This is a genomic window from Mesobacillus sp. LC4, assembly GCF_053543455.1.
Genome location: NZ_JBGCUB010000001.1, coordinates 1,150,302 through 1,207,972, shown reverse-complemented (window position 1 = coordinate 1,207,972; position 57,671 = coordinate 1,150,302). Strand labels below are relative to the sequence as shown.

Sequence of the window (57,671 nt, the reverse complement as noted above, 5' to 3'; positions counted from 1 at the left end):
GGTTCGTTCCTATATAAACTCCAGATAAAACGAGAGCTGCTCCGATTGCATGAGCGGCAGTGAATTTTTCACCTAAAAACAATGTAGCCATGATGACCGCAGATACAGGCATTACGTTGATGAAAATCGACGCCTTTGCTGCTCCAACTTCCTTGATTCCATTGTAGTACATAACGAATGAGACGACGGTAACCAAAACGCTCATATGTATAATGGCGACCCAGGTAGTACCCGATGCTTGCTGTACATCCTGCCATGATGTTTCCGCCAGAGCGAAAGGCAGTAAGAACAATGTACCGAACGCTACTGCATAGGTAGTGGATTCAACAGAACTGAACTTCTTGAGCACGATTTTACCAACCACACTGTAAAGCGCCCAGCTGACAACCGCTCCCATCAAAACGAAGTCAATTGGCTCGAATCCAAGTTGAATTAAATTCATCAAATGTCCTTCGGTGATGATGAAAAAGGCTCCTGAAAGTGCAATAGCCAATCCAATCACATTGTTGCGGGTGATGGTTTCTTTTAAAAATAAAGCTGACAAAAGCACGATCAGCACCGGATTAGAGGCGATGAATAAAGAACTTTTGATAACAGGTGCATGTTTGCTGGCCAAGAAAAAGAAGATATTGTACAAGGCGATTCCTGTTAGGCCTAAAACGGCAAATAAGCTGTAATCCTTCAAATTAGGTTTCTGGCGGTTTTTCTCCATGATGAACATTAGAGGAAATAAGAGGATGGCTGCCCCGAAAAACCTAAAAAAAGCAACAGTGGCCGGTTCAAAGCTTTGCACCGCGTATTTACCAGCAATGAACGCACTGCCCCATGTTGATGTGGCAAAGGTCAACATGCCATATGTAATCCATAATTTTTTGTTCATTGTAGTCCCTTCTTTACGAATGTTTTAACTAGTATTGTAGCATCTTTTTCGAAAAGCGAAATAAAGAATTTTAAAAATCTGTATATTTTTCTGTTTATACTGGCTTCAGCAGCTTTGGTGCGAAAGAGGAAAAGCTGTCAGAAGAAATCACAACTTAAGACAGCTTTGGTGCGAAAAGAAGCAAAGCTGTCAAAAGAAACCACAACTTAAGACAGGTTCGATGAGAAAAGAGGAAAAGCTGTCAGAAGAAAGCGCAACTTAAGACAGGTTTATTAAGAAAAGTAGAAAAGCTGTCTTAAGTAACCACAACTTAAGACAGGTTTGGTGCGAAAAGTAGAAAAGCTGTCAGAAGTAACCACAACTTAAGACAGGTTTGGTGCGAAAACTAGAAAAGCTGTCAAAAGAAATCACAACTTAAGACAGGTTTGGCAGGAAAAGTAGAAAAGCTGTCTTAAGATAGCGCAGGTATCCAAAACAATCTAAACGAATCCCTGAACTCGAACTGTGTATAGGGACTCTACTGGGAAATCTCTATAAACATGAATAACCTTTTCATTTAATAAAGCCATACCGAACATAGCTAAAAAACCTCTAGATTCTTTGCTCAATTGTTAAAATGGATGCTAACTATGTCCGCAAAAATACCCGCAGGAGTTTTTAAGCAGGCCTTTTTATATAAGCAATAGGCCTATATCAATATGATTCTTAAACATTTTACCTAAAGATAGGGGGTTGTTTAGGTAAAAATAACCTTTTTTGTGCTGTGCTTACAGCCAAAAGGCGGATGAAACTTTGGAAATAATTAGAAGGTAATAGCCTTAGACCGTAACCAATTTGGATTACACTTAAAAGGGCTTATTTTGGATTTTTCCCAATACCAACCAATTAATCATTTTCCGAATACTCAGTTTTCTTGTCTTATTTTTCGACAAATCTCCAAGTGCCAAAAAGCTATGGTTGTTTTAGCACCTATTTCACATAGAGTGTGCGACGAAAGGAGGGCAGGAAAGAGTTCATAAGGAAAATACTTAGGAGGTAGTGGGATGAAACGTAAAAAACGCCGATTATTATCCGTACTTCTATCAACTGCATTGGTCGTGCCATTGCTGCTTCAGCCACAGATCCAGACAAATGCTGCTGCGAAGGGAGTCAGTGTTTCTGCGAAGGAAGCAGTCCAAACTGCAAAGCAAAAAGTGAACAAGAAGCTTTATACTCAATTTGAAAAGGAGGATAAAGTAACCTTCCTTGTTAAAATGAAAGAGCAGGTTGACACTAATGCTGTCGCAAAAGAGGCAGAGAAAAAGGCCAGTCTGTCAAAAGCGACTCCTGCAAAAACAAAATTGATAAAGCGTTCAACGATTGTATCTGAGCTGAAGGCCAAAGCTCAGGAGACACAATTCGATGTTCTCGAATACCTGAAGAAACAGGAAAAGAAAGGCGCGGCAAAGGATGTTCATTCTTACCATGTAGTGAATGCCATTGCGGTTACCGCTACAGAAGAAGTAATGAATGAGCTTGCCGGTTTCGCTGAGGTTGATAAAATCCTTCCTAATGAAACAAGGCAGTTATTCGTCCCTGAAAAATCAGCTGTCGCTGTTCAGGACCCTGCTGCTAAAACCAATTCGATTGAGTGGAATATAGACCGTGTCGGCGCACCTGCCGTATGGGATATGGGGATTGATGGCAGCGGTATTACTGTCGCTTCCATTGACACAGGGGTCCAATGGAATCACCCTGCATTACAAGAAAAATACCGGGGCTATGACTTAGCCAGCGGAGAGGTGTCGCATGCAGGTAACTGGTTTGATGCTGTTGCCGGTCAATCTGCACCGTATGATGACCATGGGCATGGAACGCATGTTACCGGCACGATGGTAGGGTCCGAGCCTGATGGTGGAAATGTCATCGGGGTTGCTCCAGGGGCAAAATGGATTGCTGTTAAAGCATTCACCGCCTCTGGGGGGACGGATGCTGATTTGCTGGAAGCTGGCGAATGGATTCTTGCACCGAATGGAAACCCTGAGTTAGCACCAGATGTTGTCAACAACTCATGGGGCGGCGGACCGGGATTGGATGAATGGTATCGTCCTATGGTTCAAGCATGGAGAGCGGCGGAAATATTCCCTGAGTTCTCTGCCGGAAATACTACTCTCAGCAATCCAGGAGGTCCCGGTTCTGTTGCGAACCCTGCCAATTATCCAGAATCAGTCGCAACAGGAGCGACGGATATCAATAATAACCTGGGAAGTTTTTCTCTATTAGGTCCGTCACCGTATGACGAAATCAAACCTGAATTATCAGCACCTGGAGTCAATATCCGCTCATCAGTTCCTGGCAGCGGATATGAAGGCGGCTGGAATGGAACTTCGATGGCCGGGCCTCATGTCTCGGCAGCAATCGCGTTATTGCTGCAGGCAAATTCCAGTCTGACAGTAGATGATCTGGAAGAGATTTTATTAACGACGGCAATACCATTAACAGACAATGCTTACCCTGAATCGCCAAATAATGGGTATGGATCTGGATTGTTGAATGTTTTTGATGCGGTTTCCTCTGTAGTTTCTGGCCTGGGGAAATTAAAGGGACAGGTAACAAAGGATGGAGACGACAGTGAAGCACCGGTGTTGGAGCATTCCCAACCTGCCACGGTTTTCGCAGGAATGCCACTGACTTTAGAGGCTTCAGCTGCCGACAACATCAGTGTAACAAATGTAGAAGTTGAATATCAATTGGAGGATGGTTCCTGGTCCGCTGTTTCCGCAGCACGTACTGGCGGAAACTATAAGGATGGAACATACCAGGCTAATATTCCTGGTGAGGCAGTATCCGGCAACGAATTCGTATACAAATGGAAAGCAGTGGACTTTGGAGGAAATGAAACGGTAAGCGAATTTACTGTGACAGTTTTGCCAGGAATCACTGTAGGCTATGAACAGCATTTTGAAAATGATGCTTCTGGCTGGACCTCTTATGGGGATGCAAATAGCTGGGAATGGGGAACCCCGACAAGTGGGCCTGGTTCTGCTTTTTCAGGAGAGAAGGTCTATGGAACTTCTCTGGCTGGAACGTATCAAAGCCGGGCAAATATGTCATTGCAAATGCCGCCGATCGATTTACCGGAAGGCAGCACCTATCTGCAGTTCAAACAATGGTATAACCTGGAGAGAAATTATGACTACGGCCATGTATTTGTCTCCACCGATGCAGTTAACTGGGTGCAAAAACTGCGCGTGAACAATCTTTCGAATGGCTGGATCGATGGTGAAGTGGATCTTAGTGAATATGCAGGCCAAAGGATTTATGTCGCCTTTAATGTAACGACTGATGGCAGCGTAGTCAGGGATGGCTGGTATCTGGATGATGTAACTTTGACTGATACTCCGCTTTCCGCACCAGCTAAAGCAGACACAACAGTAAACAAGGACGACTCTAAGGCTAGCCTGAAAGAAAAGGTTGATCCGAATAAAATCCAAATGTCACTGCCTAAGCAGCAAAAGGCTGAAAGTTCAGCAACACCGATGGCATTGCCTATGCAGGCTGTAGTGTCGGTTGTTGAATCAGGCCGTTCCGTAAAAACGAACCCAGCAAATGGCAGCTTCGAACTGACACATGCTGCTGGAAGCTTTACGGTTGTAGCTGAAGCCTATGGTTTCCGTCCACAGACTCAAACAGTAGAAATTGAGCAGGATGGAGAGACAACAGCTAACTTTAATCTTGAGGAATTGCCAAAAGGAACAATAACTGGTTCCATCACGAACAAAGCGACAGGTGAGCCTGTTGAGGGAGCGACGGTTTACTTGTTGGAAGACGCGAACATTGCTCCTGTGGCTACTGATGAAAATGGACATTACTCGCTGACTGCTTATGAAGGGGAATACACTTTAAAAGTGATTGCTCCGCATTTTTACAGTCAAGAAGCCTCTGTGACGCTTGATGGCGATGTTGAGCAAAACTTTGAAATCAAGCCGTTCATCGGTTATCCAGGGGAAATCGGATATGATGATGGCAGCGCAGAAAATGCACGTGCCTTCTATGACGCTGGCAATGGCTGGGCTGTGAAAATGTCATTGGCAGAGGGCAATGACAAAGCATTGGTTACTGGCGGACTGTTCCGTTTCTGGGATACAGAGTGGCCGGTTCCGGGCGGTACGGATTTCAAAGTGGAAGTATACGATGCAAGTGGTACTGATGGTGCGCCAGGCAAGAAGCTCGCGGGCCCAATCGACGCCACTGCACTAAGAAATGGTGAGTGGACACATATAGATTTAAGCAGCCATGGAATTGTGGTTGAAGGAGATTTCTACCTGGTTTATATCCAGGCAGGCATCAACACAGCATCGCCAGGCCTGGCTACTGATGAAAATGGAGAGAATGCCTTAAGAAGCTGGCAGTTGGTGGGCGGCAGCTGGTCACCATCTCCAGAGGATGAAGGAAATTACATGATTCGGGCAGTGGTCGATTATGAGGTGACCGCGCCAAGCATCTCTTCACCTGCAGATGGTTCATTTACAAATGAAAGTACTGTCACAGTAGAAGGATTGGCAGCACCAACAACGACTGTTCATATCTATAATGATGGCGAAGAGATTGCAACAACAGCTGCTAACGATCATGGTGCATTTGCAGTGGAAATCAATCTCAAAGAAGGTCCGAATGTACTGACAGCCAAGGCATCAACAGAGCAGGGAATAACTGATGCATCAGAACCAGTAACTGTGGTTTTTGATCCGAATGCTCCTGAATTAACTATTACCTCTCCTGCTGATGGGAGCAAGATTAATAAAGAAACGGTTACTGTTACTGGCGCAATTGCAGATGCCAATCTGCATAGCGTGACAGTTAACGGTTCGTCAGCCAAGGTGGAAAACGGAAACTATTCAGCTAGAATCATGCTGGATGAGGGAATGAACGAGATCAAGGTTATTGCAAAAGATAAAGCAGGAAATGAAACGGAAGAATCGGTAAACATTGATGTAAAATACACTGCTCCAGTGATTTCAGATTTGAAACCTGACCAGGACCAAACTCTGAAAAAAGGGGAAAGTGTGACAATCGAATTCACAAGTGAAGCGGATCTGGATGCAACATTCGTGATTCATATGCCATTAACGAGCAACGCTCAGGTCACGAATGCAACAGAGCTGCCATTGCGTGAAGTTTCACCAGGTTACTATGTGGGCTACTATACAGCAACTAAGGATGTTGTAGCAGAAGGAGCCATCATTGAGGTCAAAGCTGTTGATTCCTATGGCAATGAAACAAGGAAAACGGCAGATGGCAAGCTGAATATTAATGTGAAGAAAAAAGGCAAATAATAAAGTTAAAGGACCTTCCGCTTTTTATGGGAAGGTCTTATTTATGGGAGTCTAGTATAATTGATTCCAAGTAGATTTATATAACACTTATTAAAGATATGTGACTATACCTCCATCGTCACAATTTAGCATAAAATAATCCACTGCTATTTTATTCATTGGAATAAGATGGTAACATGATAGATAAGGAGGGAGTTCATGGAATTTTTAATCCTAATTGGTTTGATCGTTGCAATCATCTGCTTGATGAAATACTTTTTAAGAAAAGTGCTCCATATTCCTAGAGTTAAAAGGAAAGCATTTTCCTATTATCATATAAATCAAACACATCGAAACTTAGAGTGGGTCCTCCGTGTTTCTACGGTGATCGCTTATGTTTATTTATCTTTTCAATTAATGTATGAAGATTTTTCGGTAAATCTTTTTCTTCTCATCATGACACTACTGTTCACTGCACAAGATTTTCTGCGGGCTTATTTCGAATGGAAAGCCACTGATCAGCCTAAAGAATCCATCCTTTCCATTGCTGAAGGAGTCATGCTGCTTGGAATCGTATTGCTATTGATCCAGTTTGATGTAATTTATAAGTTTGCTCAATCCCAATAAGTTTACCCTGGTGGAAAGGAATGAACCGAAATGATTAAGAATAAGAAATATTTAATTCTGGCCATCATCTTTTTCTTTATTTCGATGGCACTGAACTTTCCGTTCCCTCATGAATATCCCGCTGGCCAGGAATTATCAGTAGCTTTGGGGTTTCCACTCACAACCATGGATGGACTCAGTTATATCGGAATCACTGGCCTCGTATTGTTTATCATCAGTCAGTTTTTTCTGGTGAAATCGCTCGAAATATACCATAAACGCATGGTTTTGATTGCTTTCGTATTACTTTTCCTCCTCCCTCAGGGAATGGTAAATGCCTATCAAAAAACCTTCGCAACAGGTATCTACGCCATCGAGTACGAAAGAGGAGAGAGCAATTACACATTCGAGATGAAAGACGATACCACATTATACGCCGTCTGCCATCTCCCATTCGAAAATCACAGCAATGAGACAGTCCAATTCAATATAGAATTCTATGAAAAGTATTTGTTCGAGGATGACTATCCGATGCTATCTCTTTTAAATGAAGGAGGCCCATATAAGGTTACTCTTCAAGGAAAAGAGAGGAAAGTGGTCACAATCGAGACAGAAATCGATTTATCAAAATTAGACAGAGGCGGCTTAAGTGGGCAAGGCTGGGGGATTAATTTGATGATCGTGGATGGAGAGAAAGTAAGGAAGTTGTAAAGTGGTAAAAGGAAGCACACATTCATTTGAGTGTGTTTTTTTTATGCAATAAAACATGGATAATGTCGAGTTATGACAAATGATTAAAAATAGTAAATGGTTCTCGATGAACAAGTGATTCAGTAGATAACCATCTTTTGAAGTATCTTCCTAGAAAAAGCTAAAAAAATAATGGAAAAAAATTGTTTTCGTACAAAGTTTTTATTACTTATACAAATACTTGTATAAAAACAACTTATTAGTTCATATATATTTGGTTTTACTGGATCAAAGTCATTTAATTAATATCCTGCAATAATTAGACTGGGAATCTAACTTTATATGACGATAGTTTTGTATTTTAAATATTATAAATATTAAAAAAAATAATCTTTACTTTGTTTTAGGCCTGTTATATAGTGTTACCAATATCAAGGGCCAAGCGAAGGGGTGGTATTTTGATTCAAAGTGTTAACAGTTTACAATCGACAATATTTACCGAGAAAGTTGTTCTCGTTACTGGAGCAGCACATGGAATTGGCAAAGGGATCTGCAAAGCCTTTCTCATGCACGGAGCAACAGTGATTGGCACTGACATCCTTGATCAAGAACTTACGGAAGTGAAAAGCGAACTAAATGGTTGGCTGAACTTGAATAATAAATATAACACTTTCGATACATATGCTTGTGACATCACAGAAGCAAAAAGTGTAAAAGGGTTGGTGGAGTATACAATCCAAAAATACAAAAAGATTGATGTTTTGGTAAACAACGCGGGGGGTGTATGTGGGCAAATTCATCAGCCAGTTGAGGAAGTGACCCCTGAACAATGGCGAAAGATTTTTGCCGTCAATCTGGATGCTGCTTTCTATACGACAAAGGAAGTTGCTCCCTATATGAAAAAGCAGAATTATGGCCGGATCGTTAATATTTCAAGTGGAGCTGGCCGCAGTACGAGTCTCACGGGAATTCAGGCATATGCCAGTGCAAAAGCCGGACAGATAGGTTTCACGAGACAAATGGCTCAAGAACTTGGTCCATATGGAATCACGGTCAATAATGTAGCACCCGGATTTGTGATTTCAAATCCATCAACCAAGAAGCAGTGGGAAAGGATGACGATGGAGGAACAGGCAAACCTGGTCAAATCAATATCCGTGAAGCGACTAGGAGAACCCGAAGATATTGCTCATCCGGTTCTGTTTTTTGCCTCGGACTTCGCAAGTTATGTGAGCGGCCAAACCATTTCAGCAGACGGCGGACAACAACTTTTTTAGGAGGAGTTCAATGGAAATCACAGTGATTGGGGCAGGCGCAATTGGCGGTGTGCTGGGAGCACATCTTGTCAAAGCAGGCAACAAAATAACTTTTTGCGATAAAGATCAGGAGCATGTCCATGCAATGAATAGTCACGGTCTAAGAATCGAAGGACCGGATGAACCCTTTACGGTTGTGTGTGATGCATATACTCCTGAACAGCTAGTTAAAATAAACAAAGTTCTTGATACAGTGTTCCTTTGTGTCAAGGCTCAGCATACAAGAGAAGCGCTCAAACCATTTTTACATCTTATTGGCGAAAAAACCAATGTGGTTTCTTTCCAAAATGGGCTATGCGAGAACGAGATTGCCAGCTTGATAGGGAGAGAAAAGACGATTGGCTGCTTCGTTAATTTTTCGGCAGACTACCTGGAGCCTGGCAGAATCCTTTATGGCGGAGTCGCAGCGCTTTATCTAGGGGAATTGGATGGACAAATTAGCCAGCGAGTAACTGATTTGCAGAAAATTCTCCAATGCTGGGGCCCAGCACAGGTTACGGACAATATTTGGGGTTATCTCTGGGGGAAAATGTCCTACGCTGGACTTTTATACGCAACTGCTTTGGTGGATGAAACCATGGCATCAGTGGTAAGAAAAGTGGATCTTAGGGACACTCTGATGGAGCTTTGTTCCGAAATACTCGAGGTTGCTGATAAGGAAGGCGTCAAGCCAATTGGTTTTGATGATTGGGTTCCTGACCTAGTCTACCCAAGAGAGAGTCGTGATCAGCAAGTTCTTGATTACCAGCTTGAAAAGCTTGCACAAAGAATGGCGTCAAACAAGAAAACAAAAAGTGGCATCTGGAGAGACCTGGCTGTCCGAAAAAGAAAAACAGAAATCGATTCTCAGCTGGTACCCATCCTAGAAATAGGAGCAAGCCATCAGGTGCCCATGCCTCTAACAGAATTGCTAGTGAAACTAATCAAAGACATTGAAATCGGTTCTATCCAAATGGATTGGAATCATTTATACAAACTAAAAGGCCTATACGAAAGTGGAGAAAAATATGCAGTTAAATCATGAAAATCTTTCTGACCATGTAGCGAAGATCATTCGGAAAATGATCCTGAACGGTTCATTAAAGCCTGGGGAAAAGGTAAATCAGGCACAGCTGGCTGAAAGTCTTAACATATCTCGCGGCCCGATAAGAGAAGCTTTGAGATCATTGCAAAATGAAGGTTTAATCAAACACGAAACAAATAAAGGAACCCATGTTACAACTCTTTCTTCCCAGGACGCTTACGAGATTTATACTTTAAGAGCTTTACTGGAAGCAAAAGCTGCTAGTCTTGCAATCCCCCATTTAAAAGATAAGGATTTTAGCAAACTTGAATTGCTTTTGGCAGATTTCAAACTTGCCATGGATGAGAAGGATCTGGAAAGAGAGGCCAAATGTGACATCGACTTTCATCAATTGATCGTCAGTGCTTCCAGACATACAAGATTAATCCATATGCATCAACAGTTGGACACACAAGTAGGGGCCATGTTCTTAACTGTTGCCAATAAGCTTCCTGCGAGAGCCGCGCTTGTTGTGGAAAACCACAGGAAATTGCTAGATGCTTTGAAATCCAAGGACGCAGATCGAGTCAGCAGGGAGTTTTCCGATCATTATGTTCACGCACTGAACGAACTCAAAGAGGTGAAAGGCCTTCTGACAATATAAAGGTGGTGGATTTATGTTACTGGAACTGAATAACGTGTCTCTTTCTCTTAAAAGAGATGGAAAATACGTAAAAATCCTAGACGAGATTTCTCTTCAAGTAAATAAAGGAGAGACAGTAGGTATCGTGGGTGAGTCAGGCTGTGGAAAGAGCATGACAGCATTATCGGTTATGCGCCTTTTGCCTGAAAAAGCAAAGCTAGAAGGAGCCATCCGTCTTGAAAAAGATGAGATAACTTCCTACTCAAAAAAGGAAAATGGAAAAAATCAGAGGCGATAAAATGGCCATGATTTTCCAGGATCCGTTGACGTCATTGAACCCTCTTCACACTGTAGGCAGACAGATTGAAGAGACGCTGATTCTTCATACAGAGCTGAATAAGGAGCAAAGGAAACAACGAGTCATTGAGCTTCTAAAAGAAGTAGGATTACCGAGAGCGGAGGAAATTGCTTCGGAATATCCTCACCAATTATCTGGCGGGATGAGACAGAGGATCATGATTGCTGTTGCTATGGCGTGCAACCCGAGTCTATTGATTTGTGATGAACCAACGACTGCACTGGATGTAACCGTTCAAGCACAAATCCTCGATCTGATGAACCACCTTAAAGAAGTTAATGAGATGGGCATCATCATGATTACCCATGACCTCGGAGTAGTTGCAGAAGTTTGTGACCGCGTTATTGTCATGTATGCTGGCAAAATTGTCGAACAGGCTGAGGTTAAAGAGCTATTCATGAATCCTAAACATCCCTATACGAAGGGACTTCTTGAATCCATACCCAAACTTGGGGTTAAAAAATCTAAACTCGGGTCCATTCCTGGTATGGTTCCGTCGCCGGATAAAATGCCGAGTGGATGTCGTTTCTTTGAACGCTGCAGTTCAGCAATGGAGATTTGTAAAGGTAAGACTCCTCCAATGAGCAGTGTAGGAGAAGATCATTCAGCAGCTTGTTGGTTATACGAAGAAAAGGGGGGAGAATTGAATGGCTCTTCTGGAAGTGAAGGACTTGAAGCAACACTTCACCATTAAAAAAGGATTTCTAGGCGAGAAGAAAAAAGTGAAAGCTGTGGATGGAGTAAGCTTCCACATTGAGCAAGGTGAAACGTTAGGAATTGTTGGCGAATCTGGATGTGGAAAATCAAGTCTGGGCCGAACAATCCTCCAGTTACTGAAACCTACCTCCGGCGAAATCATTTTTGACGGAAAAAATATCACCCACCTTCCAAGGAAAGAAATGAAGGAATTGCGGAAGGATATGCAAATTGTCTTTCAGGATCCTTATGCATCATTGAATCCAAGAAGTACGGTTCGTACGATCCTGGAAACTCCGCTTCTCGTTCACGGGGTAGGAAACAGGCAGGAAAGAAGGAAAGTAGTTGATGGCCTGATCGATAAAATTGGTATTCGCAAAGATCAGCTAGACCGATATCCTCATGAATTCTCTGGAGGACAAAGGCAAAGGATCGGCATAGCCCGTGCGCTTACATTGAACCCTAAATTGATCATCGCGGATGAGCCAGTTTCAGCGCTTGATGTATCGGTTCAATCACAGGTGCTGAATCTTATGGTCGACCTCCAAAAAGATCTTAATTTGAGCTACATGTTCATTTCTCATGATCTCTCCGTTGTCCAGCATATATCCGACAGAGTAGCTGTTATGTATTTAGGTAAAATCGTTGAAATCGCTGATGTCGAAGAACTGTATAAAAACCCTCTGCACCCTTATACAAAGGCACTGCTGACAGCCGTACCGCTTCCTGATCCGACAAAAAAGCGTGACAGAATCATTTTACAGGGGGACTTGCCAAGCCCAATCAATCCTCCGACAGGCTGCGCCTTCCATACACGGTGCCCAGTAGCAACTCCTGAATGTAAAGTGGAAACTCCCGAGCTTAGGGAAAAAGCGATGGGACACTGGGCTTCGTGCATTCACGTACATCCTGAGCAGAATACCAAAACAAAAGTCAATATTTCTTAATCTAAAAGGAGGCGGGGTAGATGGATGCATTACGGTATGCGCTAAAAAGGGTTCTGCTCATGATTCCCATTCTAATTGGGATCAGCATATTAACTTTCTTCATCTCGAATACCATTCCCGGAGATCCGGCCCGTTTGGCTGCAGGTCCTTATGCAGATGCAAAGGTAATAGAGGAGCTGCAGGAAAAAATGGGCCTCAATGATCCGGTGTATGTACAGTATTTCAATTATATGAAAAATTTGCTCCAGGGCGATCTAGGGAATTCCAACTATTCACACCAACCTGTCATGGAAGATATCAAACAATATTTTCCGGCAACTTTGGAATTAACTTTCTTCTCAATGTTCATTACGATATTGATCGGTATCCCATTAGGTGTCATAAGTGCGAGCAAGAAGGATAAAATAGCTGACCAATTCGCCAGGGTCATGGCACTTATTGGAGTGGCAATGCCTGCATTCTGGCTGGGAATCATCTTTCTGTTATTCTTCTATTTGAAATTAGGCGTGTTACCTGGATCAGGCCGCCTGGATACGGGTTTAGCGCCTCCGGAGACAATCACCGGCATGTATACAATTGACGCCCTTCTTACAGGCAATTGGACAGTATTTAAATCAGCGTTGATCCATTTAGTGCTTCCTGGCATAACCCAGGCTGCTGTCACAATCGGGATGATTACAAGAATGACAAGATCGTCCATGCTCGAAGTATTGAGAAGTGATTATATCAGAACAGCCTTTGCAAAGGGCGGATCAGAGAAAAGAGTACTTTATGGCCATGCATTAAGAAACGGGATGATGCCGATCATGACTCTGCTTGGGATGACCTTTGGCCATTCGCTCGGAGGAAGTGTCCTCGTAGAGTCGGTATTTTCATGGCCTGGGCTCGGCAAGTATGCAGTCAATGCCATTACCTATCTGGACTTTCCAGCTGTTATGGCCGTGACGATTCTTATCGCCGTTCTGTTCATTATCGTAAACCTTATCATTGATATACTCTATCAAGTTGTCGATCCTCGATTGAATTATGATTAAAAGGAGGCAGTAAATGTGGGAAGACGAATTCTACAAAGTCCTTTAACAGTATTAGGGATATTCCTGGTAGCAATGATCATCGTACTGGCTATATTCGCACCATGGATTGCCCCTAAGGATCCACTGGAGGTAAATCTGGGACAAAAATTGCTGCCGCCTAGCTCGGATCATTGGTTCGGGACTGACGAAGTAGGAAGGGATATATTAAGCCGTATCATTTTTGGCACAAGGATTTCTTTAAAGATTGGACTTATGGTGGTATTAATTTCATTTCCAATCGGGACTATCCTAGGAGCCATCGCTGGCTATGTAGGTGGCATGGTAGACCAGATCATCATGAGGCTGACTGATATTTTCCTCAGCTTTCCAGGTATCATCCTTTCAATGTCGATTGCTGCAGCTCTTGGGCCATCGATTGAGAACGTCCTGCTGGCATTAGCGATCACCTGGTGGCCATGGTATACGAGGATAGTTCGCTCGTCAGTGCTTTCCATTAAAAGCTCAGAGTTCATTGAATCAGCCAGAGCGATCGGGGCAAATCCATTCCGAATTCTATTTAAGGAAATCATTCCTAACGCAATTGCGCCTGCTAGTATTCAGGCAAGCCTGGACCTTGGGTTCGTGATCCTTGCCGCAGCTGGTCTGAGCTTTATCGGTTTGGGAGCACAGCCTCCTTCTCCTGAGTGGGGAGCGATGCTTTCCTCGAGCAGGGAAATTCTCAGGGATGCCTGGTGGGCAGCGACCTTCCCAGGGTTGGCGATCCTGCTGACTGTTTTAGGGTTTAACTTATTGGGAGATGGTATGAGAGATTTGCTGGATCCTAAAAATAGGTAAATATATATTTCTTTGAAAGGGGTGATTCCTGCCTTTTAAAGCCTTTTGCAAGGAGAAAATCCACTAAAAATCTGGGGGGAAACAAATGAAGAGGAAGAGTATCTTATTTAAAGTGATGACCATGGCGCTGATTCTGTTGCTTGCTTTGACTGGATGTAATAAGTACAACCAGGAGACGACAACAACACCTGCAGAGGGAAAGAATGAAGAAAAGACCGAAACGCCTGCAGAACCACAAGGTTCGGGAAATCCAGATGTCTTCAATTTCGCCACCAACCAGGATATACCGCACCTCGACCCACATGGCACTGCTGCTAACACTTCATTCCGTGTAACCTATATGCTTTATGATCGCCTCGTTACTTACGATGGAACAGATACTGAAGTAAAACCTCAACTTGCTGAAAAATGGGACGTTTCTGATGATGGTTTGACTTACACATTCTACCTGAACAAGGAAGCTAAATTCCATGATGGCAGTCCAGTAACAGCTGAAGCCGTTAAGTATTCATTCACACGTGCCATTGATATCGGAAAATCGGCTGCTGGACAATTTAAAAAAGTTATTTCGAAGGATAGTTTTGAAATAGTGGATGACCACACAATCAAAATTATTCTTGAGAAACCATTTGCTCCATTCATCAAAACGCTTGGAACTGTTTTTGCCAATATCGTCAATCCGAAGCTTGCTGAAAACCACGGCGATGATTTAGGTGAAAGTTATCTTGCAGATAAGGGATACGGTTCTGGTCCATATATTCTTGAAAGCTGGGATCGCGGCCAGAAGATGGTTTAAAAAGCGAATGAGAATTACTGGGGAGAAGTACCGAAATTAAAAACAGTCAACATTATGATTGTTAACGAGCCTTCAACCGCTAGACTTATGCTTGAAAAAGGAGAAGTAGATTTGCTGGATTACTCTATGCTTTCTCCTGATGTCATGAAGCAGATGGAAGGTACAGAAGGAATCGATATCATTACACAGCCTGGATACCAGATTGATGATATTGCCATCAACATGGAAAAGAAACCTCTTGATAATGTAAAGGTTCGCCAGGCATTGGCACACGCAGTAAACTATGACTCTATCAACAATGATATTTTGCTTGGTGCAGGTAAGCGCATCGGCGGAATCATTCCAGAAGGAATGTTTGGCTATAACCCGGATGTAAAGCAATATGACTTTGACCTTGATAAAGCAAAAGCGCTTCTTGAGGAAGCAGGGCTTGGTGATGGTTTTGAAACGGAGATCCTGATTTCCGAGAATAATGAAGTACGTAAGAATATTGCAGTCATGATGCAGTCAGACTTCAAAAAGATTGGTGTAGACCTGAAAATCAAGACATTGGCGTGGCCAACGTTCCTGGAAACTGTTACTTCAGGAGGCCATCAGCTAGCATTGGCTGCATGGACACCGGATTACGCAGACCCAGATTACAATCTTTGGTATTTCGCTCATTCTACTAGTAAGGGACCAGGATTCAACCTTGCTTTCTATGAAAATAGCAAAGTCGATCAGTTATTGGAAGAGGGCCGGAAGACTGTAGACGAAGGAAGACGAGAGGAAATCTACCAGGAAATCCAGGCACTCATGAGTGAAGAGGTTCCGTATATCTTCCCTGCACAGCGTCTTGTTCAGGCTACTCAAAGGTCATGGGTGAAAGGTTACGAAATTAATCCTATGAACACATGGTACGTACCGTTCCAGAAGATGACGAAAGAATAATTTCAGTAAAACGACCGCAGGACTATATTGTATGCGGTCGTTTTATTCAATCAAGCTTAGGGCTTAGGACAATTTGAAAGTTCAGGACCTTGGCGGTTGGCTGAATTTCGCTTTTCAAATTCTCAGAAATCGCGGCTAGGTCCAATACTATACTGGCAATAGGTGATGAATGATGAAACAGCTGTCTGATTTGTCCATTTTGCAAGTGGCTGATTTATACAGGCGAAAAGAACTTTCACCGGTTGAATTAATCGGAAGCACTTTTGAAAGGCTTAAAGAAGTTGATCCAGAACTTAACAGCTTTATTACGACCTTGCAACCAGAAGCAATGGAAGCAGCGAAAGAAGCTGAGGCTGCTTTTTTAAGAAATGAAAAGCAGCATATTTTATATGGCATTCCCTATAGTGTGAAAGATCTCTATTATACAAAAGGAATCAGGACGACGTGCGGGTCCAGGATTCTTAGGGATTTTATTCCTGAAAACACTGCATCATTGGTATCAAGGTTAGACAATTTCGGGGCGATTCTCATTGGGAAAACGAATATGCTTGAGTTCGCTTATGGGATTGTTCATCCTGATTATGGCCAGACAAACAATCCTTGGGATATGACAAAGACTGCTGGAGGATCAAGCGGTGGATGTGCTGCATCGGTGGCAGCCGGGATAGGATTATTTTCACTGGGATCAGATACAGGAGGATCAATAAGGATTCCCGCTTCTTATTGTGGAATCTCAGGGCTTAAACCGACATACGGTTTACTTTCGCTCGAAGGAATATTTCCTTTATCGCCCTCACTCGATCATGCAGGTCCCATGGCAAGAAGTTCTGAAGATATATTGGTGGTAATGGATGCACTTGTGCCAGGCTTCCTCTCTGCAAAACTAACAAACAATCATAAAGCGCTCATTGGAATTCTTCCAGCTGACCTAATCTCAGATGTTAACGAAGCGGTAGCAAGTATTTATAAAGAGGCATTGGAACAGGTAAAGAAACTGGGATGGAATGTACAGGAAATCGAGTTAAAGTATCTTGATTTTACAGAAGAAGTCGTTATGAATGTGCTTTTACCTGAAGCGGCTCTCATTCATGAAAAATGGCTTTCCAGAAAAGATGAGTATGCTCCTTTAACATATAAACAGATTGAAGCTGGTTTGACTCATCGCTCTCTTGATTACTTGAAGGCCAAAAAAGAATTAATGAAAGCGAGGGAGGATGTGGACCGAGTATTGGAAGAAGTGGATTTTCTGCTTATGCCAACGGTTCCTTATCCTGCGCCAGATGAAGATCCCGCCCTTGAGGAAGATAACGAAATGAAATTTACCGGGTTATTCAATGTATCAGGACATCCAGCTATGACGATTCATGCAGGGTTTACAAAAAGCAAGCTTCCGGTTGGACTGCAGCTTGTCGGAAGACATTTTGGGGACAAAGAAATGATTGAAGCAGCCATTAATTTAGAGCAAATGCTATCTCAATCAATGAAAGGAAAACAGATGAATGTCTGAAATTTTAAATTATCTTAAAGAGCACAGTAACCAAATCACTGACACTTTGCTTAAGTTGACGAAGGCTGAATCTCCTTCCCATACAAAAGCAATGGTGGATAAATGCGGTAAGGTCCTCAGAGGGGAATACGAAAGGTTAGTAGGCGATTCCGTTGAAATGATTGAAAAAACAGAAGTTGGCAATCAATATAAATTTACATATGGAACGGGGGACGAGGAAGGGCAGATTTTAGTGATCGGCCACATGGATACAGTATGGGATGAAGGTGCACTGCCCATAAGGCATGAAGGAAACCTTCTATATGGCCCGGGGGTTTTTGATATGAAAGGCGGCCTCACGATCACACTTTGGGCATTAAGGGCATTGAAAGAAACGGGTGCTCAGCTTAACAGGAAAATCACCTTCCTGGTAACAACAGATGAGGAAGTAGGAAGTACCCATTCGAAGGAAATCATCCTGGCAGAAGCAGAAAAAAGCTCCGTCGTATTTGTTCCGGAATCTAGTATCGGACCTGATGGGGCAGTAAAAACCGAAAGAAAAGGAGCTGCACAGTTCTTAATGAAAATTGAAGGAATAGCCGGGCATGCTGGAATCAATGCGTGGGAGGGTGCAAGTGCAATAGAAGAGCTGGCTCATCAAATACTGGATTTGAAGAAACTAGCAAACCGCGAAGAAGGAATTTCGGTAAATGTCGGTGTCATGAATGGCGGAACCCGAGGGAATGTCATTGCCAAGGAAGCAGTCGCAGAAATTGATGTTCGTATCACCAAAAAGGCGCAGGCAGAAAAGATTTCAGAAGCAATCTTGAACAGACCTGTTTTCATAAAAGGAACAAAGGTCGAGGTGATTGGAGAGATCGATCGATATCCTCTTGAACGGACGGAGGAAGTCATTCATTTATATGAAGATCTTAAAGAGATCGCTTCTGCACACGGATACGTATTGAATGAAGGATCTTCAGGGGGCGCAAGCGACGGCAACTTCACCTCAGGGATTGGCATTCCGACTATCGATGGGCTGGGTCCGCTTGGTGATGGAGCTCATACTGAGCGAGAACATGTCGACTTATCAAATCTTCCATACAGGGCCGCACTGATGGCTGAGATTATCCACAAATATGCAAATAAGTAAGAGGGGAGGACTGGAATTATGTACATGATGGATTTAACAGCCTCTAAATTCAAAGAGATAAGAAATTCTGTAGACACTGTATTATTGCCCATTGGGATGATTGAAATGCATGGACCGCATTGTTCGCTTGGAACGGATGTATGGATACCACGGGAATTTGTCCGACGGCTGGACCAGAGGATTGGAAATCGGATATTGATGGCACCTGAAGTTGCTTACGGTCATTCTTGGGGTCTTGCTCCATTTGAAGGAACGATTGATATATCTGCAGAAGCTTTTTCTCAATATGTCTTTGAAATCGGGAAAGAGTTCCACCGGAATGGATTTGAACAAATAGTTTTGTTCAACGGACATGGAGGAAATATCCCGAGTTTGACAACTGTTGCCGAAAAGCTTGCAGACATTGGAATGAAGGTATTAACCATTAATTGGTGGGTGGATTACCGTGAACAAATTTTAGAGATCACAAAAGGACCTGGTCATGGCGGTGAAGACGAGACATCATTGATTCTCGCCATTGACGAGAATCTTGCTGATCCTGGTCTTGCTGGTGACCATCAGTTAAAGATAAATCCGAAGATCAAGTTTGAAAAATCAGGACTAAAATTTTTTGAAGATGGTTATCTAGGCAATGCTGGCGCTGCGACAGCTGAAAAAGGCGAAAGGTTATATGAAATGATGCTGGAACTAGTTTTATCCGATATTGAAGATCTATGGAGGGTGGCATATGAATCGGTCAATTAAGGAGGAAAAGAAAATGTTGAGATGGACGGAAGAACAAGTGGGAGAAAAGATCGTTGATATCGTTGTCAGTTTGAATGAACAGGCGCAAAAATTACACAGCCAGGAGGTAGCTACGGCAAGTTATAGTGAAATAAAGCCTACGCTTTCTAGCTTTGATAAGATTGGTGATGCCCTTGATGAAGTTGAAAGTGCACTCAAAGTGAAAGAAGGCCATGAAGGAGAATATATGAGAGCGATGGCGAACGGATTCCGTTATTTTGCTCGCAGCCTTCAGGGTGACAATGTCCCATATGAAGAACTGATTGCGAACATTCAAGAGTTGCCGTCCACCCTGATCACTGATCAGCAGTTAGAACATGCAAGGGATTTGGTTGAAAAAGGATTATCAGACCTTGGCTATAAAGGAAGCTTATTCGAGAAAGCAACTGCATGGCGCTCAGATACATTGATTGATCCTGAACAAGTGACTACAGTAGCCGAAAACTTCCGTGAAAACAGCAAGCAAGGGACACTGAAAAGAGTGATCGGACTTCCAGAAGAAGATGGAATCGATTGGATCAAGCCGATCAGGGGAGTATTTTGGAGCGGGTATTCCAAATATACCGGCAGCTATCGAGGAAACTTAACCTTCAATATTGACCGACCATGGACAGAGCCGATTTTGGCTCAAATCATGACACATGAAGGATATCCTGGGCACCAAGCGTTCTACTGTCGCTGGGATTACTTATTCCAGCAAGGAAAGCTTCCGCTTGAAGCTTCGTATTACCTGATCAACAGTCCAACCAATGCATTGTTTGAAGGTGGACCGGAAACAGCCTTGAGCTTCCTCGGTTGGGATGATCTTAACGAAGAAACACCTGGTGTGACAGACGAACAAAAGCAGCAGTATTTGCTTGCAAGGAATTACCTTGACTATCAAAGGATGTTTACCACAAACGCCTGTTATCTGTATAACCTCGGTCAGGTATCCAAGGAAGAAGCAATAGATTATTTAATCAACAAAGGAGGCATTACCGAAATTGAAGCAAACAATGCCTTCCGATTCTTCTCAGACCCAATACAAAAAACCTATTTCCCTTGCTACTATTACGGCCGCTGGATGGTAGGAAACGCCTATAAAGAAACTCCTAAAGAAAAACGACAAGAGTATTTCTCCATTCTCTATGACACACCGCACACAACCAAATCTTTTATCAAAGCAATCAGCCAGCTGCATGGTAAAGAATTCGATGCTTTTAATACATTGAATCAATAAATATTGAAGGTGAGGCTTTTTGGGGCTTCACTTTCTCTGTAATAAAGGGTGACAGTCACCATGATCGAATTAAAACATTTTACAGAAGAGGACATTCCTCAACTTATAAGCTGGATAGATACTCCTGAGTTTTTGGTTCAGTGGAGCGGGACAGGATTTTCCTTTCCGCTGACTGACCAACAGCTTATAAAGTATTTGAAGGAAGCAAATAAAGAAGATTCAAAAGTTCATGCTTTTAAGGTTATTCACCTTGAATCATCGAAGGTAATAGGGCATATTTCCCTTGGTTCAATCAATTTTCATAACCGGAATGCGAGAATGTGCCGAGTCTTAATTGGTGATGAGGATATGAAAGGCAAGGGTTTAGCTCCTATTATGGTCAATAAGCTTTTAAATATAGCGTTTGAACAATTTAGTCTGCATAAGGTGAGTCTTGCTGTATACGACTTCAATACACGAGCTCTTAAACTCTATCAGAAAATGGGTTTTCATACGGAGGGTTTGATTAGAGAAGCATCCAGGATCGGTGACGATTACTGGAGTTATTATGAGATGAGTATTTTAGGTCGAGAGTGGCGTTCATTCATAAATAAAAATGGGGGGGAGAACCTTGGATAATTTGACGGTGATGGAAAAAGAAATCATATCCCATATTGATGCGAATCAATTAATGGACTATAACAAGGAAATCGCCAAGGAGGTTAGGCTCTCAGGATCTGAAGAAGAGCTTCGTGCGTTCAAGTTTGTTCAAAAGACTTTGGAAAGCTTTGGAATGGAAACTGAACTTACTTTTCACCAAGCATATATTTCTCTGCCGGGTAAAGCGAGCTTAAAGGCAGGTGGTATCGAGTTGCCTTGTATCACTCACTCTATGGCACCTTCTACTGCAGAGCGGGGAATAAGTGGAGAATCTGTTTATATTGGTGACTATTCAGATGACAAGCTTTCTCTTTCTAATGGGAAAGTTTCTGTTGTAGAAGGAATTGCAAGTCCAGAAGTTATAGCAAAGCTTAGTGATGCCGGAACCCTCGCTGCTATTTTTATCAATGGACCTAATACTCACGAAATGATTGTTTCTACTGTTTGGGGCAGTCCAACTCCTGAAAATATTTCTCAAATGCCGAAGATTCCTGTCGTATCAATAAATGATGATACAGGGGAAATCCTTAAACAGTTCTTTCAGGAAGGAAAGGGCCTGGTGGAACTACATACCGAGGTTGAAACGAGATGGACGGCAATTCCCACGTTAACGGCTGACATTAAAGGGAAAGACGAGCCAGAGAATTTTGTTTTATTCAGTGGCCATATTGACTCGTGGCATTATGGAGCCATGGATAACGGCTCGGCGAATGCGACCATGTTAGAAGTGGCAAGAGTGCTTTCAAAATATAAAGAGCAATTGAAACGATCAATACGTTTTGCTTTTTGGTCTGGACATTCGCATGGAAGGTATGCAGGGTCACAGGCCTACTGTGATCGTCATTGGGAAGAAATTTACGAAAATTGCGTCATGCATTTCTATATTGATTCTGTAGGAGGCAAGGGAGCTACCATCCTGAGCGAAAGTAATTGCATGAGTGAAACGAAGGATATTGCCTCTCACTATGTCAAGAAGATTACCGGACAGGAATACATCGGAAGCAGGTATGGGAAATACGCCGACCAATCTTTCTGGGGAGCGGGAGTACCTTCGTTGTTTATGGGAATGTCGGAACAACCGTTATCCAATGACCCGATGTCCCAGAAAGTGTTTCAAGTTTTCGCAGGCAAAGAGGCAGGGGGATTTGGCTGGTGGTGGCATACCGTAGAAGATACAATCGATAAAATTGATCCAGGTAATCTAAAACGTGATTGTGAAATCTATGCCCTTTCTATCTATAAAGTATTAACCAATCCAATATTGCCAATTAACCAGCTGGCTGCGGTAAAAGAAATCAAAGACACAATTAAAGAGTATCAAACAGCAGCTGGTGATAAAGTCGATTTGAAAATGACGATGGAACGATTAAATAAACTTGAAGAAGTACTTACGAATGTACAATCTGATCTATCTTCATCGGATTTGTCGGTTGAAAAACAGAAAGAAATAAATAAGCTAATGATGGCGATCTCGCGCAATCTTGTTCCCATTAATTATGTAAGAACTGATGTATTCGACCATGATGCGGCGATTGGTTTACCTCCAATTCCTGCGCTTTCCTCGATAAATTTAATTGCTGCAGTGGAGAAGGGAACACATGACTATTATTTGCTGAGGACTTCTATAAACAGACAGCTTAATAAAGTGAATTATTTACTCAAAAATGCATTAGAACAAGCTACAAAATTATCAACAACATTAAATGAAAAAAGGAGTGGGGATTATGTCAGCAATTAAAAATAAGGTCGTGATCATTACAGGGGCAAGCAGCGGGATTGGCCGTGCAACAGCTGTTAAATTGGCAAATGAAGGGGCGCAAATTGTTCTTGCTGCTAGAAGAGAAGACCGGTTGCAGCAGCTTGCAGAGGAGCTGCAATCACTTGGCGTTTCAGCTGTATATAAAGCAACCGATGTCACTTCATTGGAGCAGGTGCAAAATCTTGCTGATTTCACATTGGAACAGTTCGGTCAAATCGATGTGCTTTTCAATAATGCCGGAATCATGCCACTTTCCTATATGAAGAATAATAGAGTGGAAGAATGGAATCAAATGATAGACGTTAACATTAAAGGAGTATTACATGGGGTAAGTGCAGTCATTCCACACATGCTTGAAAGAAACAGTGGACACATCATCACGACTTCTTCTGTAGCAGGACATGGAATCTTCCCTTCAGGGACAGTTTATTGTGCCACGAAATTTGCTGCCAGGGTGATCATGGAAGGACTGAATAAAGAATTGACCAAATCGAATATCAGGACTACCACGATTTCCCCAGGAGTCGTAGATACAGAGTTGCCAAATTTAATTGTTGATCCAGAAGTGAAGCCTATATTTGAGAATCCGGACCTTCCTTCTATAAGAAGTGAAGATATTGCGAACGCCGTTCATTATGCACTTTCACAGCCTGCATCAGTTGCTGTGAACGAAATTATCATTAGGCCAACGAATCAGGGGTAATGGTTTCAAGGAACAATTTACATGTTAATGGCACTACTCTGTTAATAAATTGAACGATTAAAGCAATCGAATAATCTCTGTTGGAAGCAGGTCTTTTAGATCTGCTTTTCCTTTATTTAGGCTCAGTGATCATTCATTGTTGATCTTCATGTTGGTATGAGAATTAATAAGCGGAGAATTTCCGGTTATTGTCTATCGAGGAAGCTTTTTGAGCTGAAATAGGCGTAGATATTCCGGTTAACTGCAAAAAATAAGTCCAAATCCAATGATTTGGATTGAATAAGCGGAAAAACGACCCTTATTTTATTAAAAATAAGAGTCGTTTTCAATTTAAACGGAATTTTTCCGGTTATTTTAAAACAGTGTGGAATCATGAGCCATTTTTAAATTCAACTTAGGGTCGGTACAAAGGAATATCTGCTATTTTTCCCGAATAGTTAAGGAGTGATTGAAGTTTGAATTTTAAGGAGGAAATCATATCAAAGCAACATTAAAATCATTAGTCGGTGGGTTGGTTTCTGGTATAGCCCTCGGATTATTTCTGAAATTGATTCAATTCTTTACGAACCTCAAGGTATATACCTTATTGCTGAATGTGGATTACGTGCCAATCCTTAAAAATATTAAATTACCGGAAATAATTGAATTCGGTTTGCATTTGTTCATTTCAATTGTGCTTGCTTTCGTATTGAATGTATACATAAACAGGAAGAGCCTAAAGAAAGAAGCTATTTATCGATTTGTATGGAAAGTGAGTTTAATTGTTGGATTGCTGCTATATCCAACGACACTTCTTTCAGAACGGACACCGGCAATCACAAATGCCTATGCGTTTTTAATATGGATGGCAGGGCACTGGATTTATGGCATGATTTTAGGGAGGTTTTTATCACATAAGGAAGGAGAGAGGGTTTGAAAAAGAAAAACTTATCTATTTTAACAGTCGCAATATTGATTTTCCTAATATATGGAGTTACCAAATGGAATGATGACCGTGAAAAGAACTTGATGGATGTGCTAGATTCAGCCCACATCGAAAAGGTTTATTTCAAGCATCTGCCGATAAAGGATGAAATGGCCTATAATCGTCAAATTACAGATGACGATTCACTTAAAGAATTATTGAATTTCTTTAGTCAGTATAAAGTGAAAAAAGTCGGCGAACGTGATTTTTTTTCAGAATATCCTGATGAGCAATTTCAGTTTCAATTGGAATACAAAGACAACAGAATCACCATGCCTTCTTTGATCGAAAGGGATATTCTATTACATGATCAGTACCAATATCAAATCATCAATGGGTCGGTAGATTATGAATGGCTGGAGGATTTTTTAAAAGACAAGGGTGAAGAGGTATAAAATAAATTTCAACAAAGTATTTCAGCTATATACTAATTTGACAGAAGTACAATATGAACAGAAAGCTAATTGTACCGACAATTCTTTTTTTACTGGCTGCAGTGCGAGCATCGGGGTTCTTGAAATCCAAATTAAACTAAGTCTGATTAAATATAATGCCAGGAGTCTATGCTCCTGGCATTTGTTTTTTAGATGTATTTTGATGAAAGGTGAATATATTTTTTCCGAATCTTTTGGATACATAGAGTGCCTCATCGGCATAACTGATTACCGTAAACGGGTCGATATCATCATCCGGCCATACTGAGCCTCCGACACTGCATCCAACTTTTAGCATGACATAATCGAAAGTATAAGGCTTGTTAATATTTGCGATCAGCTTATTTGCGACCGTCTCAAGGATCGTTTCGATTGATTCATTTGGTGTATCCATTACAATCAGGAACTCATCTCCACCGAGTCTGAAAATGGAATCTTCCTTTCTCGTACTCTCTTTTAGTCTGTTTGCCACTTCCTTGAGTACCATGTCGCCGGTTTGATGTCCATGAGAATCATTGATTTGTTTAAATCCATCAAGGTCCAAATATAAAAATGACAGCGAGTGTCCCATATTGTTTGCCTTTTTTAAAAATTGATCCAGAGCAACCCGGTTGCCGAGGCCGGTTAAAAGGTCATGGTGGGCGAGGTTCTCCATGACTCCCAGATTAGACTCTGTCCTTACCAGTGAATCAACAAGTTCCCTAAGTGATCCAGATAGAAGTTCAAGGTCTTTAATCCCTTTTATATACGGAATTGCCGCATCATTTCCCAGTCTCAAACTATGGGCAGCTTTCGTTATTTTCCGTAAGGGACTTGTTACGAACCCGGCAAAAAGCCAGCCGATGACTGCAAAAATGACAGCAGTGATTGTACCAAGTTTAATGATGAAGATTTTTAAATTTTCAACTGGAGCAAACGCGTTCTCAGCAGGTATTCGAACGATGACGATCCAACCCAGACCGGAATAATCTTGATGGCCATCTCCTATTGAAAAGCCTGTAAGATACTTTTTTCCATCAGGCCATTCTTCAACAAGCCAATTATTCTCACCCTTCACGGCATTATGTACACTATTGATATCTAATATTTTCCCAGTCATATCAGGTGGTCCAAGAAGCACAGTATTGTCCTTACCACTTACTACAAACACTTCAGCTCCGCTTAGTTCGTCTTTTAATGGTTGTACAATTTCATCTTTCACTTGACGTGACCATTCCCAGCTTAGATGCGTCGCGAGAACACCAGTGAAATTTCCGTTTGCATCTGTTAGGGGCTTGCTGATGTCGACAAATTGCATCGGCTCTCCCGTAGGATTTGGAAGCAAATTTGCAAGAAGCACGGCGTTATGTACATCGCCAATGAATGTCCCATTTTTGCCTTCTTGATAAACAGGACGCTGAGAAATATCTTTCCCAACCAAGATTTGATGTGAGGCAGCTACCACATTCCCTGCAGCATCGGTTAAACCAATCCAGGAAAAGACCGGAATACTGGAATTTAATTGGTCTAGCAGCTCCTGAGCAGTCTGAAGATCCTCAGGGGATTTAATATCGTCTATTTGGCTCAGGACTTCAACTTCCCCAATCCTTGACCACATGAAAGAATCCAATTTATCAGCCATATGATAAGCAGTCGTCGACAGGCTGTTTCCAATCTCTCTTTTAATCGTTTCACCAGAATGTTTGCTGATTGTTATGCTCAACAGCATCGTCAGTACGATGATGATGACACCAAAAAATAGAGCCATATAGGCTCGAAGGTTGAATTTCATGCAAAAAAAGTTCCTTTCGTGCATTAAAGCTAATTATCTACTTAGTTTTATCGGCTTAATTTGGAATCTATTTAGACATCTTGTTTGGTTCTTTTCAATTTTTATTAAAGTGATTCAATCTTAAGAAAAGCATAACTTTTTAGGGACTAAACCAATTAAGTCTGGAAAAATATTTACCTAAGCTACTGTTGATTGCTTTCCTGTATTACTTCCATATAAAAACGAATGGCATTAAGGTAGTTTTCAACACTGATATGCTCATTCGTTCCATGCATCCGGTTCAGGTCTTCCGAGGTCAACTGGACTGGAAGGAAACGGTAGGTGTTCTCGGAAATACTGTCGTAATGCTTTGCGTCTGATCCGGCAAACATCAGATAGGGAGCAATGATGGCTTCGCCGTATACATTCCTTGCGCTTTGCTGGATGGTTTTGAAATGCCAGCTGTCTACGGTAGAAACCCCGGAGGCTTCAGTGCCCTCGATTGTTACTTTGATCTCTTCGTCATCAATTGTTTTTTCTATATAGTCTTTCACTTCTTCCAACGAGTCCCCTGGCATTAAACGAAGATTGATGATAGCGGAAGCTTTTTCAGGGAGGGCATTGTACTGTTCGCCAGCTTGAAAAATAGTTGGAGCAATCGTCGTCCTGATTAGCGCAGCAGAAGCGGGCTGGCCTAGCAGGATTTTTTCAATTACAGGTTCAAAAATAAACTTGTTTGCAAACACATATTTCATTCCGAAACTCATTTCAGGAGCGACGAATTCAAATAAATCCTCACCTGGTCCCTGAAGATCTGCAGGAAATTGGGTTTCTTCTAGCTTGGCAATCGCACCGGAAATCCTGCCAATATTTGTCGTGCTTTTTGGCTGAGATGAGTGACCGCCACTGCCTTCGATTGATAGCTCTGCAGTCGCTGAGCCTTTTTCGGAGATCCCGACAACTCCCACAGGCTGATCGACTCCGGGAACCATGTTCTCTACAATCGCTCCTCCTTCATCCAAAACGAAATCAAACTTGACTCCTCTGTCATTAAGAGTATTCACGATTGATGCGGCTCCTTCTTTTCCGCCGATTTCTTCATCATGACCAAACATTAAGTAAATGTCACGATCAGGCTGATATCCTTCTTTGAGCAAGTGTTCTGCAGCTTCAAGGATTCCAATCACACCGATTTTATCATCCAATGTACCGCGTCCCCAGATTTCTTCGTCTTGGACGGTCCCGCTGAAAGGGGGATGATTCCAGTTTTCCTCCGTACCTTCAAGAACAGGAACGACATCATAATGGCTAGTTAATCCAATTGGGAGCTTATTACTGCCTGCTCCATTCCATTTATACACAAGCGCATGACCATTTACTTTTTCAAGTTCAAGTTCTTGATGTACGAGGGGAAAGCTCTGTTCTAAAAAGGAAATGAAGCGGTCGAATTCTTTCATATCCATCTTGCTGCGATCCTGATAAGAAATAGTTTTAAATTGGATCGCTTTTGAAAGGGTGTTGATTGCATGATCTTCTTTTATCGTGCCATTAAAGTGTTTCGGTGGGGGCTGAAGGGATTTCAAGGTGAGAGTATTGAACATGGTGACTATGATGAAAACAAGGAGCAGGCTGCCAATGATCACGAGAAAAAGCCTCAATTTTTTCATAGTTTAGTATTAAACCTCCATAAATTTTTTTAAAAAAGCCTCCGGTTTCCCAGAGGCTTGCTATTTATACGATTTCTGGAGCGTGTGGCTGTTGTTCAGGTTCTGGAACAAAGGCAAGGATGATCATCCCGATCACAAAGAGGATAACAAGACTGAACACACCCATGCTAGAATTTCCAGTAAGCTGTGCTGTCAGGCCGACCATTAGCGGCCCCATGATCGAAGCGAATTTCCCGAAAATGTTATAGAATCCGAAAAACTCATTGGCGTTTGCTTTCGGTACCAATTTCGCAAAATATGAACGGCTTAATGCCTGGATACCGCCTTGTGAGGTAGCAACAAGCATCGCCAGGATCCAGAAATCCGTCGTTGTTTCCAGGAAGTAAGCGTAAATACAAACAAAGATGTAAACGGTAATTCCGACATAAAGCATCTTTTTACCGGTAAAACGCTCGGATAGTTTTCCAAATAAAATGGCAAACGGCCAGGCGACAACCTGCGTAGCAAAAAGGATGATTAATAGGTTAGTAGAACTGATGCCCAGATCGGTCCCATAGGCTGTTGACATCGTGATAATCGTTCCCACTCCGTCAATGTAAAAGAAATAAGCTAATAAAAATAAAAATAATGCCCTATATTTGCGGATTTCCTTGAAGGTTTTGCCTAACCGTCTAAAGCTTTGCAGCACCAATTGCGGTTCTCGCTCAATGTAATGCTTTTGGTGGACATTTTTAAACAATGGGATCGAAAATAGTCCCCACCAAAGAGCTGTAATGATAAATGCCGTCTGGCTGGCCAAGGTCATTGAAATAGGAAGGACCTTTGTCTGAGCTAATATAATGATAGCGATACTGATGATGAATGGAATGGTACTCCCGATGTACCCCATCCCATATCCACGTGCAGAGACTCTGTCCATCCGTTCATCTGTCGTGACATCAACGATAAAAGCGTCATAGAAAACATTAGAACCTGTCGAGCCAAGCACAGCAAGGGTGTAAACAACTAGCAGCATCAGCCAGTTTCCGCTTGGGACGAAGGCAAGGCCTGCTGTGAAGGTGATACCTAGTGTAAAGAAAATAGTAAAGAAGCGTTTCTTCATACCTTGATAGTCGGCAATGGTTCCTAGAATCGGGCCGATCAACGCTAAAATGAAGGTGGCAATGGCTATCGTGTAACCCAAGTAAGCTGTCGAATTTGATAGGCTCACACCAGCCTCAGTTGCGGAAGCTTTATAAAAGAGCGGGAAAACAGCTGTCGAAATGATAATCGAATAAGCCGAGCTTGCCCAGTCATAACGAATCCAGCTGCTCTCTTCCTTCGTAAAACCTTTCATCCTTTTGCCCCCAATATGATTATATTTTTTTATGATATTAATACCGACTTAAAAGATGAAAAGACTATTTAAACGGCAATAAAAATGTGCTGTCTGAAAAAAGTTCATCCTAACTAGTAATATACTTCGCTTCAAGCAAGCAAAAGACCTTCTTTCCTGGTTCTAAATATCCAATATCCCTTCTAGGATGGAACCGTCTGTATCTCCGAGATCGAGGCCGAGCAGGCGGGCAAAGGTGGGGCCTTCGTCAACAAGGTGCATCGATTTGACAGAAATTCCTGGACGAATGCCTTTTCCAGCTGCGAAGAATACGGTGTGATATCCCTCTTTTTCAGGTGAATAACCATGGCAGGCGAAGGTATACTTTTTCGTCCTGGCGTCCTCTTCGGTGACTTCTTCGATATAGTGCCCTTCAATCGCTTCACTGAAGTAGAATCCTCTCGCCGCTTCAAGCATCCTGAAAGCCGTGCCATCAGCTCCTTTTTCGTTTGCCTCGCTGCCTGTTATGACAGTTTCAATTCCGTTACTTTCGTTCTGCATAAGATCAGCAAGGATTTCCGAGACCTCGTTTCTTGCAGCATCATCGTTAGGATCTTTTATATAGACATAGGCAGACCCGTCACAGCTTTTGCAATATGCTTGCCAATCGGTCACTTTCCCATAAGCATTTGTTTGGATAAGTCCTTTTTCTTTAAATAATACGTTCAATTTCACCACTTTAGACTCATCAAGTGCACTGTGGTCACCAAGGATGACAACTGTTGAATTTTCGGCAATCCCTGCCTCATCAAGGGCTTCCATGATTCGGCCAAGCCGCACGTCATGGCGGTGAAGGGCAGCCTTTGCTTCTTCTGATGAAAACCCGTGCATATGGCGCTGGGAATCGAGATCGACAAAATGGATCAACATCAACTCCGGCTTTCTTGTTTTGATGGTTTCCACAGTTGATTCCAGAACGAAGTCATCCAGCTCAGGCTGGCTCAAGCCATTTCTGAGATGGCCGAATTTCTGATTCATATCAAGCTGGTAACGAGGACTTCCATTGAAAAGTGAAACGGGAATCTGATGATGCCATGGACGATTCGCAAATATTTCAGGCATGTTATAAGCAATATCTGCCTTTGCTGTTACTGGCCATAATAAAGCGGCAGTTTTCATACCCGCTTTTTTCGCCTCATCGTAAAGGGTTGTCCCTTTTATATGATGGCGGTGCCAGTACCAGTCTGGTGAAATTTTGCCAGGTTGGATGAATGTATTGTTGACAATACCGTGCCGATTAGGGAAATTACCCGTCACGATTGTCGCATGGCAAGGGTAGGTTACAGAAGGGTAAATCGTTTCCACTTGTGTACAATAAGAGCTTTTCTCTATAAAAGACTTGAAATTTGGCAGCTTCTTAAGCAATGGAACATCATGCTCAGAAAGACAGTCAAAAGAGATGATGATTAAGTGGTCTGTCAGTTTTGTCATGTCAGCCTCCATTAGATTTATATAACTAATATAGCAGAATATTTTTGGAAAAATAATCTGCTTTTCCATTTTTCATTGGAAGGAATTACTGATCGATTAAAGAAGTTATAAAGTATCTGAAAAAACTGGAGGCAACAGTGAATGGAACTAATCGAGAAAGCCTTGCAAATTGCTTCTTTGGCACATGAGGGGCAATATCGCAAAAACACGAATATACCATATATCGTTCACCCTGTGGCAGTGGGCATGATTTTACAAAAAGCAGGATATCCCAATGAAGTGATAGCAGCCGGAATTCTTCATGACACGGTAGAAGATACGGATTTAACCTTATCAGATTTAGAGCGTGATTTTGGAAAGGAAATTGCGATAATCGTGGAAGGTTGTTCTGAACCCGACAAGTCTCTATCCTGGGAGGAACGCAAGCAGCACACAATCGAATTTTTGAAGATTGCATCAGAAGAAATACGCGTAGTAGCTTGTGCGGACAAATTACATAATGCCAGGTCCATACGCCAGGACGTTGAACAAAGTGGCGAAGAAGTTTGGAGCAGGTTCAAACGCGGAAAAGACCAACAAGAATGGTATTACAGGTATGTGTTGAAAAGCCTTGGCCATTCGTCTACGTTTCTGTTACTAGAGGAGCTTAAAATGGAAATAGAGCGTTTGTTTAAAAGAGATAAATTCAGTTACAACAATTTAGTAGGAGAAGCTGGTTCGGACAATGATGACATTCAGGATAGGAAACATTCTAACCAGAAATAAGACAGCAGGAGTGTGAATGCGATGGTGACAACGCTCATTTACAAAGATGGTTCTTCTAACAAGTTTTGGAAAATTCAAGTTTCCGGAAAGAGTTATACGCTTACCTATGGGAAAATTGGAACCGTAGGAGCTGTGAAAGTGAAAAGTTTTGAAACTGAAGAAGCCTGTCAAAAAGATGCAGATAAACTGATTAAATCAAAATTGAAGAAAGGCTATACTCCGGCTAATCCAGGTGATCAGGTTGTGAAGGAAAGCTCTATGTCTGAAATCCTATTTTGGGAGATTCTTAAGACCGCCAAGCAAAAAGGGGAAGATTCTGAAGAACAGATTGAATGGCTGGTGAGCCATTTAGCAAAAAAGCCAGTCAAGGAAATTGTCATGTTTGATTATTTTTTTAATCAAAATTATGAGAAGTCATACACTTCCGATTTGTGGGCAGCAGCCTATATCATCATGGGAGGGGCTTCGGATGATTCCTTTGATTATTTCAGAGCATGGCTGCTATTTCAGGGGAAAGAGACATACGAAACAGTCATAAGTAATCCCGAAAAAATCATCCCCCATCTAAAAGTCATTGAGGAAGAAGAGGATGTCCCGCAGTTAGAGGACTTGATAAGTGCCGCAAGTATAGCCTATGAAGAAAAGACAGGGCTGGACTATGATGATTATTATGATTTATATGAAAAACTGACTGGAGACAAAGCCATCCCTCCTGAAATGGAATTGGACTGGGATGAGGATGATGAAGAAGGTTTGAAAAAGAGGTTTCCTGCTTTATGGGAAAGGTATGGAGATCATCCATTAGAGTATTAAAACTTAGGGGGAGTCGTTTTGAAATCACCACTTTACAATAAAGTTAACAATGTTTTTATCCACGTGAGCAACTTAAAAGAATCTGCAGAATGGTATTACAACCTTCTGGGGATTCCTTTTGATGCCGAAAAAATAGAATCACCCGTCCATAATATTCCTGTAACGTCTGAAACCGGGTTAACTTTGGATGATCACACTTTCGACCCCGGCTTTCACCTGAAGCCTTCCGACCATGTTATATTTAATTTCCTGGTGGATGATGTTGATGAAGCTTATCGCTTTGTAAAATTAAATGGAATTATCGTTACTAAAGAAATCGAACGCATTGGAGATTTTGCGTATTTCAATTTCAAAGATCCTGATGGAAACGTATTAATGATTTGCAACTGCTGACCTACCTGAGGTTTATTTTGCCAAAAAAGATATTAATTTCCTGGATTCGCCGGTGTCACTCCTGGGTAAAGAAAGGTAATCCTAACAAGGGGTGATAAAAATGAAGACGAAAGAAAAAATGTCAAAAGAAGAGCTATTAAATCAAATCAAGAATAGTAATGGCAGCTTAGAGATTTCGTCTGTGTCCTCAACAGAAGAAGGGGAAGAAGTAATCGCCCTGGCTAAACAGTTGGAATTCGAAGGTAAAATCGTCTTGCTGGAATACTGTTTGGATAAAAAGCCAATGGCGGTTTCACTGAAAACAAAAGATCCTGACTAAAACTATAAATTGAGAAGGCGGGCCGCTTTTAAAGTGGCTCGCCTTTTATATTGCACAAAAATAGGTAAATGGAATCAAATAGCGAAAAGTAACCGTTTTCTTTTAAATTTTACAAAATTTATAATTGACTGAATATTATATCTATACTATCATCGTACCTAATACTTTTTTCCTTTCGTAAAGCGAAGCGTTTAAGTGAAAAAGATAATGGGGGGATTCATGATGTCACAGATGTTAGCTTTAGTTATTGTTGTATTCATTTTATTAGTGGGAGATTTAGTCGCAGTAAGGACTAAGGCATGGATTCCATCCATGTTCGTGTCAGCAGTACTGTTCCTGATTGGGTACTGGACGTTTTTCCCGAAAGAGATCGTTTCCCTGGCTGGTGTGCCATCGGCAGTAGCGGTTATGATGATGTACTTGTTAATTACAAATATGGGAACATTGCTTTCGATCCAGGAATTGAAAAATCAATGGAAAACCATCGTGATCGCTCTATCAGGTATTTTAGGAATAGTAGCCGTATTATTGAGTGTTGGTACGCTCATCTTTGGATTCCAGACAATGGTCGTTGCCATTCCGCCTTTGGTTGGTGGAGTCGTATCCGCCTTGATCATGTCTGAAGGGGCAAAAGAAGCTGGACTCGCAACACTATCCGTATTCGCCATCGTAATTTATGTCATGCAGGGATTTGCGGGATACCCATTAACCTCTCTCGTTCTGAAAAAAGAAGGAAAAAGGATTTTGAAGCAGTATCGCGAGGGAAGCCTGGCAGCAGCTGAAGTAGCCGCAACCGTAGAGGCCCCTACGAAACCTGTTGAATTGAAAATGTTTAAAAACCTGCCAGAGAAATACAACACGGAATTCTTTAAGTTTTTCAGACTCTCATTGGTCGCTTTTCTGGCATACCAAACATCCACACTACTGGCTCCTATCGTCTCGGTAAGTCCATTCGTACTGGCACTTTTATTTGGTGTCATCGGGACAAGCGTAGGATTCCTTGAGAAACAAGCCCTGCAAAAGGCCAATGGATTTGGAATCGCGATTCTTGTCTTGATGTTATTCATTTTCGATGGACTTAAGCAGGCAACGCCAGGAATGCTTCTTGAAATTATGGTTCCCCTGATTGGAGCAATTGTTCTGGGCATCACTGGAATGTACATTTTCTCATTCATCGTCGGCAAGATCTTAAAGGTGAGCAAAGAAATGGCCTTTGCTGTATCGTTGACTGCACTTTATGGTTTCCCAGCAGATTACATCATCACAAATGAAGTCATCAATTCATTGACTGAGGATGAAAAAGAAAGAGAAGCTTTGACCAGTCATATGCTTCCACCGATGCTTGTGGGCGGATTTGTCACCGTAACGATCGTATCGGTTGTACTTGCCGGTATCTTCGTAGGATTCTTGTAGGAAAAGAGGCGAATGAGATTGCTAGAATTGAAGGAACGCATTCAACAGCATATCGATCAAATCAGTGAGTACACCGCAACTCCCGGAAAAGGGACGACAAGGCTGACATACAGCCAGGAGGATTTAAAAACTCGCAATTATATTAAAGCAAAAATGAAAGAGTACGGTTTGCAGGTTAGAGAAGATGGATTTGGCAATATTTTTGGCAAACTGGAAGGAACTTTAAAGGATGCACCTAGTGTGATGGTCGGATCGCATTTTGACTCGGTCCCTCACGGGGGTGCCTATGATGGTCCAGCAGGAGTCGTTGCCGCGCTTGAGGTAGCAGCACTCTTTACGAAAAATAACATGAGCCCCAAGTATCCTCTTGAAATCGTTGCCTTGGTAGAGGAAGAAGGAGCAAGGTTTGGCGGAGGGCTCATGGGTTCCCGCGGAATGGTCGGCTTGCTTGGAGAGGAAGAGTTTAAGAGCCTGAGAGACCACAACGGTGTTTCCACAATCGAAGCAATGAGTGGCATTGGGCTTGACCCATCGCTCCCTAAAAAAAGAGATTCGAAAACGATGAAAGCATTTCTTGAATTACATATTGAACAAGGTCCTATTTTAGAAGAAAAGGATATACCAATTGGAGTTGTAGAAGCGATTGTAGGACTGACACAGCTGGAAGTGACTGTTAAAGGGCAGGCGGGCCACGCAGGTACTACTCCGATGGATCGCCGGTCCGACGCTCTGGTGGCCGCCGCTAGTATTATCGCTCAATTGCCCGCGCTTGCTGAAGAAGAAGGACTAGGAACAGTCATTACCACCGGTCGCTTGAATGTCTATCCCAATGGCGCCAATGTCATCCCTGATCAGGTCGTTTTCTCGGTTGATATTCGGTCAGGAAAGGAAGAGCATGTATTGAATGTGATCGAAAAAACAAAGAAACTTGTTCATTCTTTTAATGGTAGTGGAATTGAAACAACAATTGAGCAGCTCTTATATATCCAGCCGAAAGAACTGAACCCAGGTATCCGCTCCCTTTTAAAAGAGAAAAGCGAAGAGTTGCAAATTCCGTATTGTTCGATCCATAGCGGCGCAGGTCATGATGCGATGGTTTTATCCGATTATACCGATGTTGGAATGCTGTTTATTCCAAGTAAGTATGGATTGAGCCATTGTCCGGAAGAATGGTCCGACTCTAAAGACATAGCTAGAGCGGCAGAGATTTTTTACGAAACAGCTAAGAGCTTAACGGAGGCGGAATAATGAAGATTAATGAGCGATTAAAAGAGGCTATCAAGAGCTACAATGACGAATTAACAGAGATTAGGAGGAAGCTCCACAGCGAGCCGGAGCTTTCATGGGAAGAGTTCAAGACGACAGATTTTGTTTGCGCTTATCTCGATGAGCTGGGAATTTCGTATCGGCGCACCGAGCCAACTGGAGTTATTGCTGAAATCGAGGGAGGCAAGCCAGGAAAAACGGTCGCCTTAAGAGGGGATATGGATGCTCTTTCAGTTGAAGAACTAAACAAGGAGTTGTCATACGCTTCAAAGGAAGCTGGGAAAATGCATGCTTGCGGCCATGATGCTCATACCGCCATGCTGATGATCGCGGCTAAAGCATTGAATGTGATCAAGGAAGACTTGCCTGGAAATGTCCGTTTATTGTTCCAGCCAGCGGAAGAAGTCGCACAGGGCGCAAAGGCTCTTGTTGAACAAGGCGCTGTCGGAGGAGTGGACAATGTCTTCGGAATCCATATCTGGTCGCAAATGCCGACGCATAAGGTCAGCTGCACACCGGGACCTTCCTTTGCTTCAGCTGATTTGTTCAAAGTGACATTCAAAGGAAAAGGCGGCCATGGAGCGATCCCGCAAGCTTGCATCGATACAGCAGTGGTTGCATCATCCTTTGTCATGAATGTCCAATCTGTGGTGTCGAGAACGATTGATCCGCAGCAGGGCGCAGTGCTCACGGTCGGTAAAATGGTTGTCGGTACACGATTCAATGTCATTGCCGAGAATGCAGTGATAGAAGGGACAGTCCGTTGCTTCGACCCTGAAGTACGCGACCATATCGAGACACAGCTGACACATTACGCTGAAAACGTCGCAGCAGTTTATGGTGCTACGGCTAGAGTGGAATATACACGTGGCACTCAAGCGGTCATCAATGACGAAGATAGTGCGCTGCTTGTCCAGCAGGTAGCATCAGAGGCCTTTGGCGAGGATGTCATTTATCACGAAAAACCAACCATGGGCGGGGAGGATTTCAGCTTCTATCTTGATGAGGTTCCAGGAAGCTTTGCATTAGTTGGAAGCGGCAATCCTGAAAAAGATACCGAGTGGGCCCACCATCATGGCAAATTCAATATCGATGAAGATGCGCTAAGGACTGGCGCGGAGCTATATGCCCAGTATGCCTGGGCTTACTTGAACAGAAGCTGACTGATAAAAAATGGAGAACCCTCTGGGGCTCTCCACTTTTTGATTACCTCTTTTTCTTTTTGGACAGATCAGCAGCCGCCTGCGCCTGTTTCGCCTTCGACTCCAGTGTCAGCAGCACATGGTAAGTCTGCTCATCAACTGCCAACACACTTGTTACTTTCCCCTTGCGACCCTTGATCTTCAAGTCCTCTCCAACAGCAGGAACCTGCTGGCGAAGCTGATTCAAAAGCTCCGTTCGGTTTTCAAAAAAATGGACAACAAACATAGCCTATCACCTTTTTCTATAGTAGTAGTGTTCCTATCACTAACATATTTGCGGGTTACTAGGTTTAGAACTGATTAATAGAAGGAATTTTAGTAGGATTGATTTACTGAGCCGGTGGGAAGAATTTGTAGTGAGATCATCATTAGATGCAGTAATACGATTTAGATAGCTGTTGTTCGAAGGACCGGAAAAATTATGACAGGTTTGAGACCCTCAGCTGGGAAGGTGTCAGAAAATCCCGGTATTGTGACAGGTTCGGGGTCACCAGGCGAAAAGCTGTCAAGAAAAGCCGGGAATTGTGACAGGTTCGGGGTCACCAGGCGAAAAGCTGTCAAGAAAAGCCGGGAATTGTGACAGGTTCGGGGTCATCAGGCAAAAAGCTGTCAAGAAAAGCCGGGAATTGTGACAGGTTTGAACCCACACGGCAAGAAACGGTCAAGAAAAGCTGTCAGAAAAAAGCAACTCGCTTGGCATAGCATATTCCACTAGGATGAATACACTATGAACAGAAAACGGAGGTTCACAACTATGAAAACATATCAATTCCCTGAGGGGTTTTTATGGGGCGGTGCTACTGCGGCCAATCAAATTGAAGGGGGCTACAACGAAGGTAAGAAGGGCCTAAATGTCGCGGATGTTCTGCCAGGAGGAAAAGCAAGATACGATATTTTAACAAAACCTGGATTCGACTTTGAAATCAAACTTGATCACTATTACCCGAATCACGAAGCGATCGATTTTTACCATCGATACAAAGAGGATATTGCTTTGTTCGCAGAGATGGGTTTCAAGGCATTCAGGATGTCAATTGCCTGGACGAGAATTTTTCCGAATGGCGATGAAGCCGAGCCGAATGAGGAAGGTCTTCAATTTTACGACCGGGTTTTGGATGAATTGCGCAAGCATAGGATTGAACCAATCGTGACCATATCCCACTATGAAATGCCTCTTCACTTGGTGAAAGAGTACGGTGGCTGGCGTAATCGACAGGTGGTGACATTCTTCGAAAGATATGCCAAAACCATCTTAACCCGTTATAAGGATAAGGTTAAGTATTGGATGACGTTCAATGAAATCAATAGTGCTCTGGTAATGCCGATTAATGGGCTTGGTTTTTCGATTGGAAAAGAAGAGGACCGATACCAGCAAACATTTCAGGCATACCATCATCAATTAGTAGCAAGTGCCATCGCCGTTAATGCCTGCCATGAAATTATTCCAGGTTCGCAAATCGGATGTATGATCCTTTTCGCGCCGGTTTACCCTTATGACAGCAATCCTGTAAATGTCCTGCACGGACTTCAGGAAGAGCAGATCTTCAATTATTTTTGCGGAGATGTCCAGGTGCGCGGAGAGTATCCGCCCTTTACGAATCGATACTTTAAAGAACACAATATTCAACTGGAGATTGAAGAAGGGGATTTAAAAATACTGAAGCAGGGCACCGTGGATTACGTCGGGTTTAGCTACTATATGTCACGCACTGAGAAAATAGAGAAGACCGAAGAGGATGCATCAGAAGGAAATATCATTGGCGGTGTGAGGAATCCATTCCTGGAAGTTAGTGACTGGGGATGGGAAATCGATCCGGTTGGATTGCGAATCAGTTTGAACAAACTATATGATCGCTATCAGATTCCGCTCTTTGTCGTTGAAAACGGCTTGGGAGCCTATGACAAAATGGAAGAAGACGGCAGTATAAATGATGACTATCGGATTGACTATTTGCGCGAGCATATTAAAGCAATGGGCGAAGCAATTGAAGATGGTGTCGACTTGATGGGTTATACGAGCTGGGGATGCATCGATATGGTCAGCATGTCAACAGGCGAGTTCTCCAAAAGGTATGGCTATATCTATGTGGACAAGCATGACGATGGCAGCGGAACTTTGGAACGGAGGAGGAAAAAGTCTTTCTTTTGGTATAAAGATGTGATTAACACCAACGGGGAAAAGTTATAGATAGTTTTTGAAGAGCTGCCAAAATAATGGGCAGCTCTTTTCCTTTGAAAGAAATCACTAGCAATAAAAGGAAAACGAAGGATTTTGTCGAATAGTACCTTGTTATAATCTGATCTTTTTATGAATTTTAGTTATCAGAGAAATATTCAGGAGGATATCATATGTTTCAATTTAAAATAAATGAACAATTATCTTTAAAACTAGCTGAGGTAAATGATGCAGACCGAGTATTTGAACTAACTGAAAAGTCTAGGGATTATTTAAAAGAGTGGCTGCCGTGGCTGGACTTTACAACTAAGGTTGAAGACACGAGAGAATTTTTAAAAGGAACGATGAAAGGTTACGCCGATAACAATAGCATGACTACCGTTATTTTATACGAAGGAGAAATCGTTGGTACTGCAGGTTTCAACAGTATCAATTGGTCAAACAAAACGGCTTACATCGGCTATTGGATTGGCCATGAATATCAAGGAAAAGGAATTATGACGAAGGTTGCCAGGGCACTGACTGAATACGCCTTTGACCATTTGAAATTGAACAAAGTTGAAATTAGGGCAGCGGCGGATAATAAAAAGAGCAGAGGCATCCCTGAAAGATTAGGGTTTGAGGAGGAAGGAAAAATTAGGCAAGCAGAATGGTTATATGATCACTATGTGGATCATATTGTTTATGGGATTCTGGCTGAAGAATGGGACTCGAAATAGTATGGATGTTTTTTTTCAGAACGGCAGTTTATCGGTCCGAAGGTTAAAAGAAAAAGATAAACCGTTATTAGCAAAGTGGCTTTCAAATCCGATGGTACTTGAATACTATGAAGGCCGGGATCAACCTTTCGATTTAGAAAAAGTCGACAGTGTTTTTTATGATACGGATGATGAGGAAGTTAAATGCATAATTGAGTACGATGGGCAGCCCATAGGCTATATTCAATATTATGAATTGGACGAGGCATCAAAAGGTGAATATGAGTATGACCCGGAAAAAGTTTTTGGATTAGATCAGTTTATTGGGGAAGTCGACTATTGGAATAGAGGGATAGGAACTAGTCTGGTCACATCCATGACGGAATTTCTCATTAACCAGCTTCATGCTGAAATAGTGGTCATGGATCCGCAAGTGTGGAATGCGCGTGCGATAAAATGCTACGAAAAATGCGGTTTCAAAAAAGTTAAACTCTTGACTGAACACGAACTCCATGAAGGAGAATATCGTGATTGCTGGCTGATTGAATACAGGGAATAGGTTGGCAAAATTTTGATTGGAATAGGGGAGACAAAATGGCCTTTGATCAAGAAAACAAAACAATCACAACTTCAAGACTGATTCTGCGGATGTTTGATCAGTCTGATGCGAAAGAAGTCGCCAGGCTTTGCAATAATGTTAATATCTACAATAATACTTTGTACCTGCCTTTTCCATACTCATTAAAAGATGCTTTGTCATGGATGGAAAGGCATCTTGAAAATTATGAAGCGGGTGTATCATACGAATTTGCTGTAACCGAGAAGGAAAGTGGGCAACTGTTGGGGGCTATCGGATTATCTTGTAACCAGAGATTCAATCAAGGTGAAATTGCTTATTGGATTGGCGAGGAGTTTTGGGGGAAAGGTTATGCAACAGAGGCAGCGGAAGCGGTGCTTCAATTTGCTTTCGAAGAAAAGAAGTTACATAAAGTATTTGCTCGCTGCTTCGGTTCAAATCCGGCTTCTGGACGGGTTTTGACTAAGTTGGGAATGAAAGAAGAAGGGATTTTAACCGACCACATCAGGAAAGATGATCGATATGAAGATTTAGTTCATTATGGAATAATCAACAAGTAAAAAATGCTCAGGACAGCCTGAGCATTTTATATTGAAGCTTTTATAAAAGCGATTCTGCTCCATCTATAAAGACTTCTGTGCCAGTTATGTGCGAGGACAGATCAGATGCTAGAAAGAAGACAAGGTCTGCTACTTGTTCCGGTTTTCCGGCATGTTCTTCAAGTGGCTGGTTGCCTTCTGGATATTCGACCGGAATTTTGATTTTCTCAAGTTCATCCTCTTGAGGAAATGTGTTTTTCCCTATATTGGTTTCAATCGCTCCCGGACAGATGATATTGACTCTTATTTTATACTGTGCAAGTTCAAGTGCCGCCATTTTGCCGAAGCCTGTTTGTCCTATTTTAGAAGTGCTGTAGGCGGACATACCAAAATTCTTATATATCCTGTTACCGTTGATGGAGCTTGTGATGATGATGCTGCCGCCATTCTTCTTCATATGTGGTATGGCATATTTTACAGTAAGAAAAGTCCCTCGGAGGTTCGTGTTGATGGTTTCGTCCCAATCCTCTACTGTCAGGTCTTCAATTGGGGCAATAACACCGTTTATGCCTGCGTTGGCAAAAACGATATCGACATACCCCCAGGTATCAGCCACCTTTTGAAAGCTTTGTTCCATTTCAGACGGAGTGGATATATCACATTCGACTATAAGGGCATTCCCCCCAGCAGCTTCAATTGACTCTTTTACTTCCCTGGCGTTTTCTTCCTTTACATCAATCAGTGCTACTTTTGCCCCCTCATTAGCCACTTTGATCGCCGCCGCTCTTCCGATTCCTGAGCTGGCACCTGTTATAAAAGCGACCTTTCCTTCTAATTGGCTCAAAATGAAAATCCTCCTTCTTGGTGATTGAATATTGTTATCTATCCCCCAAATCTTGTAAAATAAAACTGTTAAAACTCGCAAACTGTCATTTTATGAAACTTATTCCAAACTAGGACGTAATAAATACTATGTCTCCTTCATGGAGCTTTTTTTAAAAAAAGCATTTGTCGAATAAAAGGATTATTTATATTTTTTAATGCACAGGAGGTTAGAACATAAATGGACAAGCAGGAAAAAGTCATGAATAAAATTGATGAACTTTTGACGGAATTAAGGGCGGGAAGAGCGGAAACATCAATTGCCCTTGCTGCCAATTCGCCAAGAACTTCGAAGGTAAGCACTTTTAGCAGGATCCTGCTCATTTCGCTATTGTTAACATCAGTGATTGGTGCTGGAGTCTGGTATGTTACGGGTAGTACAGGAAAAGCTGAATCGACTGTATTTATTGAACAAGTTCATGGACTGGCAACACTCGCGACAGCTGAGGCTCATGTAAAGGTAATACTTGAGCAAGAGGATAATGAGTTGTTCGGGGAAAAAATAAACCTGAATCTTCCTGGCACAAAACGAGAATTGCTTTTAATTGTTCCAGCCACTGTAATTGCAGGTGTGGATTTAGAAGGAATGAACCAGGAAGACATAAAGGTTGATGACGATAAAAAGGTTGTAGAAATTGCATTGCCTCCGGCTACATTCATTCAAGAGCCATCCATTAAAATGAATGAGGTAAGAACATTTTCGGATGAAGGCCTTCTACGCGGTAAAGTACAATGGGATCAAGGATTCGATTTAGCTGCTTTAGCTCAGGAAGAAATCAAGCAGGAAGCCATCGATTCAGGCATTTTACAAAAAGCTGAAACCAATGCTGAAACAGTATTAAAAGAGTTTTTCGGACATATGGGATATAGGGTCATCATAAGTAAATAATAATGTTATGTAAATAAAAATCAATCCCTTAAAAATTATCATGCAATCCTTAAATAATTTTTCCTTTCTTGTAAATAGTATTAATGAATCCAATGTTAACAAGAAGAAGTCGCGACAGAACTTAGCCATTTGACAATATCAAAAATGGGGTGAAATGGATGAGAATATGCGAAGTATGCGGAAGGAAGGATGTTTCAGAAAACAGGGAAGAAAAGCTTTTCCAACCCGTTAGGCTTCATGTGTGCGAGTCCTGCAAGCAGGATCGTAAAATGACTCCCTTAGGGGATTGGGCTTTTTAAATGAATCCAGGCGCAATGGCCTGGATTTTTTTGTGCCAAGATTAAAACCCTACCTAGTTTCATCCAAACCGTCTATAGAGACAAGCTGTCTTTCTTCATGGGTTCCTCTTGGCGAGATGATCGCCATGCTCGAAGTAGTATCGATGCTTTCAATCCAGATCGGTACTCCGTGATAGTGGACAGAGATTTCATTTTCAGCAGCTAATATTTCCTTCACACGTTGCAAGTCCATACTTCTCACCTCATTTTTAAAATATCCATAGTTAAATGCGGGTATGTATGCGAATGCCTAGAAAAAGGCTGGCAAATTAGAAAACCATCATTGATTTTCTTATTTTTCTCATTGTAAATCCACCTTCATAATTTCTGCATAAATAAATGATATAAATTTCTTAAATATGGGAGGGAGAAACAGAATGAAACATAACAATAAGTTTGTAATGGTACTGATATCAATGACAACAGCTTTATTTTTAACTGCCTGCAGTGGTGATCAAGAAAAGTCCAATAATGATAACCACGACAGCCATGCAAATATGGAGCACTCAGGGTCAGGAGATTTACCTGCAGGCCTGAAGGAAGCCGCGAATCCAACATACAAAGTTGGCAGAAAGGCAATCATAACTGACGATCACATGCCTGGCATGGATGGGGCGGAAGCGACGATTGTTGGAGCTTATGACACCACCGTTTACTCCTTATCATATGATCCGAAGAATGGGGGAGACCGTGTAGAACGACATGAGTGGGTCATCCATGAGGAATTGCTTGATGCCGGAGCCAAGCCATTAAAGCCAGGGGATGAAGCAACTATCAATACCAATCATATGGAAGGAATGCAAGGAGCGAAAGCCATCATCGATACAGCCGAAGAAATAACAGTCTATATGGTCGACTTTTCGCCGACTGATGGGTCTGAAAAAGTTACCAATCATCAATGGGTGACGGAAGACGAACTCTCCCCTGCAAAGTAAGATTTGCATATTGCCAAAATCATGCAGGATTGTCTCTTATTTAGTCAGGGTATATACATATTAAGACTCGAGGAGGGATGAAGCATGAAAAAGTTAATCAAAACGGCTCTAAAGTGGGGTCCTGTTCTTTATCCAATCGTGAAGAAATTGATGAATAACAGGAAGTCATCCTCAATAAAAACAAGCTATTCGAAATAGATTTAACCTGACCGCACAGAAGTAAATTTATACTTTTGAGCGGTCTTTCTCTGTTCAAACAGTTCGTAAGGGTGCTGACCTATTCCGGCAAATATTTTAGCTTGTAAAATATCTTTATATTTGGGATATTGTTCATGTTATAATGGTAAAATGAATCATAAACTAAGTTTCGAAATTTATAATACATATAGTTGGCTTGCATGGGTCTATTAAAAGGAAGGTATCTATGGGCGAGGAAAATATTACGAGAATAGAAATGAATGGCAAGGAATACATACTGATCGGAACTGCTCATGTATCTAAACACAGTGCAGAGCAGGTAAAAGAGGTCATTGAGGCAGAAAGACCAGACTCTGTCTGCGTTGAGTTGGACGAGCAGCGATATCAAACGATTACCGAGGGCTCAAAGTGGCAGGAGATGGATATTATCCAGGTCATCAAAGAAAAACGAGCATCCTTATTATTGATGAATCTCGCTATTTCATCTTTCCAAAACCGGATGGCGAAGGAGCTTGGAATCAAAGCAGGGCAGGAAATGATTCAGGGAATTGAATCTGCAAAGGAAGTTGGAGCAGAACTTGTGCTCGCTGACCGGAATATACAGATTACTTTTTCCCGAATTTGGGGTAACCTTGGTTTGAAAGGAAAAGCTTTACTTTTAAGCCAAATCATCACAAGCATCTTCAGCCGGGACAGCATCTCGGAGGAGGAACTGGAAAAACTGAAGGAACAGGATACGATTAATGCGATGCTGAATGAATTCACCGAAACGTTTCCGCGTCTGAAAAAGCCATTGATTGATGAGCGAGACCAGTACCTAGCTCAAAAAATCAAAGAGGCACCTGGCGAAAAAATCGTCGCTGTCCTTGGTGCGGCCCACGTACCGGGAATAAAGGAAGAAATCAAAAAGACTCACGATCTGAAAAAACTTAGAGCAATACCGCCGAAATCCAAATGGCCAAAAGTCATAGGCTGGAGCATCCCTGTATTGATTCTGGCTATTATTCTCTATACCTTTTTGGCTAACCCCACTGCTGGTTTTGCCCAGACTATCAGCTGGATTTTATGGAATGGCAGCCTTTCCGCACTGGGAGCTGCGATCGCCATGGGCCATCCACTGACGATTTTGACTGCTTTTATAGCTGCGCCGATTACTTCCTTAAATCCTTTGCTTGCCGCAGGCTGGTTTGCAGGATTGACACAGGCGTATATTCGCAGGCCGAGTGTCAAGGACTTTGAGACATTATCTGAAGATGTATTCAGTGTTAAAGGATTCTGGCAAAATAAGGTCAGCCGTGTATTGCTGATTGTCATACTTGCGAACCTTGGGAGTTCCCTCGGAACTTTCATTGGCGGTGCAGATGTAATCAGGGTTTTTATTGAGAATTTATAATAAACAGGACGAAATCTACATGATTTCGTTCTTTTTTTATCTTTAAGAATTTCAGTAGAAATTTGGCAAAAAAAGAGGATTTAGGTTACATAATATGGAATAACTTAAGAAGAAACATTTTTTATGGAGTGATAGAATGAACGTTTTAAAACCCGCGCTGTCGATTTCGGTCTTGATACATTGTCTATATATAATAGGGGTTTTAGCCATTGCTTACTTTGATAACATCATTTTAACGGATTTTCTTCAGAGTGATATCCAGCTTTTATTGTTATTTTCAACAATCCTATTCGCCGGGATTATTAGCCTGATTCTCAAGGCCATCAGCAATACGCATTGGAACAGTTAACATGCTCTTGAATAAAACAAAAAAAATCATCCTCAATTTGGGGATGACTAGAAGATGAATGAACAATTTGGAAGGCGGATTATTTCTTCGCCTTTCTTTTTGCATTCTTTTGGTAATCATTCTGCCGTTCAGCATCCTTTTTAAAAGCTTCCATTGCCTTGCTGTACAACAAGCTCACCTTCAGCACCTCCCTCTATCATTCTTATTACGTTCCTTCCCGATGATTCCTGTTCTAAAACTAAAAATTGAAATAAACTTCCTGAAATTTATTCCTTTTATTATTGGGAAAGTAATTCACAAGAAAAGACGCCCAACTAATGGTGGACGTCTTTGTTATTTCGTTATTTCGTTATTTCTTATTTACTTGTTTTCCGCTTTTTTTCTGGCTCTGGGATTTTGAATTTCCGATTTGGAACTCGGAGCCCAATTCAATATCATTTCTTTCATCATGCTTTTCTATTTGCTCTCTAGTTTGATCTTTGTTACTCATACCTTGTCTTGCCATACACTCATCTCACTTTCTGTTGATTTATCTATTATTATGTTCATTTAGGCTTTTATTATTGATAGTCCTATTCGATATTCCCCTAACCACATTGTCGTAAAATACCTGGAATCCATATAAAACAAAGGTCTTGATCAAAAATACTATTGATAATTGAAACTTTGTTAACCGCACCAATGACACATAACCAAATTTCTTGAAAAAGTCCAAAACATAATAAGTGAATAGTGAGTCAATCAGGATGTTGACTAATAAATATAAGTTGAATTTTTTATAGGTATATTTCATGATCCAAAATGATCCTATAAAAAAAGGTCCCCATATCAGAGGCAGTTCACCTATAACGTTCGGTTTGACCTTGAACGGAAACCACCACCACTTTCTCCTTTCAGCCAATCTTCCTTCAAACATTAAATATATTCCCATGAACAAAGTTCCCGGGAGAAATTTTTTGAACGTTTGCTTACCAAGAAGGGGCAATGAGAGCCAGGGCAGGACAGCCATTAAAATTATGTAAAGTTTTAAGTTCTTCATTAGCAACACCTTTTGAAAGAGAATTGAATTGATTTGATTCTTCTTAGTATCTTCAATTCAGGGTAAAAGATGAGTCCATTTAAAAATTTCTGCTGGTCATCATTTCTTCTTCTTTTGAACAGTAAGTATAAGTAGGGGAAAAGGAGGGGGAAAGAATATGATTTCTCTTTGGGATGAACATTCATTTTGGCTTGAAATGCTGCGGGATCATGCTTATTTTGTCAGGGATGGGTTATCGCCAGCCGAGAGTGAGTATGTAAAAATCGCCAACCAATTCATCGGCTTATATGACAATCTTTTAGAAAAGTTACAAACTATTCCTCGTGATGCTGGTTACCAGGATAATCAAATGATTGATTTTTCAAGAAGAGCATGGAAGCTTGCCAAAAATTATTATGATTTTGAAGGCACTTTGCAATCGCTCCGTATCGACAACAAAGTCAATTTGAATTTGTCACCTACTTATTTAAATGGTACTTTAAGTGAAAATCAGGAATATTTACGGATACTGAGCTATCTAGTAGAAGGCCAGGAACCAGTTCGGCTGTCAATTACACAAATAATGGATCTTTGGCTTGAAGATCAACTTGGTCACGCTGTACTTTTCGAAAATCTGCTTGACCCAATTGAAGTGGGTGCAAACATGGCCGCGCAAGAATTCAAAAAAAGATTCCAGCTATACATCGTCCAAAATCACCACTTAAAAAATTATTTAAGGGTAAAACATCCAGGCTTTGCCCGCCAGCAGGAATTTATCTATGAAGTAGGAAAGACTACGCTTGAAATGAATCAGTTCATTAAGCAAATGGTTGCAAAGTACAAGGAAAATACCATATTAAATAAATCAAATCTCAGGTTCCTGGAACACCACTTCCCAGAAACATGTTACTTTCTTGCGAGTTTAAGTTTCTATGAACCAAGATTGCAGAAACTGGTTGGCAATTGTTCTTTATCCAAACCATCGTTTTAAGAACTGGATAATAAGTATTACCGAAAAGCAAAAACAATGGATCAAGGTAACAACGGGTAAACGCCCGTTGTTTTTTTTTGTGAAGAAATTGAAAACTGTATTGAAATCTAAATTATGAAAAAATAAACAGTAATTTGTGAACATTATGTGACATTTATTTATAAATTCTGTTAATATTAAAATTACATACGAAAAAGTGGGGGAATGAGAAGTGGGAAAACTTCTTATGTATTTTTATTTAATTGTTGGATTGTATTGTCTTGTAAGCGGATTCCTGGCATTGGCATCACACGGATTTCAGCATGCCGTACTATCACTGTTCCTTGCAGCATTTAACTTTGCGATGTTTTCTTTATTCAGAAAAGAAGGCAAACTGCCTCGTTTACGTTTGATTAAAGGGCGAAAAAGCGAGATGGCCAAGATTTAATAAAGCGTATTCTTTTATTCGGAGCAGAAGATCTTCAGACAAAACCCCGGACGTGGAAGCGAGAGATGTCTGAGTAGGAACAGGTTCGGACAAAATTGAAGGCATTCAAGCAAAAGCTGTCTGAAGTAGAGGCAACTTCGGACAAAATTGAAGGCATTCAAGCGAAAGTTGTCTGAAGTAGAGGCAACTTCGGACAAAATTGAAGACATTCAAACGAAAGTTGTCTGAAGTAGAGGCAACTTCGGACAAAATCGAAGGCATTCAAGCAAAAGCTGTCTGAAGTAGAGGCAACTTCGGACAAAATCGAAGGCATTCAAGCGAAAGTTGTCCGAAGTAGAGGTAAGTTCGGACAAAATCGAAGGCATTCAAGCGAAAGTTGTCTGAAGTAGAGGCAACTTCGGACAAAATTGAAGACATTCAAACGAAAGTTGTCCGAAGTAGAGGCAACTTCGGACAAAATTGAAGACATTCAAACGAAAGTTGTCCGAAGTAGAGGCAACTTCGGACAAAATCGAAGGCATTCAAGCGAAAGTTGTCTGAAGTAGAGGCAACTTCGGACAAAATCGAAGGCATTCAAGCAAAAGTTGTCCGAAGTAGAGGCAACTTCGGAGATAACCCTACTGGCACAACCACGAAACAGGCAATCCGGACCTAGTCAAAACTATTTTGCATACAAAAAACCAGGCACCCCGAAAGGATGCCTGGTTTCGTTATTTTAATGTGAGTGACCTGATGTCATGACCCAGATCGAGCCTGCGACAATGACGACAGCGATGAAGGCTGAATAGAGAATATTGATGTTATTCGTTATTTTATCATCGCCTTCATTGATGTGCATGAACATGTATAGCTGGATTCCGGCCTGGAAAACTGCCAGTGTGCCGATGATCCACATTACCGCCTTCATTGAAAGGGAGCTCTGCAGGGCAATCCATGCTGCGCCGAAGGTCAGTATAAGGGACATGAAGAATCCAATGACATGGCTGATTGGGAAGACTTTTGAATGATTATCCATATTACATCACCAACCCTTGTAAATAAACAAATGTAAAGATGAAGATCCAGACGACGTCAAGGAAGTGCCAGTATAGTCCGAAGATGAATGCTTTACGGGCTGTAATGGGTGTCAATCCTCGCTGCAATATTTGAATGATCAACAGGATTGCCCAGCCAATCCCAATGGTAACGTGTAACCCGTGCGTTCCCAGCAGAACGAAGAAGCTGGATAGGAACGCGCTTGTCTGCATCGTTGCACCTTCATGGACATAGTGCATGAATTCGCGAATCTCCATGAAAAGGAATCCGCCACCCAGCAGCAGGGTGAAAACTAGCCACATAAGCATGCCTTTTTTATTGCTTCTTCGCATTTCAAAGATTGAGATACCCATTGTAAAGCTGCTTGTCAGCAGCAAAAACGTTTGGATCATAACATCTTTTACTATGAAGATATCCTTCTGTGTCGGACCGCCGGCATAACGCTCACCTAGCACTCCATATACTCCGAAAAGGGTAGCGAAGAGAACGATTTCCGCTCCAAGGAAGACCCAGAATCCAAGGATATTCATCCTGTTTTGTTCTGTCTGGTATTCAAGCGGCAAAGCGGCATTGACTTTAGCTGACATGGTTCTTCACTCCTTTTTTCGCGCTTTTTCTCCATTTACTTTCTGTTTCAAAGATTTCATCCTTGTGGACATGGAACCCTTCATCGTAATCGAATGAACGGAAGGCAAGTCCAGCGAGAATACCTAAAGCAGCAATTCCAGCTGCGATCGTCCATTCAAATACAAGCAAGAATCCAGAGATTCCAAAAATGACACCCATGTAGATCGGGATCCATGTATTGCTTGGCAGATGGATTTCCTCAATCTCATCTTCAGTAAGCGGCTGAAGTTCATTGTTCTTTTTCATATGCCAGAAAGCATCAAGCTTTGTAACTTCCGGAAGGGAAGCAAAATTATAATGCTGTACAGGTGTTGCTGTTGCCCACTCAAGCGTTCTTGCATCCCATGGGTCATTTCCGATATTGCGGTCAGCGTTGCGTGCGCTCCAGTAAATGTTGTAAACAAGAGCCGCAAAGCCTGCAGCAAGAATCACTGATCCAACAGCAGAAATCATCATCAATGGACCAAACCCAGTCTCAGCTGAGTAAGTGTATGCGCGGCGGACCGCACCGTCTAGTCCAAGGAAGAACATTGGCATGAACGTTACATTGAATCCAACAACGAACAGCCAGAAATGCCATTTTCCAATCTTTTCGTTCAGCATGTATCCGAACATTTTAGGCCACCAGAAGTAAAGACCTGCAAAAATCGGGAACACTACACCAGGAATCAACACATAGTGGAAGTGAGCGACCAGGAATAATGTGTTGTGATACTGATAGTCAGCTGCGGCCATTGCAAGCATGACTCCTGTCACACCACCGATAACAAAGTTAGGAACGAACGCCAATGCCCAGAGCATCGCTGTTGTAAACTTGATCCTTCCTTTTCTCATCGTGAACAGCCAGTTGAAAACCTTAACCCCTGTCGGGATGGCAATTGCCATCGTCGTGATCGAGAAGAAAGAGTTCACGCCGGCGCTGTTACCCATTGTGAAGAAGTGGTGAACCCAAACGAGCATACTTAAAACCGAAATCATAACAATCGAGATGACCATTGACTTATAGCCATACAAAGTTTTACGGGCAAAAGTCGAGATAATATCCGACAGCATACCGAATGCCGGGAGCACGACGATATAAACTTCTGGATGTCCCCATAGCCAGAACAAGTTCGCCCAGAGCATATCCATGCCGCCTCCGGAAATCGTGAAGAAGTGTGTACCGAAAGTGCGGTCAAAAGTCATCAAGGCAAGCGCTACTGTAAAAATAGGGAAGCTGGCTACGATGATGATGGATGTAATGAAAGATGTCCATGTGAACATCGGCATCTTCATCAGGGTCATGCCTTTAGTTCTCATTTTCAACACTGTGACAACGAAGTTAATACCCGTCATCAAAGTACCGGCACCCGCAATTTGCAGGGCCACTGCGTAAAAGTTATTTCCTATTCCCGGACTGAATTCTTTCCCGGCAAGAGGGAAGTAGGAAGTCCAACCGGCATCAGGAGATCCACCGATGATAAATGATATATTGAACAACGCCGCACCGCTGACAGTAAGCCAGAAGCTAAGGGCGTTCAGCTGCGGAAAAGCAACGTCACGAGCACCGATCTGGAGAGGAATCACAAAGTTCATGAGACCGATCAAGAGCGGCATCGCAACAAACAGAATCATGATGACACCGTGAGTGGTGAATACCTCGTTATAGTGCTGTGCATTCAGGAATTCATTTTCCGGTACGGCAGTCTGGCCTTTCATCATCAAGCCATCAATACCGCCACGGAAAAACATCACGACGCCAAGCAGGATATACATAATCCCAATCTTCTTGTGGTCAACAGTTGTAAACCATTCAGACCAAAGATAATTCCATTTTTTAAAATAGGTGAGGCCGGCTAATGCACCAACTAATGTCAGGGCAATCCCGATTTGTGATGCGAAAATTAATGGATCACCTGTTACGAAAAATTCATCCCACTTAATGCCCACTGTGGTCACCCCCGTGTGAATCTTCAGTTTCGGATTCTTTATGTTTCATATCTTCATTGTTTCCATGATTTGAATGCTCATTGTTTCCATCTTTATTCTTGTAATTATCCTTATCCTCAAAGATCTTTCCAGGCCAGCCATGTCCTCTATCATACATTTCTGGATTTGTGTAGTTCTTTGAATGCGGATCAGAGTGATCAACCCACTCAAGGTGAGTATTTGAGAATGTCTTCCGTCCAAGGTGGGAAGGCTCAAGCATTTTTTCATACTCTTGCAATGTCATTTTTGGAGCAGTTTCTTTTACATCTTTGATCCATTGATCCCAATCTTCTTGTGTCTGGGAAAGTACCTCGAACTCCATGCCCGCATATCCCTGGCCGTTGAAGTTCGTGTTCTTTCCGACATAGGAACCAGGATTATCTGCCACTAGATATAGCTGTGTTTCAGCTTTTGCCATCGTGTACTTTTGGCCCGCTAAAGCAGGGATCCAGAAGCTTTGCATCGTACCTGCAGAAGTCAGCCTGAAATCAATCGGGCGGTCTTCAGGAATATTCACATAGTTCACAGTTTCGATTCCTTGTTCCGGATAGCTGAATATCCATTTCCAATCTGCGGATGTAACGTTAATGACAAGAGGTTCTTTATTCTCATATCCTTTAGGAATTTCATCTATAGCGTAAATCGTTTTAACCGTAGGGATCGTCAAAGCTACGATAATCAAAATCGGAATCACTGTCCAAATTATTTCGAGCACAGTGCTGCCGTGTTCTTCAGGTGGTTCGTAATCCATATTGTCTTTCTTTTCACGATACTTCCAGACGATGAATCCGAATAGCCCGAAAACAACCACTGTAACAAGTAGCATCAAAGCAATCGAAAAGTTGATTAACTCCAGAATTTGCCTTGCAATTGGTCCCTCAGGATTGAATACCACCATATTGTTTTCACAGCCGCTAAGCAACAGCACAGCTATGATCGAGGTGAGGGAGACCAAAAAAAGTTTTGATTTCTTCATCACTGCAGCTCCTTTCAAATATCGAACTTGTTCATTCTATCACAAACTTATGTTCATTCGTTCACAAAGTTTTTGAAAATGATGCAAAAATGAACGGTAAGTTGTGGTAATGAGTGTGATAAATATCACACTAATTTATTTGTAATCATTCTAACATGGAAATTGTTACGGTTTTGAAGACAAATGTGAACAAATTATGAAAACAAAAATTGTCATCTTGGTGAATTAAAAATAAAACCCATTGACGAAAAAGCAGGGCACTCAAATTGAGGCCCTGCTTCAAAGACTATGATACTTTATTTCTCTCTATATATGTCTCCAATGCTGGATGGAATTCCTTTTCATAATGGCCTGTGGTGCAAGCTTTAATGATGATCGTCTTGCTTGAAGGATGCTCTTTAACTTCCAGCGTTTTTTTACAACGCGGACATTTTTCAGCAAAAAGATTCATGTTTTTATCCCTCCAATAATTCCTATGTGTTTAGTATGGATTATATTCAAGTTTATTTCAATGGTTAATCAGACCAATTGTGATACCATTGAAGATATTGAAAACATCGGAAGGAGTTATGCGAATGCAACAAGCTGTTTCGCTTTTACATAAAAACAAGGTGATGAGGGGGATGGCGCATTTCCCCTTATTGGCTCAGAAAAAGGCTCCTGCTGTTATTCTTCTGCATGGCTTTACTGGCAGCAAGCTCGAGCCGCACCGTTTCTTTTTAAAGATTTCCAGGGCACTTGAAGAACTTGGGATTGCCAGCTTCCGATTCGATTTTTTAGGAAGCGGGGAAAGCGATGGAAATTTTGAAGATATGACTGTTTTGAATGAGTTAACAGAGGCAGAAACGATTCTCCAGTATGTTCAATCACATCCCGAAATTGATAAGGAAAAAGTGATTGTTCTTGGATTTAGCATGGGAGGATTGGTTGCCAGTCTTCTTGCCGGAGATCACCCAGAGGAAATTGAGAAACTTATTTTACTGGCTCCAGCTGGCAATATGGCAGAGAAAGTGAAAGTTATGGAGGAAAATTCTGCGTATATAAAAGAAGAGAACGCATTCGACATAGGCGGGGATTTAATAGGAAAGGATTTTATTGCTGAGCTAAATACCTTTGATGTATGGGAAAGGGCTAAATCATTTGAACGGGATGTTTTGATCATCCATGGAACAAGGGATGAAGCTGTTTCAATTGAGGAATCCAAGAATTATCAGAAGAAATGCTACCAGGGTCGGGCTGCACTGCACCTGGTGACTGGGGCAGACCATACCTTTAATTCCTACTTTTGGGAAAAAGAAGTCATCGAGAACATTTGTCATTTTGTAAAATAGAAGCTTTGGAGGTGCGTGTATATGTTAAGGGAGAACTTATCAGGACAAACCGTTATTATTACGGGAGCAAATAGCGGAATTGGCTTTGAAGCTGCCAGAAAGCTTTCCGACAAGGGAGCACATGTCATTCTCGCGGTAAGGAATGAAGAAAAGGGCAAGGCTGCTGTAGATTCCATTCTGCAAGGAAATGGTAAAGCATCAGTTGAAATGATGAAACTGGATCTGGCAGACCTTGCAAGTGTTCGCGATTTTACATCAGCTATTATCGAAAAATATAAACATTTACATATATTAATCAATAACGCTGGGGTGATGATTCCTCCATACGGCAAGACAAAGGATGGGTTCGAACTTCAATTTGGCAGCAATCACCTAGGACATTTTGCGTTGACAGGCCTTTTACTGCCAATTTTGAAAAAGACACCAGAATCCCGAGTTGTCACTTTAAGCAGTATCGCTCATCGTGGAGCTTCAATTGACTTTGACAATTTAGATGGCTCTAAAGGCTATAAAGCAATGAAGTTTTACGGGCAGAGCAAGCTTGCGAACCTGTTATTCGCAAAGGAGCTTGATAACCGCTTGAAAATGCATGGAATCGAAACAATCAGTGTTGCCTGTCACCCGGGAATATCAAATACGAATCTATTCAATTTAGGAAAAGGGGAAACGCCTAAATATATGAAAGGTTTGATGAGACTCTTTTCCCAACCTGCAGCAATGGGGGCTCTTCCGACGATTTATGCTGCAGCGGATGACAGCCTGACGGGCGGTGAATACATCGGACCAGATGGCAGGGGCAATAGAAAAGGATATCCTGCAATTGAAATCCCGGCTCCTGGTGTGTTTAATGAAGTGACCATGAACCGTTTATGGCAAGTTTCAGAAGAGTTGACCGGGGTACAATTTAATTTTTAGAGACTCTTTAGAGAGTCTCTTTTATTATATTAAAATAACACTATATTTGTAAGCGGTTTCATAATATTGAACTTACTTCCTTTTAATATTGATTAATGATAATTCATACTTTGTTCAATATTTCACAAAGTATTATTCATTTTATGTGTTAATCTTTAATTAGAAAAGGAAAAGGAGTGATCAAGATGATGTATTGTGAATTTAAACCATTCTCAACAGATACTGAGATATATACCCAGGAAATGTTTGAGGATGTCATCGGCGATGAATTCGAAGCGATGATGTATAAAGAAGATCAAGAAATACCGGCATACATCTGGACAGTCAACTTCGTCATCATTGTTAAGAGAAGCACTAAATTCTTAACAGACATCAGCTTTGAAAAAATACCTAGAAATCCAGTTTGTGAGTGATTTTTTGACTCTTATTGTGAAAACATTCACAAAATATAAGCTTACTTCCTAGAATCAATGAATCTAATTAAAACTCAGCATCATATGAACTGCATAAATCCAGCAGACGACCCAAAATAATGAGGAGGTCCTAAACATGGGGACAATCGAAAAAGTGGTAAAAGAACAAACATCCGTCACTAAAATGGTTGATGGTCTTTTAGAAAAAGGATTGATTGCTTTAGCGAAAATGAGGGAGCTAGATCAGGAAGCCGTGAATAAAATCGTGAAAGAAATGGCGCTAGCCGGCCTTGATCAGCATATGCCCCTTGCTAAAATGGCAGTTGAAGAAACAAAACGCGGTGTTTATGAAGATAAGATCATCAAGAATATGTTTGCGACAGAGTATGTGTATCACAATATCAAATATGATAAAACAGCGGGCATCATTGATGAGAACGAGCATGAAGGAATGATCACGATTGCTGAGCCAGTTGGAGTGATTGCAGGAGTTACACCTGTAACAAATCCTACTTCAACAACGATGTTCAAAGCGTTAATCTCAATAAAGACAAGAAACCCTATCATATTCGCTTTTCATCCTTCTGCGCAAAAATGCAGCAGTGAGGCAGCGAGAATCCTCCGCGATGCAGCAGTCAGAGCCGGTGCACCAGAAGATTGTATCCAGTGGATTGAAAAGCCTTCTCTGGAAGCAACACAATCTTTAATGAACCATCCGAAGATTTCTTTGATATTAGCTACTGGCGGTGCCGGAATGGTGAAATCGGCTTACAGTTCAGGAAAACCAGCATTAGGCGTTGGGCCAGGGAATGTGCCTTGCTATATCGAACGGACTGCTAATGTGAAACGCTCAGTCAATGACCTGATTTTATCCAAAACTTTCGATAACGGAATGATCTGCGCTTCCGAACAGGCTGTCATCATTGACAAAGAGATTTATCATGAGGTTAAAGCAGAAATGATCGCCAATAGCTGCTACTTTTTAAATGAAGAAGAAAGATCGAAGGTTGAGAAACTTGTCATCAATGAACACTCATGTGCAGTTAATGCAGATATAGTGGGAATGCCGGCACATAAGATTGCTGAAATGGCAGGAGTGAAAGTGCCTGAAGAAACTAAAATTCTTATTGCAGAGCTGAAGGGTGTCGGTGCGCAATACCCACTTTCTCGTGAAAAGTTAAGCCCTGTGTTGGCTTGCTACAAAGTGAATGGAACGGAAGAAGGTCTGAAACGGGCAGAAGAGATGCTCGAATTCGGCGGGCTTGGCCACTCTGCTGTCATTCATTCTACTAGTGATGAAGTGATTAAAGCATTCGGGTTAAGAATGAAAGCGGGACGTGTCATCGTGAATGCACCGTCTTCCCAGGGGGCGATTGGTGATATTTATAATGCCTACCTGCCATCCTTGACACTTGGCTGCGGAACGTATGGTGGA

53 protein-coding genes and 2 pseudogenes (2 of these 55 cut by a window edge) are annotated in these 57,671 nt (G+C 41.9%); 41 read left to right on the top strand and 14 right to left on the bottom strand.

Going from position 1 to position 57,671, the window contains the following annotated elements; translation table 11 throughout:
* Positions 1–880, bottom strand: the 5' portion of a protein-coding gene (locus AB5I83_RS06160; protein WP_448973659.1) for a DMT family transporter. The gene continues 56 nt to the left of window position 1, outside the view; only the first 880 of its 936 coding nucleotides appear in the window; the start codon lies at positions 878–880; the stop codon falls past the left edge of the window.
* Positions 881–1,923: 1,043 nt separating this feature from the next.
* Here AB5I83_RS06160 and AB5I83_RS06155 point away from each other — a divergent pair.
* The 20 genes and pseudogenes from AB5I83_RS06155 to AB5I83_RS06060 all read left to right on the top strand — a co-directional run bounded on the left by AB5I83_RS06155 (position 1,924) and on the right by AB5I83_RS06060 (position 25,128).
* On the top strand, positions 1,924–6,195 hold the full coding sequence (locus AB5I83_RS06155; protein WP_448973657.1) for a S8 family serine peptidase: 4,272 nt from the start codon (positions 1,924–1,926) through the stop codon (positions 6,193–6,195).
* A 198-nt stretch (positions 6,196–6,393) separates the two neighbouring features.
* A complete protein-coding gene (locus AB5I83_RS06150; protein WP_448973655.1) occupies positions 6,394–6,801 on the top strand; it encodes a DUF4181 domain-containing protein in 408 nt (135 codons plus the stop codon).
* A gap of 30 nt (positions 6,802–6,831) precedes the next feature.
* Entirely contained in the window at positions 6,832–7,491 is a 660-nt protein-coding gene (locus tag AB5I83_RS06145) for a hypothetical protein (protein ID WP_448973653.1), read from the top strand.
* A 437-nt stretch (positions 7,492–7,928) separates the two neighbouring features.
* Positions 7,929–8,747 carry an SDR family NAD(P)-dependent oxidoreductase gene (locus tag AB5I83_RS06140; RefSeq protein ID WP_448973651.1) on the top strand — a complete coding sequence of 273 codons (819 nt, stop codon included), beginning with the start codon at positions 7,929–7,931 and terminating at the stop codon, positions 8,745–8,747.
* Positions 8,748–8,757: 10 nt separating this feature from the next.
* Positions 8,758–9,810 (top strand): ketopantoate reductase family protein, encoded by a 1,053-nt coding sequence (locus tag AB5I83_RS06135; protein ID WP_448973649.1) that lies wholly within the window; start codon positions 8,758–8,760, stop codon positions 9,808–9,810.
* Positions 9,794–10,453, top strand: a complete 660-nt coding sequence (locus tag AB5I83_RS06130) for a GntR family transcriptional regulator (protein WP_167830686.1) — start codon at positions 9,794–9,796, stop codon at positions 10,451–10,453. The genes AB5I83_RS06135 and AB5I83_RS06130 overlap by 17 nt, the downstream gene beginning before the upstream one ends.
* A 13-nt stretch (positions 10,454–10,466) precedes the next feature.
* Positions 10,467–11,484: pseudogene (locus tag AB5I83_RS06125) on the top strand (ABC transporter ATP-binding protein).
* Positions 11,438–12,433, top strand: coding sequence for an ABC transporter ATP-binding protein (locus AB5I83_RS06120; protein WP_448973647.1), 996 nt, complete (start codon positions 11,438–11,440; stop codon positions 12,431–12,433). The pseudogene AB5I83_RS06125 and the gene AB5I83_RS06120 overlap by 47 nt, the downstream one beginning before the upstream one ends.
* 20 nt (positions 12,434–12,453) lie before the next feature.
* Positions 12,454–13,467, top strand: a complete 1,014-nt coding sequence (locus AB5I83_RS06115; protein ID WP_226641678.1) for an ABC transporter permease — start codon at positions 12,454–12,456, stop codon at positions 13,465–13,467.
* A gap of 15 nt (positions 13,468–13,482) precedes the next feature.
* Complete coding sequence (gene nikC / locus AB5I83_RS06110; protein ID WP_167830690.1) at positions 13,483–14,301, top strand: nickel transporter permease; 819 nt, start codon at positions 13,483–13,485, stop codon at positions 14,299–14,301.
* 85 nt (positions 14,302–14,386) lie between these two features.
* Positions 14,387–16,027 (top strand): annotated as a pseudogene (locus tag AB5I83_RS06105) (ABC transporter substrate-binding protein).
* Positions 16,028–16,196: 169 nt separating this feature from the next.
* Positions 16,197–17,534 carry an amidase gene (locus AB5I83_RS06100; protein WP_448973644.1) on the top strand — a complete coding sequence of 446 codons (1,338 nt, stop codon included), beginning with the start codon at positions 16,197–16,199 and terminating at the stop codon, positions 17,532–17,534.
* On the top strand, positions 17,527–18,666 hold the full coding sequence (locus AB5I83_RS06095; RefSeq protein WP_448973642.1) for a M20 family metallopeptidase: 1,140 nt from the start codon (positions 17,527–17,529) through the stop codon (positions 18,664–18,666). Before AB5I83_RS06100 ends, AB5I83_RS06095 begins: the two co-directional genes overlap by 8 nt.
* Before the next feature lie 18 nt (positions 18,667–18,684).
* The gene (locus tag AB5I83_RS06090) at positions 18,685–19,410 is read left to right on the top strand and encodes a creatininase family protein (RefSeq protein ID WP_448973640.1); all 726 of its coding nucleotides are present in this window, start codon (positions 18,685–18,687) and stop codon (positions 19,408–19,410) included.
* A 13-nt stretch (positions 19,411–19,423) separates the two neighbouring features.
* Positions 19,424–20,668: a hypothetical protein gene (locus tag AB5I83_RS06085; RefSeq protein ID WP_448973638.1), complete on the top strand. Its 1,245-nt coding sequence runs from the start codon at positions 19,424–19,426 to the stop codon at positions 20,666–20,668.
* Between the two features lie 60 nt (positions 20,669–20,728).
* A complete protein-coding gene (locus AB5I83_RS06080; protein WP_448973636.1) occupies positions 20,729–21,286 on the top strand; it encodes a GNAT family N-acetyltransferase in 558 nt (185 codons plus the stop codon).
* 10 nt (positions 21,287–21,296) lie between these two features.
* Positions 21,297–23,045, top strand: a complete 1,749-nt coding sequence (locus tag AB5I83_RS06075; RefSeq protein WP_448973942.1) for a M28 family peptidase — start codon at positions 21,297–21,299, stop codon at positions 23,043–23,045.
* On the top strand, positions 23,032–23,769 hold the full coding sequence (locus AB5I83_RS06070; protein WP_448973634.1) for an SDR family oxidoreductase: 738 nt from the start codon (positions 23,032–23,034) through the stop codon (positions 23,767–23,769). The genes AB5I83_RS06075 and AB5I83_RS06070 overlap by 14 nt, the downstream gene beginning before the upstream one ends.
* 547 nt (positions 23,770–24,316) lie before the next feature.
* On the top strand, positions 24,317–24,685 hold the full coding sequence (locus tag AB5I83_RS06065; protein WP_448973632.1) for a hypothetical protein: 369 nt from the start codon (positions 24,317–24,319) through the stop codon (positions 24,683–24,685).
* Positions 24,682–25,128: a hypothetical protein gene (locus AB5I83_RS06060; RefSeq protein WP_448973631.1), complete on the top strand. Its 447-nt coding sequence runs from the start codon at positions 24,682–24,684 to the stop codon at positions 25,126–25,128. The genes AB5I83_RS06065 and AB5I83_RS06060 overlap by 4 nt, the downstream gene beginning before the upstream one ends.
* Before the next feature lie 166 nt (positions 25,129–25,294).
* Here AB5I83_RS06060 and AB5I83_RS06055 read toward each other — a convergent pair whose 3' ends face one another.
* From AB5I83_RS06055 to AB5I83_RS06040, 4 genes are all read right to left on the bottom strand, one after another.
* The gene (locus AB5I83_RS06055) at positions 25,295–26,938 is read right to left on the bottom strand and encodes a diguanylate cyclase domain-containing protein (protein WP_448973629.1); all 1,644 of its coding nucleotides are present in this window, start codon (positions 26,936–26,938) and stop codon (positions 25,295–25,297) included.
* A 182-nt stretch (positions 26,939–27,120) separates the two neighbouring features.
* Positions 27,121–28,584, bottom strand: a complete 1,464-nt coding sequence (locus tag AB5I83_RS06050; protein ID WP_448973628.1) for a M20 family peptidase — start codon at positions 28,582–28,584, stop codon at positions 27,121–27,123.
* A 64-nt stretch (positions 28,585–28,648) separates the two neighbouring features.
* Entirely contained in the window at positions 28,649–29,920 is a 1,272-nt protein-coding gene (locus AB5I83_RS06045; RefSeq protein ID WP_448973626.1) for an MFS transporter, read from the bottom strand.
* 162 nt (positions 29,921–30,082) lie between these two features.
* Positions 30,083–31,390, bottom strand: a complete 1,308-nt coding sequence (locus AB5I83_RS06040; RefSeq protein WP_448973624.1) for an alkaline phosphatase family protein — start codon at positions 31,388–31,390, stop codon at positions 30,083–30,085.
* 141 nt (positions 31,391–31,531) lie between these two features.
* Here AB5I83_RS06040 and AB5I83_RS06035 point away from each other — a divergent pair, with 141 nt between their 5' ends.
* From AB5I83_RS06035 to AB5I83_RS06005, 7 genes are all read left to right on the top strand, one after another.
* Positions 31,532–32,155, top strand: a complete 624-nt coding sequence (locus AB5I83_RS06035; RefSeq protein WP_448973622.1) for an HD domain-containing protein — start codon at positions 31,532–31,534, stop codon at positions 32,153–32,155.
* 21 nt (positions 32,156–32,176) lie between these two features.
* Complete coding sequence (locus AB5I83_RS06030) at positions 32,177–32,968, top strand: DUF4240 domain-containing protein (protein ID WP_448973620.1); 792 nt, start codon at positions 32,177–32,179, stop codon at positions 32,966–32,968.
* 18 nt (positions 32,969–32,986) lie between these two features.
* Entirely contained in the window at positions 32,987–33,361 is a 375-nt protein-coding gene (locus AB5I83_RS06025; protein ID WP_448973618.1) for a VOC family protein, read from the top strand.
* Between the two features lie 100 nt (positions 33,362–33,461).
* Positions 33,462–33,680: a hypothetical protein gene (locus AB5I83_RS06020; protein ID WP_448973616.1), complete on the top strand. Its 219-nt coding sequence runs from the start codon at positions 33,462–33,464 to the stop codon at positions 33,678–33,680.
* A gap of 222 nt (positions 33,681–33,902) precedes the next feature.
* On the top strand, positions 33,903–35,093 hold the full coding sequence (locus tag AB5I83_RS06015) for a hypothetical protein (RefSeq protein WP_448973940.1): 1,191 nt from the start codon (positions 33,903–33,905) through the stop codon (positions 35,091–35,093).
* Positions 35,094–35,105: 12 nt separating this feature from the next.
* On the top strand, positions 35,106–36,341 hold the full coding sequence (locus AB5I83_RS06010) for an allantoate amidohydrolase (protein ID WP_448973614.1): 1,236 nt from the start codon (positions 35,106–35,108) through the stop codon (positions 36,339–36,341).
* Positions 36,341–37,522: an amidohydrolase gene (locus AB5I83_RS06005; protein WP_448973613.1), complete on the top strand. Its 1,182-nt coding sequence runs from the start codon at positions 36,341–36,343 to the stop codon at positions 37,520–37,522. Before AB5I83_RS06010 ends, AB5I83_RS06005 begins: the two co-directional genes overlap by 1 nt.
* Positions 37,523–37,565: 43 nt before the next feature.
* On the opposite strand, the gene AB5I83_RS06000 is transcribed toward AB5I83_RS06005, so the two are convergent.
* Entirely contained in the window at positions 37,566–37,787 is a 222-nt protein-coding gene (locus AB5I83_RS06000) for a hypothetical protein (RefSeq protein WP_448973611.1), read from the bottom strand.
* Positions 37,788–38,315: 528 nt separating this feature from the next.
* On the opposite strand from AB5I83_RS06000, the gene AB5I83_RS05995 reads away from it, so the two are divergent.
* The 4 genes from AB5I83_RS05995 to AB5I83_RS05980 all read left to right on the top strand — a co-directional run bounded on the left by AB5I83_RS05995 (position 38,316) and on the right by AB5I83_RS05980 (position 41,572).
* Positions 38,316–39,749, top strand: coding sequence for a glycoside hydrolase family 1 protein (locus AB5I83_RS05995; protein WP_448973609.1), 1,434 nt, complete (start codon positions 38,316–38,318; stop codon positions 39,747–39,749).
* Positions 39,750–39,910: 161 nt separating this feature from the next.
* Complete coding sequence (locus tag AB5I83_RS05990; protein ID WP_448973607.1) at positions 39,911–40,456, top strand: GNAT family N-acetyltransferase; 546 nt, start codon at positions 39,911–39,913, stop codon at positions 40,454–40,456.
* A 1-nt stretch (position 40,457) separates the two neighbouring features.
* Positions 40,458–40,994, top strand: coding sequence for a GNAT family N-acetyltransferase (locus AB5I83_RS05985; protein ID WP_448973606.1), 537 nt, complete (start codon positions 40,458–40,460; stop codon positions 40,992–40,994).
* Between the two features lie 35 nt (positions 40,995–41,029).
* On the top strand, positions 41,030–41,572 hold the full coding sequence (locus tag AB5I83_RS05980; RefSeq protein ID WP_448973604.1) for a GNAT family N-acetyltransferase: 543 nt from the start codon (positions 41,030–41,032) through the stop codon (positions 41,570–41,572).
* A 40-nt stretch (positions 41,573–41,612) separates the two neighbouring features.
* On the opposite strand, the gene AB5I83_RS05975 is transcribed toward AB5I83_RS05980, so the two are convergent.
* Positions 41,613–42,398 (bottom strand): SDR family oxidoreductase, encoded by a 786-nt coding sequence (locus AB5I83_RS05975; RefSeq protein WP_448973938.1) that lies wholly within the window; start codon positions 42,396–42,398, stop codon positions 41,613–41,615.
* Between the two features lie 216 nt (positions 42,399–42,614).
* Between AB5I83_RS05975 and AB5I83_RS05970 the strand changes: the two genes are divergently transcribed.
* Positions 42,615–43,322 carry a DUF4230 domain-containing protein gene (locus AB5I83_RS05970; protein WP_448973602.1) on the top strand — a complete coding sequence of 236 codons (708 nt, stop codon included), beginning with the start codon at positions 42,615–42,617 and terminating at the stop codon, positions 43,320–43,322.
* Between the two features lie 348 nt (positions 43,323–43,670).
* Here AB5I83_RS05970 and AB5I83_RS05965 read toward each other — a convergent pair whose 3' ends face one another.
* Positions 43,671–43,853 (bottom strand): H-type small acid-soluble spore protein, encoded by a 183-nt coding sequence (locus AB5I83_RS05965; protein WP_448973600.1) that lies wholly within the window; start codon positions 43,851–43,853, stop codon positions 43,671–43,673.
* 184 nt (positions 43,854–44,037) lie between these two features.
* Here AB5I83_RS05965 and AB5I83_RS05960 point away from each other — a divergent pair, with 184 nt between their 5' ends.
* The 3 genes from AB5I83_RS05960 to AB5I83_RS05950 all read left to right on the top strand — a co-directional run bounded on the left by AB5I83_RS05960 (position 44,038) and on the right by AB5I83_RS05950 (position 46,535).
* Entirely contained in the window at positions 44,038–44,595 is a 558-nt protein-coding gene (locus tag AB5I83_RS05960) for a YdhK family protein (protein ID WP_448973598.1), read from the top strand.
* Positions 44,596–45,019: 424 nt separating this feature from the next.
* The gene (locus AB5I83_RS05955; protein ID WP_448973596.1) at positions 45,020–46,186 is read left to right on the top strand and encodes a TraB/GumN family protein; all 1,167 of its coding nucleotides are present in this window, start codon (positions 45,020–45,022) and stop codon (positions 46,184–46,186) included.
* A gap of 136 nt (positions 46,187–46,322) precedes the next feature.
* Complete coding sequence (locus AB5I83_RS05950) at positions 46,323–46,535, top strand: hypothetical protein (protein ID WP_448973594.1); 213 nt, start codon at positions 46,323–46,325, stop codon at positions 46,533–46,535.
* Between the two features lie 349 nt (positions 46,536–46,884).
* Here the strand turns inward: AB5I83_RS05950 and AB5I83_RS05945 are convergent, their stop codons facing one another.
* Entirely contained in the window at positions 46,885–47,040 is a 156-nt protein-coding gene (locus AB5I83_RS05945) for a hypothetical protein (RefSeq protein ID WP_226641702.1), read from the bottom strand.
* 691 nt (positions 47,041–47,731) lie between these two features.
* Here AB5I83_RS05945 and AB5I83_RS05940 point away from each other — a divergent pair.
* Together AB5I83_RS05940 and AB5I83_RS05935 are read left to right on the top strand one after the other, a co-directional pair.
* On the top strand, positions 47,732–48,544 hold the full coding sequence (locus AB5I83_RS05940) for a DUF2935 domain-containing protein (RefSeq protein ID WP_448973592.1): 813 nt from the start codon (positions 47,732–47,734) through the stop codon (positions 48,542–48,544).
* Between the two features lie 211 nt (positions 48,545–48,755).
* The gene (locus AB5I83_RS05935; RefSeq protein WP_226641705.1) at positions 48,756–48,971 is read left to right on the top strand and encodes a hypothetical protein; all 216 of its coding nucleotides are present in this window, start codon (positions 48,756–48,758) and stop codon (positions 48,969–48,971) included.
* Positions 48,972–49,686: 715 nt separating this feature from the next.
* Here the strand turns inward: AB5I83_RS05935 and qoxD are convergent.
* The 5 genes from qoxD to AB5I83_RS05910 form a co-directional block, all read right to left on the bottom strand.
* On the bottom strand, positions 49,687–49,986 hold the full coding sequence (qoxD, locus tag AB5I83_RS05930; protein ID WP_448973590.1) for a cytochrome aa3 quinol oxidase subunit IV: 300 nt from the start codon (positions 49,984–49,986) through the stop codon (positions 49,687–49,689).
* Position 49,987: 1 nt separating this feature from the next.
* A complete protein-coding gene (gene qoxC, locus AB5I83_RS05925; protein WP_448973588.1) occupies positions 49,988–50,593 on the bottom strand; it encodes a cytochrome aa3 quinol oxidase subunit III in 606 nt (201 codons plus the stop codon).
* On the bottom strand, positions 50,583–52,562 hold the full coding sequence (gene qoxB, locus AB5I83_RS05920; RefSeq protein ID WP_226084929.1) for a cytochrome aa3 quinol oxidase subunit I: 1,980 nt from the start codon (positions 52,560–52,562) through the stop codon (positions 50,583–50,585). Before qoxB ends, qoxC begins: the two co-directional genes overlap by 11 nt.
* Entirely contained in the window at positions 52,552–53,577 is a 1,026-nt protein-coding gene (gene qoxA, locus AB5I83_RS05915) for a cytochrome aa3 quinol oxidase subunit II (RefSeq protein ID WP_167830726.1), read from the bottom strand. The genes qoxB and qoxA overlap by 11 nt, the downstream gene beginning before the upstream one ends.
* 286 nt (positions 53,578–53,863) lie before the next feature.
* Complete coding sequence (locus AB5I83_RS05910; protein WP_448973586.1) at positions 53,864–54,028, bottom strand: hypothetical protein; 165 nt, start codon at positions 54,026–54,028, stop codon at positions 53,864–53,866.
* Positions 54,029–54,152: 124 nt separating this feature from the next.
* Between AB5I83_RS05910 and AB5I83_RS05905 the strand changes: the two genes are divergently transcribed.
* The 4 genes from AB5I83_RS05905 to adhE all read left to right on the top strand — a co-directional run.
* Positions 54,153–54,908 carry an alpha/beta hydrolase family protein gene (locus AB5I83_RS05905; RefSeq protein WP_448973584.1) on the top strand — a complete coding sequence of 252 codons (756 nt, stop codon included), beginning with the start codon at positions 54,153–54,155 and terminating at the stop codon, positions 54,906–54,908.
* 21 nt (positions 54,909–54,929) lie between these two features.
* Complete coding sequence (locus tag AB5I83_RS05900) at positions 54,930–55,823, top strand: oxidoreductase (RefSeq protein ID WP_448973582.1); 894 nt, start codon at positions 54,930–54,932, stop codon at positions 55,821–55,823.
* Positions 55,824–56,008: 185 nt separating this feature from the next.
* Positions 56,009–56,236, top strand: a complete 228-nt coding sequence (locus tag AB5I83_RS05895; protein ID WP_448973580.1) for a hypothetical protein — start codon at positions 56,009–56,011, stop codon at positions 56,234–56,236.
* Positions 56,237–56,333: 97 nt separating this feature from the next.
* A protein-coding gene (gene adhE / locus AB5I83_RS05890; protein ID WP_448973936.1) for a bifunctional acetaldehyde-CoA/alcohol dehydrogenase crosses the window boundary here: on the top strand, positions 56,334–57,671 show its 5' portion. 1,305 nt of this gene lie beyond the right edge of the window; 1,338 of the gene's 2,643 nt are visible here — the first part of the coding sequence; its start codon is at positions 56,334–56,336; its stop codon lies beyond the right edge, outside the window.

What these genes read in the sequence shown, in the direction of transcription:
- AB5I83_RS06035 (WP_448973622.1), top strand. Translation starts at nt 31,532, where the DNA reads ATGGAACTAATCGAGAAAGCCTTGCAAATTGCTTCTTTGGCACATGAG.
- AB5I83_RS06100 (WP_448973644.1), top strand. Translation starts at nt 16,197, where the DNA reads ATGATGAAACAGCTGTCTGATTTGTCCATTTTGCAAGTGGCTGATTTA.
- AB5I83_RS05970 (WP_448973602.1), top strand. Translation starts at nt 42,615, where the DNA reads ATGGACAAGCAGGAAAAAGTCATGAATAAAATTGATGAACTTTTGACG.
- AB5I83_RS06005 (WP_448973613.1), top strand. Translation starts at nt 36,341, where the DNA reads ATGAAGATTAATGAGCGATTAAAAGAGGCTATCAAGAGCTACAATGAC.
- AB5I83_RS06130 (WP_167830686.1), top strand. Translation starts at nt 9,794, where the DNA reads ATGCAGTTAAATCATGAAAATCTTTCTGACCATGTAGCGAAGATCATT.
- AB5I83_RS06070 (WP_448973634.1), top strand. Translation starts at nt 23,032, where the DNA reads ATGTCAGCAATTAAAAATAAGGTCGTGATCATTACAGGGGCAAGCAGC.
- AB5I83_RS05910 (WP_448973586.1), bottom strand. Translation starts at nt 54,028, where the DNA reads ATGAATCTTTTTGCTGAAAAATGTCCGCGTTGTAAAAAAACGCTGGAA.
- AB5I83_RS06075 (WP_448973942.1), top strand. Translation starts at nt 21,297, where the DNA reads ATGGAAAAAGAAATCATATCCCATATTGATGCGAATCAATTAATGGAC.
- AB5I83_RS05990 (WP_448973607.1), top strand. Translation starts at nt 39,911, where the DNA reads ATGTTTCAATTTAAAATAAATGAACAATTATCTTTAAAACTAGCTGAG.
- AB5I83_RS06045 (WP_448973626.1), bottom strand. Translation starts at nt 29,920, where the DNA reads ATGAAAGGTTTTACGAAGGAAGAGAGCAGCTGGATTCGTTATGACTGG.
- AB5I83_RS05905 (WP_448973584.1), top strand. Translation starts at nt 54,153, where the DNA reads ATGCAACAAGCTGTTTCGCTTTTACATAAAAACAAGGTGATGAGGGGG.
- AB5I83_RS06115 (WP_226641678.1), top strand. Translation starts at nt 12,454, where the DNA reads ATGGATGCATTACGGTATGCGCTAAAAAGGGTTCTGCTCATGATTCCC.
- AB5I83_RS05985 (WP_448973606.1), top strand. Translation starts at nt 40,458, where the DNA reads ATGGATGTTTTTTTTCAGAACGGCAGTTTATCGGTCCGAAGGTTAAAA.
- AB5I83_RS05965 (WP_448973600.1), bottom strand. Translation starts at nt 43,853, where the DNA reads ATGGACTTGCAACGTGTGAAGGAAATATTAGCTGCTGAAAATGAAATC.
- AB5I83_RS06135 (WP_448973649.1), top strand. Translation starts at nt 8,758, where the DNA reads ATGGAAATCACAGTGATTGGGGCAGGCGCAATTGGCGGTGTGCTGGGA.
- AB5I83_RS06095 (WP_448973642.1), top strand. Translation starts at nt 17,527, where the DNA reads ATGTCTGAAATTTTAAATTATCTTAAAGAGCACAGTAACCAAATCACT.
- AB5I83_RS05900 (WP_448973582.1), top strand. Translation starts at nt 54,930, where the DNA reads ATGTTAAGGGAGAACTTATCAGGACAAACCGTTATTATTACGGGAGCA.
- AB5I83_RS06040 (WP_448973624.1), bottom strand. Translation starts at nt 31,390, where the DNA reads ATGACAAAACTGACAGACCACTTAATCATCATCTCTTTTGACTGTCTT.
- AB5I83_RS06085 (WP_448973638.1), top strand. Translation starts at nt 19,424, where the DNA reads ATGTTGAGATGGACGGAAGAACAAGTGGGAGAAAAGATCGTTGATATC.
- AB5I83_RS05950 (WP_448973594.1), top strand. Translation starts at nt 46,323, where the DNA reads ATGAACGTTTTAAAACCCGCGCTGTCGATTTCGGTCTTGATACATTGT.
- AB5I83_RS06120 (WP_448973647.1), top strand. Translation starts at nt 11,438, where the DNA reads ATGGCTCTTCTGGAAGTGAAGGACTTGAAGCAACACTTCACCATTAAA.
- qoxC (WP_448973588.1), bottom strand. Translation starts at nt 50,593, where the DNA reads ATGTCAGCTAAAGTCAATGCCGCTTTGCCGCTTGAATACCAGACAGAA.
- AB5I83_RS06090 (WP_448973640.1), top strand. Translation starts at nt 18,685, where the DNA reads ATGTACATGATGGATTTAACAGCCTCTAAATTCAAAGAGATAAGAAAT.
- AB5I83_RS06145 (WP_448973653.1), top strand. Translation starts at nt 6,832, where the DNA reads ATGATTAAGAATAAGAAATATTTAATTCTGGCCATCATCTTTTTCTTT.
- AB5I83_RS06010 (WP_448973614.1), top strand. Translation starts at nt 35,106, where the DNA reads ATGAGATTGCTAGAATTGAAGGAACGCATTCAACAGCATATCGATCAA.
- AB5I83_RS06155 (WP_448973657.1), top strand. Translation starts at nt 1,924, where the DNA reads ATGAAACGTAAAAAACGCCGATTATTATCCGTACTTCTATCAACTGCA.
- AB5I83_RS06150 (WP_448973655.1), top strand. Translation starts at nt 6,394, where the DNA reads ATGGAATTTTTAATCCTAATTGGTTTGATCGTTGCAATCATCTGCTTG.
- AB5I83_RS05980 (WP_448973604.1), top strand. Translation starts at nt 41,030, where the DNA reads ATGGCCTTTGATCAAGAAAACAAAACAATCACAACTTCAAGACTGATT.
- AB5I83_RS06015 (WP_448973940.1), top strand. Translation starts at nt 33,903, where the DNA reads ATGTCACAGATGTTAGCTTTAGTTATTGTTGTATTCATTTTATTAGTG.
- qoxD (WP_448973590.1), bottom strand. Translation starts at nt 49,986, where the DNA reads ATGGATAATCATTCAAAAGTCTTCCCAATCAGCCATGTCATTGGATTC.
- AB5I83_RS05945 (WP_226641702.1), bottom strand. Translation starts at nt 47,040, where the DNA reads ATGGCAAGACAAGGTATGAGTAACAAAGATCAAACTAGAGAGCAAATA.
- AB5I83_RS06080 (WP_448973636.1), top strand. Translation starts at nt 20,729, where the DNA reads ATGATCGAATTAAAACATTTTACAGAAGAGGACATTCCTCAACTTATA.
- AB5I83_RS06050 (WP_448973628.1), bottom strand. Translation starts at nt 28,584, where the DNA reads ATGAAAAAATTGAGGCTTTTTCTCGTGATCATTGGCAGCCTGCTCCTT.
- AB5I83_RS05895 (WP_448973580.1), top strand. Translation starts at nt 56,009, where the DNA reads ATGATGTATTGTGAATTTAAACCATTCTCAACAGATACTGAGATATAT.
- AB5I83_RS06030 (WP_448973620.1), top strand. Translation starts at nt 32,177, where the DNA reads ATGGTGACAACGCTCATTTACAAAGATGGTTCTTCTAACAAGTTTTGG.
- AB5I83_RS05995 (WP_448973609.1), top strand. Translation starts at nt 38,316, where the DNA reads ATGAAAACATATCAATTCCCTGAGGGGTTTTTATGGGGCGGTGCTACT.
- AB5I83_RS06055 (WP_448973629.1), bottom strand. Translation starts at nt 26,938, where the DNA reads ATGAAATTCAACCTTCGAGCCTATATGGCTCTATTTTTTGGTGTCATC.
- AB5I83_RS05960 (WP_448973598.1), top strand. Translation starts at nt 44,038, where the DNA reads ATGAAACATAACAATAAGTTTGTAATGGTACTGATATCAATGACAACA.
- AB5I83_RS05940 (WP_448973592.1), top strand. Translation starts at nt 47,732, where the DNA reads ATGATTTCTCTTTGGGATGAACATTCATTTTGGCTTGAAATGCTGCGG.
- qoxA (WP_167830726.1), bottom strand. Translation starts at nt 53,577, where the DNA reads ATGAAGAAATCAAAACTTTTTTTGGTCTCCCTCACCTCGATCATAGCT.
- AB5I83_RS06020 (WP_448973616.1), top strand. Translation starts at nt 33,462, where the DNA reads ATGAAGACGAAAGAAAAAATGTCAAAAGAAGAGCTATTAAATCAAATC.
- AB5I83_RS05955 (WP_448973596.1), top strand. Translation starts at nt 45,020, where the DNA reads ATGGGCGAGGAAAATATTACGAGAATAGAAATGAATGGCAAGGAATAC.
- AB5I83_RS06000 (WP_448973611.1), bottom strand. Translation starts at nt 37,787, where the DNA reads ATGTTTGTTGTCCATTTTTTTGAAAACCGAACGGAGCTTTTGAATCAG.